Below are 57,671 nucleotides of genomic sequence, written 5' to 3'. Positions count from 1 at the left end.
CTGGTCGTGATCTACCTGATCGCCTACTACCGCGGTCTCTCGCTCGTGGCCATGGCGTCCCTGCTGGTCTCCGCCATCCTCACCTACGTGATCATGGCGCTGCTCGGCCCGGCCATCGGCTTCGCGCTGAACCTCCCGGCCGTCTGCGGTGCCATCGTCGCCATCGGTATCACCGCGGACTCGTTCATCGTGTACTTCGAACGCATCCGGGACGAGATCCGTGAGGGCCGCTCGCTGCGCCCCGCCGTCGAGCGGGCCTGGCCGCGAGCCCGGCGCACCATCATGGTCTCCGACTTCGTGTCGTTCCTCGCCGCCGCCGTGCTGTTCATCGTGACCGTGGGCAAGGTGCAGGGCTTCGCGTTCACGCTCGGCCTGACCACCGTGCTCGACGTGGTCGTCGTCTTCCTGTTCACCAAGCCGCTGATGACGCTGCTGGCCCGCCGCAAGTTCTTCGCGAACGGCCACAAGTGGTCCGGCCTCGACCCGAAGAGCCTGGGTGCCAAGCCGCCGCTGCGCCGCACCCGCCGTCCCGCCGGTCCCGCCGCCGGCCCTGTCGACCCGAAGGAGGCGTGAGCGATGTCGAAACTCGGCAACCTCGGCGCTCGACTGCACCGCGGCGAGATCAGCTACGACTTCATCGGCAAGCGCAAGATCTGGTACGGCGTCTCCATCCTGATCACCATCACGGCCATCGTCGGCCTGGCGGTGCGCGGCCTGAACATGGGCATCGAGTTCCAGGGCGGCGCGGTCTTCACGACACCGACGAAGATGAGCACGTCGGTGGCCCAGGCGGAGGAGTTCGCGACGAGCGCCTCCGGCCACGAGGCCGTCGTGCAGAAGCTCGGCAACGGCAGCCTGCGCATCCAGATCGCCGGCATCGACACCGACAAGTCCGGCGAGATCAGGCAGACGCTGGCCAAGGACCTGAACCTCGATCCGGAGAAGCTCAACGCCGACCTGGTCGGCCCGAGCTGGGGCGAGCAGATCGCCAGCAAGGCCTGGCAGGGCCTGGCGATCTTCATGGTGCTCGTCGTGATCTACCTGGCGATCGCCTTCGAGTGGCGCATGGCCATCGCGGCCCTCATCGCGCTGATCCACGACATCACGATCACGACCGGCATCTACGCCCTGGTCGGCTTCGAGGTCACGCCCGGCACGGTCATCGGTCTGCTGACGATCCTCGGTTACTCGCTCTACGACACGGTCGTCGTCTTCGACAGCCTCAAGGAGCAGACGAAGGACATCACGAAGCAGACCCGCTTCACCTACAGCGACATCGCCAACCAGTCGATCAACGGCACGCTGGTCCGCTCCATCAACACCACCGTGGTCGCCCTGCTTCCGGTCGCCGGCCTGCTGTTCATCGGCGGCGGATTCCTCGGGGCGGGCACCCTGAACGACATCTCGCTGTCGCTGTTCGTCGGCCTCGCGGCCGGCGCGTACTCCTCGATCTTCATCGCCACCCCGCTCGTCGCCGACCTCAAGGAGCGCGAGCCGGCGATGCGGGCCCTGCGCAAGCGCGTCATGGCCAAGCGCGCGCAGGCCGCCGCGGGCGAGGACGTCGTGGCGGGCCGGTCCGGCGAGGGAGACGGGAACGAGGAGGCGGCACCCGCCGTGGTGGGTCCCCGCAACCAGCCCGCCGCCCGCAACCGGGGCCGCGGCCGACCCTCCGGGAAGCGCCGATGACCGAGCTCGCCGACATCACGCCGCTGCTGCTCAGCCGCATCCGGGACGTGGCCGACCACCCCGAGCCCGGCGTGATGTTCAAGGACATCACTCCGCTGCTCGCGGATCCCGCCGCGTTCTCCGCGCTGACCGGGGCCCTCGCCCAGGTCGCCGCCGAGACCGGCGCCACCAAGGTCGTCGGCCTGGAGGCCCGGGGCTTCATCCTGGGCGCACCGGTCGCGGTCCGCGCGGGCCTCGGTTTCATCCCGGTCCGCAAGGCGGGCAAGCTGCCGGGCGCGACGCTGCGCCAGGCGTACGACCTGGAGTACGGCTCGGCGGAGATCGAGGTGCACGCGGAGGACCTGGCGTCCGGCGACCGTGTCCTGATCGTCGACGACGTGCTGGCCACCGGCGGCACCGCCGAGGCCGCCATCCAGCTCATCCAGCGGGCCGGCGCCGAGGTCTCGGGGCTCGCGGTCCTCATGGAGCTGGGCTTCCTCGGCGGACGGGACCGCCTGGAGGCAGCGCTCGGCCAGGCACCGCTGACGGCGCTGCTGCGGATCTGACGCCGCTCCACCGGCAACGGCCGCCCCCCGGTACCTCCGGGGGGCGGCCGTTCGCCGTGCGGCCACCGGCCGGACCTCCCGGACACCGCTCCCCGTCACCACCGCGGAATCCCGGGGGAGTCCCTCGCGTTGCACGGGTAGACGGTTCTCACAGCCGCCTGCGGGCGATGACACGGCACAGGATGGCTACCATGGGGTTTCCGGAGCCTGACCGGGGGACCCGGATCGCGCACGAGGAGTCCTCTTGCCAGACGAGGCCCAGCCACTGACCGCCGCCAAGCCCGAGCCCGCCTCGGCGCCCGCGGCCAAGCCCGCGCGGAACGTGCCGTCCGCCAAGAACGACACCCGCGGGACGGTCGAGCACGCCCAGTCCGCGCCCGTCGAGAAGACGCCCGAGGCCACCCGCCCCAAACCGGCCCCGCCCGTGCGCTCCGCCGCCGGCCAGCCCGCCCGTACCGGCTCCTCCAACCGCGTCCGCGCCCGCCTCGCCCGCCTCGGCGTCCAGCGCGCGAACCCGTACAACCCGGTCCTGGAGCCGCTGCTGCGGATAGTGCGCAGCAACGACCCCAAGATCGAGAACGCCACGCTGCGCCAGATCGAGCGGGCCTACCAGGTCGCCGAGCGCTGGCACCGGGGGCAGAAGCGCAAGAGCGGCGATCCGTACATCACGCATCCGCTCGCCGTCACCACCATCCTCGCCGAGCTGGGCATGGACCCGGCCACCCTCATGGCGGGGCTGCTGCACGACACCGTCGAGGACACCGAGTACGGCCTGGAGGACCTGCGCCGGGACTTCGGCGACGTGGTCGCCCTGCTCGTCGACGGCGTCACCAAGCTGGACAAGGTCAAGTTCGGCGAGGCCGCGCAGGCCGAGACCGTGCGCAAGATGGTCGTGGCGATGGCGAAGGACCCGCGCGTCCTGGTCATCAAGCTCGCCGACCGGCTGCACAACATGCGCACCATGCGCTACCTCAAGCGCGAGAAGCAGGAGAAGAAGGCCCGGGAGACCCTCGAGATCTACGCCCCGCTGGCGCACCGGCTGGGCATGAACACCATCAAGTGGGAGCTGGAGGACCTCGCCTTCGCGATCCTCTACCCCAAGATGTACGACGAGATCGTGCGGCTGGTGGCCGAGCGGGCGCCGAAGCGGGACGAGTACCTCGCCATAGTGACCGACGAGGTCCAGTCCGATCTGCGCGCCGCCCGCATCAAGGCGACCGTCACCGGCCGCCCCAAGCACTACTACAGCGTCTACCAGAAGATGATCGTCCGCGGCCGTGACTTCGCGGAGATCTACGACCTGGTGGGGATTCGTGTACTCGTCGACACGGTCCGGGACTGCTACGCGGCCCTGGGCACCGTGCACGCGCGGTGGAACCCGGTGCCCGGCCGGTTCAAGGACTACATCGCGATGCCGAAGTTCAACATGTACCAGTCGCTGCACACGACGGTCATCGGGCCCAACGGCAAGCCCGTCGAGCTGCAGATCCGCACCTTCGACATGCACCGGCGCGCCGAGTACGGCATCGCGGCGCACTGGAAGTACAAGCAGGAGGCCGTCGCCGGCGCCTCCAAGGTCCGCACCGACGTGCCCAAGGCGGGCAAGGGCAAGGACGACCACCTCAACGACATGGCGTGGCTGCGCCAGCTGCTCGACTGGCAGAAGGAGACCGAGGACCCCGGCGAGTTCCTGGAGTCCCTGCGCTTCGACCTCTCCCGCAACGAGGTCTTCGTCTTCACACCGAAGGGCGACGTCATCGCCCTCCCGGCCGGGGCGACACCGGTGGACTTCGCGTACGCCGTCCACACCGAGGTCGGCCACCGCACCATAGGAGCACGGGTCAACGGCCGGCTCGTACCGCTGGAGTCCACCCTGGACAACGGCGACCTGGTGGAGGTCTTCACCTCCAAGGCGCCCGGCGCCGGGCCGTCCCGGGACTGGCTGGGGTTCGTCAAGTCCCCGCGCGCCCGCAACAAGATCCGGGCCTGGTTCTCCAAGGAGCGCCGCGACGAGGCCATCGAGCAGGGCAAGGACGCCATCGTGCGGGCCATGCGCAAGCAGAACCTGCCCATCCAGCGCATCCTCACCGGCGACTCGCTGGTCACGCTCGCGCACGAGATGCGGTACTCGGACATCTCCGCGCTCTACGCGGCGATCGGCGAGGGCCATGTCTCCGCGCAGAACATCGTCCAGAAGCTGGTGCAGGCCCTCGGCGGCGAGGAGGCCGCCACCGAGGAGATCGACGAGACGGTACCGCCGGCCCGCGGCCGCAGCCGCAAGCGGCGCTCCAGCGCCGACCCGGGTGTCGTCGTCAAGGGCGTCGACGACGTGTGGGTCAAGCTGGCCCGCTGCTGCACGCCCGTGCCCGGCGACCCGATCATCGGCTTCGTCACGCGCGGCAGCGGTGTGTCGGTCCACCGCAGCGACTGCGTGAACGTGGAGTCGCTGTCCCGCGAGCCGGAGCGCATCCTCGACGTCGAGTGGGCGCCCACCCAGTCCTCGGTCTTCCTGGTCGCCATCCAGGTCGAGGCGCTGGACCGCTCCCGGCTGCTGTCGGACGTCACCCGGGTCCTGTCCGACCAGCACGTCAACATCCTGTCCGCGGCGGTGCAGACGTCCCGCGACCGGGTGGCCACCTCCCGCTTCACCTTCGAGATGGGCGACCCCAAGCACCTCGGCCACGTCCTCAAGGCCGTACGGGGCGTGGAGGGCGTGTACGACGTCTACCGCGTGACCTCGGCACGCAGCCGGGCCTGACGGCACGCAGCCGCGCCCGGCGCACGGGGCCAGGACACACGAGAGGGCCCCATACGCCTGTATGGGGCCCTCTCGTACGCGCGGTGGGGAACTCAGCCGCCGAACTCCTGCAGGCCCTTCAGAGCCTGGTCCAGGAGCGCCTGACGCCCTTCCAGCTCCCGCTCCAGCTTGTCCGCCCTGGCGCCGTTGCCCTGGGCGCGGGCCTGCTCGATCTGCGCCCGCAGCTTGTCCACGGCGGCCTGGAGCTGACCGGTCAGACCCGCGGCACGCGCGCGTGCCTCCGGGTTCGTCCGGCGCCACTCGGCCTCCTCGGCCTCCTGCAGCGCCCGCTCGACCGCGTGCATCCGGCCCTCGACCTTCGGACGCGCGTCCCGCGGGACGTGGCCGATGGCCTCCCAGCGCTCGTTGATCGAGCGGAAGGCGGCCCGCGAGCCCTTGAGGTCCGAGACCGGCAGGAGCTTCTCGGCCTCCTCGGCCAGCTCCTCCTTCAGCTTCAGGTTCTCGGCCTGCTCCGCGTCCCGCTCGGCGAAGACCGAGCTGCGGGCCGCGAAGAACACGTCCTGGGCGCCGCGGAAGCGGTTCCACAGATCGTCCTCGTGCTCGCGCTGGGCGCGGCCCGCGGCCTTCCACTCCGTCATCAGGTCGCGGTAGCGGGCCGCCGTCACACCCCAGTCCGTCGAACCGGACAGCGCCTCGGCCTCGGAGACCAGCCGCTCCTTGGTCCGGCGGGCCTCCTCGCGCTGCGCGTCGAGCTGCGCGAAGTGCGCCTTGCGCCGCTTGGAGAACGCCGACCGGGCGTGCGAGAAGCGGTGCCACAGTTCGTCGTCCGACTTGCGGTCGAGCCGCGGCAGGCCCTTCCAGGTGTCCACCAGGGCGCGCAGCCGCTCGCCGGCCGCCCGCCACTGGTCGGACTGCGCGAGCTGCTCCGCCTCGGCGACCAGTTCCTCCTTGGCCCTGCGGGCCTCGTCGGACTGCTTCGCCCGCTGCGCCTTGCGCTCCTCGCGCCGGGCCTCGACCGTCTCCACGAGCTTGTCGAGCCGGGTCCGCAGCGCGTCGAGGTCGCCCACCGCGTGGTGCGCGTCCACCTGCTCGCGCAGGTGGTCGATCGCGGTCCGGGCGTCCTTCGCCGACAGGTCGGTGGTCTTGACTCGCTTCTCGAGGAGGCCGATCTCGACAACCAGGCCCTCGTACTTGCGCTCGAAGTAGGCAAGCGCCTCCTCAGGGGAGCCGGCCGCCCAGGAACCGACGACCTGCTCGCCGTCGGCCGTACGCACGTACACGGTCCCCGTCTCGTCGACGCGGCCCCACGGGTCGCTGCTCACAGCGCCTCCTCCACATGATGCCTGCGAGGGGCCTCAGCGCCCCGGGCATCGTCCACAGTTTCGTCACGGCCAACATAGGCGACCGGCGGGTGACCTGTCCGCATCCAGCGCGGGCGAAATTGCGCTGGCGGCCGCTCCGGGTGCCCCGCCCGGTCAGGACTTGGTGACCGTCGCCTTGTCGATCACGACCGTCGCGTTCGGCGCGGTGTTCCCGGTGGTCGGGTCGGCCGCCTGGGCGCCCGCCGCGGCGATCTTCTCGAGCACCTTCATGCCCGACTCGGTGATCGTCCCGAACGGCGTGTAGCTGGGCGGCAGCGGGCTGTCCTTGTAGACCAGGAAGAACTGGCTGCCGCCGGTGTGCTTCTGCCCCGTGTTGGCCATCGCCACCGTGCCGGCCGGGTACGTGTTGCCCTTCAGGCTCTTGTCCTTGAGGTTCTCGTCCGGGATCGTGTAGCCCGGTCCGCCGCTGCCGGTGGCCGTCGGGTCGCCGCACTGCAGCACGAAGATTCCCTCGGCGGTGAGCCGGTGGCACTTGGTGTGGTCGAAGAAGCCCTTGCCCGCCAGGAAGTCGAACGAGTTCACCGTGTGCGGGGCCGCCGACGCCTTCAGCGACATGTCGATGTCACCGCACGTCGTCGCGAGCCTCATCGTGTACTTCGCCGACGTGTCGATCGTCATCGCCGGCTCCTTCTTCCAGCTCAGCTTCTTCACCGAGCCCGCCGCGGGCTTCCCGCACGGGTCCGGCGCCTTGCTGCTCGGCGCGGCGCTCGGCGAGACGTCCGCGCCGGCACTGGTCTTCTTGTCGTCGTCGTTCTTCAGCACACCGGTCGTGTACAGCGCGACGCTGCCGATCACGACCACGCCGAGCACCGACGCGATCACGGAGTTGCGCACGCGTGCCTTGCGTCGCGCGCTGGTGCGCCGCTGCTGCTGCCGCAAGAACTTCTCCCGGGCGAGCTGACGCCGCCGCTGCTCCTGGCTGACCACCGGGTTCTCTCCTCATGCGTGTCGTGTTGCCGACGGTACGCGAGCGGCCCGTGAGCCGACGGCCGCGTGTAGCCCCGTACCGTATATGGGTTCGCTGAGGAATCGGCAGCGCCGGTAGGCTTCGGGACCACAGGCGGCCTGCTCGCAGGCCCTCCCGTATCGACACAACGAAGGACGATCGTGCTCATTGCCGGGTTCCCCGCCGGGGCCTGGGGGACGAACTGTTATCTCGTCGCCCCCGCCGCCGGTGAGGAGTGCGTGATCATCGACCCGGGCCACCAGGCCGCCGACGGAGTCGAGGAAGCGCTGAAGAAGCATCGGCTCAAGCCCGTCGCCGTCGTCCTCACCCACGGCCACATCGATCACGTGGCCTCGGTCGTCCCCGTGTGCGGCGCGCACGACGTACCGGCCTGGATCCACCCGAGCGACCGGTACATGATGAGCGACCCCGAGAAGGCGCTCGGCCGTTCCTTCGGCATGCCGCTCATGGGCGAGCTGACCGTGGGCGAGCCGGACGACGTCCGGGAGCTGACCGAGGGCGCGCGGCTGGACCTGGCCGGCCTCACGTTCTCCGTCGCGCACGCGCCGGGCCATACCAAGGGGTCGGTGACCTTCCGGATGCCCGAGACGGCGGACGTCCCGCCGGTCCTCTTCTCCGGGGATCTGCTGTTCGCCGGCTCCGTCGGACGCACCGATCTTCCGGGTGGCTCCACGGAGGACCTGCTCGAGTCGCTGGCCCGCGTGTGCCTGCCGCTCGAGGACTCCACCGTGGTGCTGTCCGGCCACGGCCCCCAGACGACCATCGGCCGGGAGCGCGCCACCAACCCCTATCTGCGGCAGGTGGCGGCCGCCGGCCAGGGAGCCCCCCGGGCTCCCCGACGAGGAATGTGACGAGATACTTCCGTGAGCACCTTCCAGGCCCCCAAGGGCACCTACGACCTGATCCCGCCGGACTCCGCCACCTACCTGGCGGTCCGGGAGGCGATCGCGGCCCCCCTGCGCGACTCCGGCTACGGCTACGTCGAGACCCCCGGCTTCGAGAACGTCGAGCTGTTCGCGCGCGGTGTCGGCGAGTCCACCGACATCGTCACCAAGGAGATGTACGCCTTCGAGACCAAGGGCGGCGACCGCCTCGCCCTGCGCCCCGAGGGCACCGCCTCCGTGCTCCGCGCCGCGCTGGAGGCCAACCTGCACAAGGCGGGCAACCTCCCGGTCAAGCTCTGGTACTCCGGCTCCTACTACCGCTACGAGCGCCCGCAGAAGGGCCGCTACCGGCACTTCTCCCAGGTCGGCGCCGAGGCGATCGGCGCCGAGGACCCCGCGCTGGACGCCGAGCTGATCATCCTGGCCGACCAGGCCTACCGCTCGCTGGGCCTGCGCGACTTCCGCATCCTGCTGAACAGCCTGGGCGACCAGGAGTGCCGGCCGGTGTACCGGGCCGCGCTGCAGGAGTTCCTGCGCGCCCTGGACCTGGACGAGGACACCCGCCGCCGCGTCGAGATCAACCCGCTCCGGGTCCTCGACGACAAGCGCGAGTCGGTGCAGAAGCAGCTGACCGGTGCCCCGCTGCTGCGCGACTACCTCTGCGACGCCTGCAAGGCGTACCACGAGGAGGTCCGCGAACTGCTCACCGCGGCGGGCGTGGCCTTCGAGAACGACCCGAAGCTGGTCCGCGGCCTGGACTACTACACCCGGACCACCTTCGAGTTCGTGCACGACGGCCTGGGCTCCCAGTCCGCGGTCGGCGGCGGCGGCCGCTACGACGGCCTGTCGGAGATGATCGGCGGTCCCGCGCTGCCGTCCGTGGGCTGGGCCCTGGGCGTCGACCGCACGGTCCTCGCCCTGGAGGCCGAGGGGATCACGCTCGACCTGCCGGCCACGACCAGCGTCTACGCCGTCCCGCTCGGCGAGGAGGCCCGCAGGGTCCTGTTCGCGAAGGTCACCGAGCTGCGCAGGACCGGCATCGCGGCGGACTTCGCCTACGGCGGCAAGGGTCTGAAGGGTGCCATGAAGAACGCCAACCGCAGCGGCGCCCGGTACGCGGTCGTCGCCGGTGAACGGGATCTCGCCGAGGGCGTCGTGCAGCTCAAGGACATGGAGTCCGGCGAGCAGACCGCCGTCGGCGTGAACGAGATCGTGGCGGAACTGGAGTCACGGCTCGGCTGAGCACCCGCGCGCGTGGGTGCCGGAAACCCCCGACCGGGGTGTCCGGCGCCGCGCCGCGGGCGGCACGGCCCCTGGCCGGAACCGAACGGACGGGACCGGTCATACGTACATGCTTATGCGGAGCGAACGGCCAACCCCCGCGTATGTACGGCAGAATGAGGCTTGCCCGAAGAAGGACCACCTCTCGAGTGACGGAATCGGCGTGATGAGCAAGACGACAGTCAAGGACGTCTCCAGCGAGCCCGGGTCCGGGCGGATCGCCGGCGCGCCACGCGCGGTGGGCGGCAGCCGGGCCTTCGCCATCCTGCTGGTGATCACCGGCGCCGCCGGGCTGCTGGCCGCCTGGGTCATCACCGTCGACAAGTTCAAGATCCTCGAGGCCAAGGTCGCGGGCAAGACGTTCACCCCCGGCTGCAGCCTCAACCCGGTCGTGTCGTGCGGCAGCGTCATGGAGAGCAAGCAGGCCGCGGCCTTCGGCTTCCCCAACCCGATGCTCGGCCTGGTCTGCTACGGCATCGTCGTCTGCGTCGGCATGAGCCTGCTGGCAGGCGCCCGCTTCCCGCGCTGGTACTGGCTGACCTTCAACGTCGGCACGCTCTTCGGCGTGGCCTTCTGCACCTGGCTGCAGTTCCAGTCCCTGTACCGGATCAACGCGCTCTGCCTGTGGTGCTCGCTGGCCTGGGTCGCCACGATCGTCATGTTCTGGTACGTGACCTCGTTCAACGTGCGCAACGACTTCCTGCCGGCCCCGCGCTGGCTGAAGTCCTTCTTCGGCGAGTTCACCTGGGTCGTACCGGTCATGCACGTCGGCGCCATCGGCATGCTGGTGCTCACCCGGTGGTGGGACTTCTGGACGAGCTGACGGACGGCTGACCGCCCGCGCCGGACTGTCGGTGCGGTGTTCTAGGGTTTTGGCGTGGAGCCCGACCTGTTCACCGCCGCAGCAGAAGACCGCCAGGAGAAGGATCCCGCCGCCAGTCCCCTGGCGGTGCGGATGCGCCCGCGCACCCTCGACGAGGTGGTGGGCCAGCAGCACCTGCTGAAGCCCGGCTCGCCCCTGCGCCGGCTGGTGGGCGAGGGGGCGGACCGCACTGGCGGGGCCGCAGGCCCCTCCGGCAAGGGCGGTGACGGGAGACGGGTGGGACCCGCCGGACCGTCCTCGGTGATCCTCTGGGGTCCGCCCGGCACCGGCAAGACGACCCTGGCGTACGTCGTGTCCAGGGCCACCAACAAGCGTTTCGTGGAGCTGTCGGCCATCACCGCGGGCGTCAAGGAGGTCCGCGCGGTCATCGACGGCGCCCGCCGCGCCATCGGCGGCTTCGGCAAGGAGACCGTCCTCTTCCTCGACGAGATCCACCGCTTCAGCAAGGCCCAGCAGGACTCCCTGCTCCCCGCGGTCGAGAACCGCTGGGTGACCCTGATCGCGGCGACCACCGAGAACCCGTACTTCTCGGTGATCTCCCCGCTGCTGTCCCGCTCCCTGCTGCTCACCCTCGAACCGCTCACCGACGACGACGTCCGGGGGCTGCTGAAGCGGGCCCTCACCGACGAGCGCGGGCTGGGGGACGCCGTCGCCCTGCCCGACGACACCGGGGAACACCTGCTGCGCATCGCCGGCGGCGACGCCCGCCGCGCGCTGACCGCGCTCGAGGCCGCCGCCGGAGCCGCCCTGGACAAGGGCGAGGGCGAGATCACCCTCCAGACGCTCGAGCAGACCGTCGACCGTGCCGCGGTGAAGTACGACCGCGACGGCGACCAGCACTACGACGTCGCCAGTGCCCTGATCAAGTCCATCCGCGGCTCGGACGTGGACGCCGCGCTGCACTACCTGGCCCGCATGATCGAGGCCGGCGAGGACCCCCGCTTCATCGCCCGCCGCCTGATGATCTCCGCGAGCGAGGACATCGGCCTCGCCGACCCCAACGCCCTGCCCACAGCGGTCGCAGCCGCCCAGGCCGTCGCCATGATCGGCTTCCCGGAGGCCGCGCTCACCCTCAGCCACGCCACGATCGCCCTCGCGCTCGCCCCCAAGTCCAACGCCGCCACCACCGCGATCGGCGCCGCGCTGGAGGACGTGCGCAAGGGGCAGGCCGGCCCGGTCCCACCGCATCTGCGGGACGGGCACTACAAGGGCGCGGCCGACCTCGGCCACGCGCAGGGCTACGTGTACCCGCACGACCTGCCGGAGGGCATCGCCCCGCAGCAGTACGCCCCCGACGCCCTGAGGGAACGCGAGTACTACACACCGACCCGGCACGGCGCCGAGGCCCGGTACGCGGACGCGGTGGAGTGGACGCGCAGGCACCTCGGTCGCAGGCGGTCCTGAGCAGCCTGTAGACTGCCCCGAAGTGCTGAGTCCCGCGCAGTCAGAGCGGGACAGCCAGCCGGAGCCCCGGTCCCTCGCGGACCGGCTCCAGGAGCGTCGCGCACCGTCGAACGGTGTCGCGGGCAGCCCACCACCACCCGGAGTCCCGGGAGCGGCAGGTGGGCCACTCGCGTGCTGCACGTATGTGCCCAGATCAGGGGAGCGGCTGCCCGGCAGGTCCCGAGCGGACCCGGCGGGTTTCCCCGGCTGCGGATGCGACCTCCCTCAACCCTGACGAGCCGAAAACCAGGAAAGAGAAACAGACAGTGGCGAACCAGTCCCGCCCCAAGGTCAAGAAGTCGCGTGCCCTCGGCATCGCGCTGACCCCGAAGGCCGTCAAGTACTTCGAGGCCCGCCCCTACCCGCCGGGTGAGCACGGCCGCGGCCGCAAGCAGAACTCGGACTACAAGGTCCGTCTGCTCGAGAAGCAGCGTCTGCGCGCGCAGTACGACGTGTCCGAGCGTCAGCTCGTCCGCGCCTACGAGCGTGCCTCCAAGGTCCAGGGCAAGACCGGTGAGGCCCTGATCATCGAGCTCGAGCGCCGTCTCGACGCGCTGGTCCTGCGTTCGGGCATCGCCCGCACGATCTACCAGGCCCGCCAGATGGTCGTCCACGGCCACATCCAGGTCAACGGCCAGAAGGTCGACAAGCCGTCCTTCCGTGTCCGTCCGGACGACGTCGTGCAGGTCCGCGACCGCTCCAAGGACAAGACGCTCTTCCAGGTCGCCCGCGAGGGCGGCTTCGCCCCCGACGGCGAGACCCCGCGCTACCTGCAGGTGAACCTCAAGGCCCTGGCGTTCCGCCTGGACCGCGAGCCGAACCGCAAGGAGATCCCGGTGATCTGCGACGAGCAGCTCGTCGTCGAGTACTACGCCCGCTGATCCAGGTCACGGCGCAGGCACTCCGCCCGCCGCCTCCCCGCCCTTCCGGGTGCGGGAGGCGGCGGGTTCGCGTTTCCCGGCCTCCCCGAGCGCACGCGGCACCGGTCCCCGCGGGCCGGGCACCGCGTGCGGCGGCCGGACCCCGCCGGGCGACAGCGCCCGGGCCACGGCCGCGTCCCGGTCGAGCCGGGCCCCCTCGGCCAGCAGCTCCTCGTACCGTTCGTCGCCGAGGGCCCGCCGGGCCGTCGCCTCGCACAGCTCGTGCGGCGCGTTGTAGTACGCCGACCCGAACAGCGGCAGCCCGACCGACGGCCACAGCCGGCCCGCGGCGCCCTGCAGGACCGCCGCCTCGGCCGGATCGCCCTGGGACACCGTCACCAGGGCCAGCAGCTCCAGTGACAGCACCGAGCCGAGCAGGTCGTCGAAGGCGTGCACGTCGCCCAGGCAGTCCACGAGCAGCTCCCGTGCACGGCGCTGGTCCCCGTCCCGCCAGGACGCGTACGCCAGCACGTACAGCGCGTAGGAACGGGCCCAGTGCTCCCCGTGGTCCTCGCACACCCGGCGCACGTCCTCGCACAGCCGCACCGCGTCCGCCAGGTCCCCCTGGAACGCCCGCGCCATCGCCAGCTCCACCTGGCTCATCAGCACGTTGCTGTTCAGCTCGCCCAGCTCCTGGTACCGCCCGAGGGCCGAGCGCAGCAGCCGCTCCGCCCGCGCCATGTCGTCCGTCACCAGTGCCAGACAGCCCGCGCGGTGCTCCGCGTACGCCACCGCCGTGCCGTCCGCGACCCGCTCCGCCTGCTCCCGGCACTCCCGCAGCGCCGCCCGCGCCGGCGTCGTGTCGCCCTGCAGGATCGCCACGTAGCCGAGCACCCACAGCGCCTTCAGCCGCGAGCGCCCGTACCCCGGCCGCGGTTCCACGTCCACGCTGCGCTCCAGCCAGTGCCGCCCCTCCGACAGCCGCCCGCAGCCGGCCCAGCAGAACCACAGCGAGCCCGCCAGGTACTGGCCCAGGTGCGCCTCCTCCGGTTCGGAGAGGCAGAAGTCCAGGGCGCCCCGCAGATTCGGCAGCTCCGCCTCGATCCGCGCGGCCGCCTCCCGCTGCCGCGGCGAGAACCAGTCCAGCTCGCACATCGTGGCCAGGCCCAGGCACCAGTCGCGGTGCCGCCGCCGCGTCCGGGCCGTGTCCCCGGCGGCCGCCAGCCAGCCGGCGCCGTAGGCCCGGACGGTCTCCAGCATCCGGTAGCGGGGACCCGTGGCCGCCTCCTCGCGGGTCACCAGCGACTGGGCGATCAGCTCCGACAGGACGTCCAGGACGTCCTCGGCGGGCAGCCCGTCCCCGCTGCACACGTACTCGGCCGCGTCCAGGTCGAAGGTCCCCGCGAACACCGACAGCCGCGCCCACAGCAGCCGTTCGGCCGAGGTGCACAGCTCGTGGCTCCAGCCGATCGCGGTGCGCAGGGTCCGATGGCGCGGCAGGGCGTCCCGGCCCCCGCCGGTCAGCAGCCGGAACCGGTCGTCGAGACGCGCGAGCAACTGGGCCGGGGACAGCGCCCGCAGCCGCCCCGCGGCCAGCTCCACCGCGAGCGGGATCCCCTCGAGGCGCAGGCACAGCTCCCGCACCGCGGGGAGGTCCGCCACCTCGGCACCGTGCCGCCGGGCCCGGTCGGCGAACAGCTCCACCGCCTCGTCCGTGCCCAACGGCGCCAGCGGGAACAGCCGCTCGCCCGCCAGCCCCAGTGGACGCCGTCCCACGGCCAGCACCCGCAGCCCCGGAAGCCGGCGCAGCAGTTCCGCGGCCAGCTCGGCGCAGGCCTCCACCAGATGCTCGAACCCGTCCAGCACCAGCAGCAGGCGGCGGCCCGCCAGGTGGCCGAGCAGCGCTTCGCGGAGCGGCCGGGTGGTGTGGTCGGTCAGGCCCAGCACCTCCGCCACCGCGTACTCGACGAACAGCGGATCCCGCACCGGCGCCAGCTCGACCGTCGACACCTGCGCCCCGGCCGCCGCCCGCACCGCGGCCCGGAGCGCGAGCCGGGACTTGCCCACCCCGCCCGCGCCGGTCACGGTCACCAGCCGGGCCGCCGCCATCGCCCCGGCCAGCGCGTCGAGTTCGGCCGAGCGCCCGACGAATGCGGTGAGTTCAAGGGGCGGCTCGCCGTCGCCGCGGGGGCCGGGGCGCTGAGGACCTCGCATGGAACACGGAGCGTACTGAACCGTGTTCATTCCGTACAATCGCTTCCCGCGGCCGCGCCCGCCGCCGACGGTAATCCGGTACAGAGCCCCGCCACCGGCGCGATAGGCTCGGTGCACTGCTTTTCTCATGGTTCCGATGTTCAGAGCACGTTTCAGGGAGCGGGTGCGCACAGTGTCCGGTGGAGAGGTGGCCGGGATCCTGGTGGCCGTCTTCTGGGCGATCCTGGTCTCCTTCCTCGCCGTCGCGCTGGTGAGGGTGGCCCAGACGCTCAAGGCGACCACCAAGCTGGTGGCGGATGTGACCGACCAGGCCGTCCCGTTGCTCGCGGACGCCTCCGCGGCCGTGCGCTCCGCGCAGACCCAGATCGACCGGGTCGACGCGATCGCCTCCGACGTCCAGGAGGTCACGTCGAACGCCTCCGCGCTCTCCACCACCGTCGCCTCCACCTTCGGCGGCCCGCTGGTCAAGGTCGCGGCCTTCGGCTACGGCGTACGCCGGGCCCTGAGCGGCCGCCGGGACGACGCGCCCGCGAAGCCGCCCCGGCGTACGGTGATCGTGGGCCGCACGCTTCCCGCCGCACGACGCAAGCGGAAGAAGGACTGACCGAGCGATGTTCCGCCGTACGTTCTGGTTCACCTCGGGCGTCGCCGCCGGTGTGTGGGCCACCACCAAGGTCAACCGCAAGCTCAGGCAGCTCACTCCGGAGAGCCTCGCCGCCACCGCGGCCGACAAGGCCCTGGAGACCGGCCGGAAGCTGAAGGACGGCGCGGTCGGCTTCGCGCTCGACGTGCGCCACAACATGGCCCGGCGGGAGGCCGAACTGGGGGAGGCGCTGGGCATCGACGCCGCCCCCGAAATCCCCGCGCCCGGGCGGTACGCCGCCCTGGAGAACGACCGCAGCAACCCCAAGTACGTCGAGAACACGACGTACTCGTACAACCGGAATGAGGACCACTGATGGAGTCGGCCGAGATTCGCCGCCGCTGGCTGAGCTTCTTCGAGGAGCGCGGGCACACCGTCGTCCCTTCGGCGTCGCTCATCGCGGACGACCCGACTCTGCTCCTGGTCCCCGCCGGCATGGTGCCCTTCAAGCCCTACTTCCTGGGTGAGGTCAAGCCCCCCTTCACGCGCGCCACCAGCGTGCAGAAGTGCGTGCGCACGCCCGACATCGAAGAGGTCGGCAAGACCACCCGGCACGGCACGTTCTTCCAGATGTGCGGCAACTTCTCCTTCGGTGACTACTTCAAGGAAGGTGCCATCAAGCACGCCTGGGAGCTGCTCACCTCGGCCCAGGACCAGGGCGGTTACGGCCTCGATCCCGAGCGCCTGTGGATCACCGTCTACCAGGACGACGACGAGGCCGAGCGCATCTGGCACGAGGTCGTCGGCGTGCCCAAGGAGCGCATCCAGCGCCTGGGCATGAAGGACAACTACTGGTCCATGGGCGTCCCCGGTCCCTGCGGCCCCTGCTCCGAGATCAACTACGACCGCGGCCCCGAGTTCGGCGCCGAGGGCGGCCCCGCCGTCAACGACGAGCGGTACGTGGAGATCTGGAACCTCGTCTTCATGCAGTACGAGCGTGGCGAGGGCACCGGCAAGGACAACTTCGAGATCCTCGGTGAACTGCCGAGCAAGAACATCGACACCGGGCTCGGCCTCGAGCGGCTCGCCATGATTCTGCAGGGCGTGCAGAACATGTACGAGATCGACACCTCCATGGCCGTCATCGCCAAGGCCACCGAGCTGACCGGCGTGGCCTACGGCGACGCCCACGCCTCGGACGTCTCCCTGCGCGTGGTCACCGACCACATGCGCACCTCGGTGATGCTCATCGGCGACGGCGTCACCCCCGGCAACGAGGGCCGCGGCTACGTGCTGCGCCGCATCATGCGCCGCGCCATCCGCAACATGCGCCTGCTCGGCGCCACCGGTCCGGTCGTCAAGGACCTGATCGACGTCGTCATCGGCATGATGGGCCAGCAGTACCCGGAACTGGTCACCGACCGCGAGCGCATCGAGAAGGTCGCCCTCGCCGAGGAGAACGCCTTCCTGAAGACGCTGAAGGCCGGCACCAACATCCTCGACACCGCCGTCACCGAGACCAAGCGGTCCGGCGGCACCGTCCTCTCCGGCGACAAGGCGTTCCTGCTCCACGACACCTGGGGCTTCCCGATCGACCTCACCCTGGAGATGGCCGCCGAGCAGGGCCTCGCCGTGGACGAGGACGGCTTCCGCCGCCTGATGAAGGAGCAGCGGGAGCGCGCCAAGGCCGACGCCCGGGCCAAGAAGACCGGCCACGCCGACATGGGCGCCTACCGCGAGATCGCCGACGCCGCCGGTGCCACCGACTTCATCGGCTACACCGACACCGAGGGCGAGACCACGATCGTCGGCATCCTGGTGGACGGCGTCTCCTCGCCGGCCGCCACCGAGGGCGACGAGGTCGAGATCGTCCTCGACCGCACCCCGTTCTACGCCGAGGGCGGCGGTCAGATCGGCGACACCGGCCGTATCAAGGCCGACTCCGGTGCCGTGATCGAGATCCGCGACTGCCAGAAGCCGGTCCCCGGCGTCTACGTCCACAAGGGCGTCGTCCAGGTCGGCGAGGTGACCGTCGGGGCCAAGGCCCACGCCTCGATCGACTCCCGGCGCCGCAAGGCCATCGCCCGCGCCCACTCGGCCACGCACCTGACCCACCAGGCGCTGCGCGACGCCCTCGGCCCGACGGCCGCCCAGGCCGGTTCCGAGAACCAGCCCGGCCGCTTCCGCTTCGACTTCGGTTCCCCGGCCGCCGTCCCGACGGCCGTGATGACCGACGTCGAGCAGAAGATCAACGAGGTGCTCGCCCGCGACCTCGACGTGCACGCCGAGGTCATGGGCATCGACGACGCCAAGAAGCAGGGCGCCATCGCCGAGTTCGGCGAGAAGTACGGCGAGCGCGTCCGCGTGGTCACCATCGGCGACTTCTCCAAGGAGCTGTGCGGCGGCACGCACGTGCACAACACCGCCCAGCTCGGCCTGGTCAAGCTGCTCGGCGAGTCGTCGATCGGCTCCGGTGTGCGGCGTATCGAGGCCCTGGTCGGCGTCGACGCCTACAACTTCCTCGCCCGTGAGCACACGGTCGTCGCCCAGCTCCAGGAACTGGTCAAGGGCCGCCCGGAGGAACTGCCGGAGAAGATCTCCGCCATGCTCGGCAAGCTGAAGGACGCCGAGAAGGAGATCGAGAAGTTCCGCGCCGAGAAGGTGCTGCAGGCCGCCGCCGGTCTCGCCGAGGCCGCCAAGGACGTCCGGGGCGTCGCGCTCGTCACCGGCCGGGTCCCGGACGGCACGACCCCCGACGACCTGCGCAGGCTGGTCCTCGACGTACGCGGCCGTATCCAGGGCGGCCGGGCCGCCGTGGTCGCCCTGTTCACGGTCAACAACGGCAAGCCGCTGACCGTCATCGCCACCAACGAGGCCGCCCGCGAGCGCGGTCTCAAGGCCGGTGACCTGGTCCGCACCGCTGCCAAGACCCTCGGTGGCGGCGGTGGCGGCAAGCCGGACGTCGCCCAGGGCGGCGGGCAGAACCCGGCCGCGCTGGGCGAGGCCGTCGACGCCGTCGAGCGGCTCGTCGCCGAGACCGCGAAGTAGGGAAGCGACCGCACATGCGCACAGGACGCCGGCTCGCGATCGACGTCGGGGACGCCCGGATCGGGGTCGCCTCGTGCGACCCCGACGGGATCCTCGCCACCCCGGTGGAGACCGTCCCGGGCCGGGACGTCCCCGCCGCCCACCGCCGGCTGCGGCAACTGGTGGAGGAGTACGAGCCGATCGAGGTCGTCGTCGGACTCCCTCGCTCCCTCAAGGGGGGCGAGGGGCCGGCCGCCACCAAGGTCCGCGCCTTCGTCCAGGACCTGGCCGGCGGCATCGCACCGGTGCCGGTCCGCCTGGTGGACGAGCGGATGACGACCGTGACGGCCAGTCAGGGACTACGCGCCTCGGGGGTGAGATCGAAGAAGGGCCGCTCCGTGATCGACCAGGCGGCCGCCGTGATCATTCTGCAGCAGGCCCTGGAATCCGAACGGGTGTCAGGCAAAGCACCCGGCGAGGGCGTCGAAGTGGTCATCTGATCGCGATACGGTAACGTTCCGCGCGATGCGGCGGTGTTCGAACAGCCGGCGCACAGCAAGAGGCGGAACGGGATCCGGTCCCCGCCGCGTGACCGTCCGCCTCGCGGCTCTAGGGGATCGATGACTGAGTATGGCCGGGGCCCTGGCTCCGAACCGTGGCATCCGGAGGACCCGTTGTACGGGGACGGCGGATGGCGAGGGCAGCAGACCCACGCGGGTCAGCAGTCCCTCTACGACGGCCAGGCGCAGCAGCAGTACCCGCAGCAGCCGCAGCACGGTGACTGGACCCAGGGCGGGCAGCCCGGGTACGACCAGCAGCAGTACCCGTACCACCCGGAGCAGGGCGGGCAGCACTACGGTCACCGGTTCCCCGGCCAGGACCAGCAGCACGCCGCGCACACCCATCAGCAGTACCAGCACCAGGACGTCTGGAACACCAGCGGCGGCCAGGGGCAGGTGCCGTACCCGCCCGATCCCGGCGACCCGTACGGCCACCAGCCCGCCGCCTACGGCGTGCAGCAGCACGACTTCTACCGGACCGAGGACGCCTTCCCGCCGCCCGAGCCGCCCGGCCGCCGGCGTCCCGAACCGGAACCGGAACCGGAATCCGCGGCCGGCGAGGAGAACCACGCCTTCTTCTCCGGCGAGGACGGTGAGGACGACGCCGGACACGAACTGCAGAGCAGGCGTGAGCGGCGGGGCAAGGGCAGGAAACCGGTCAAGGGCAAGAAGCGGCGCAACGGCTGCGCCTGCCTGGTCGTCTGCCTGGTGTTCGGCGGGGGCCTCGGCGGAGCCACCTATTTCGGCTGGAAGTTCTACCAAAATCGTTTCGCCCCGGCTCCCGACTACGCGGGCGAGGGGACCAGCGAAAGAGTGACCGTCGAGATTCCCAAGGGCGCCGGAGGCTGGGAGATCGGGCGGCGGCTGAAGGAAGCGGGCGTGATCAAGAGCGCCGACGCTTTCGTGAGCGCCCAGGGGCAGAATCCCAAGGGGGACACCATCCAGGCCGGCGCGTATCTCCTGAAGAAGGAGATGTCCGCCGCCAGTGCCGTGCAGTTGATGCTGGACCCGCGGAGCCAGAGCAATGTGCTCGTCAAACCCGGCGAGCGCAACGCACAGGTGTACGAGGCCATCGACAAACAGCTCGGTGTCCCCGCCGGCACCACGAAGAAGGTCGCCAAGGCGCAGTACAAGAAACTCGGCCTGCCGAGCTGGGCGCAGAACAGCGGCTCCGTCCAGGACCCGCTGGAGGGCTTCCTGTGGCCGGCCACGTATCCGGCCGCGAAGGGCATGAAGCCCGAGGCGGTCCTGAAGCAGATGGTGACCCAGTCCAAGCAGAAGTACGCCCCGTACGACCTGCCCGCCAAGGCGGAGGCCCTGGGCCTGAAGAACGCGTTCGAGCTGCTCACGGTCGCGAGCCTGGTCCAGGCCGAGGGCAAGACGCACGACGACTTCCGCAAGATGGCGGAAGTGATCTACAACCGCCTCAAGCCCACCAACACCGAGACCAACCAGTTGCTGCAGTTCGACTCGACCTACAACTACCTCAAGGGCACGAGCAACATCCACATCTCCGAGAAGGAGATCAACAGCAACCGGAGTCCGTACAACACCTACACCAACAAGGGTCTTCCGCCCGGTCCGATCGGCAACGCGGGCGAGGACGCCTTGCGGGCGACGCTGAATCCGACGCACGACGGCTGGTTCTACTTCGTGGCGACGGACGGCACCACCAACACCGAGTTCGCCAAGACCTACGCGGAATTCCAGCAGCTCAAGGACAAGTTCAATGCCTCCTCGGGCAACTGACGCCCGCCGGGCCGCCGTGCTCGGTTCGCCCATCGCCCACTCGCTCTCCCCGGTGCTGCACCGGGCGGCCTACGAGGCCCTCGGGCTCGGCGGCTGGTCGTACGACCGGTTCGAGATCGACGAGGCCGCCCTGCCCGGCTTCCTCGACGGGCTGGGCCCGGAATGGGCGGGGCTGTCGCTGACCATGCCGCTCAAACGGGCGGTCATCCCGCTGGTGGACGAGATCAGCGAGACGGCGGCCTCCGTCGACGCGGTCAACACGGTCGTCCTCACCGAGGACGGCCGCCGTCTCGGCGACAACACCGACATCCCCGGCATGGTGGCCGCGCTGCGCGAGCACGGTATCGAGCAGGTCGAGTCCGCTGCGATCCTGGGTGCCGGCGCGACCGCCTCGTCCGCGCTCGCCGCGCTGTCCCGGATCTGCACCGGTGAGGTGGTCGCCTACGTGCGCGGCGAGGCCCGCGCCGCCGAGATGCGGCGGTGGGGCGAACGGCTCGAGGTGGACGTGCGCACGGCGGCCTGGGCGGACGCCGGGCAGGCGCTGCGCGCCCCGCTGGTGATCGCCACCACCCCGGCCGGCAGCACCGACGCCCTGGCCGCCGCCGTGCCCGAGCGCCCCGGCACCCTGTTCGACGTGCTCTACGACCCCTGGCCGACCGAGCTGGCCGCCCGCTGGTCCATGTTCGGGGGCGCGGTGGTCGGCGGCCTCGACCTGCTCGTCCACCAGGCCGTCCTCCAGGTCGAGCGGATGACCGGCCGCTCCCCGGCGCCCCTGGAGGCCATGCGGCACGCCGGCGAGAAGGCGCTCGCCGGGCACTGACCGGCCGAAACCGCGTCCGCCTGCTGGACCGGCCGCCGGATCGGGCTCCCGGACGTGGGAGGATCGGTGGTGGCGGGCCGGGGTCGCGCACCCGGTCGCGTCGTCGCCGTACGCGAGGACACGCGTACTCGGGGCAGTACCGGGCGCGAACACTGAGGAGCACCGTTGAGCAGGCTGCGTTGGCTGACCGCGGGGGAGTCCCACGGTCCCGCACTTGTCGCGACGCTGGAGGGGCTTCCCGCCGGCGTGCCGATCACCACGGAGATGGTGGCGGACCACCTGGCGCGGCGGCGGCTCGGCTATGGCCGCGGTGCGCGCATGAAGTTCGAGCGGGACGAGGTCACCTTCCTCGGCGGTGTCCGGCACGGCCGCACCCTGGGCTCACCGGTGGCGATCATGGTGGGCAACACCGAGTGGCCCAAGTGGGAACAGGTCATGGCGGCCGACCCGGTGGACCCCGAGATCCTGGACGGGCTCGCGCGCAACGCGCCGCTGACCCGGCCCCGGCCCGGCCACGCCGACCTCGCCGGCATGCAGAAGTACGACTTCGACGAGGCCCGCCCGATCCTCGAGCGCGCCTCCGCCCGCGAGACCGCCGCCCGGGTGGCGCTCGGCGCGGTGGCCCGGTCGTACCTGAAGGAGACGGCCGGCATCGAGATCGTCTCCCACGTGGTCGAGCTGGCCTCCGCCAAGGCCCCGCACGGCCTGTACCCGACACCGGCCGACGTCGAGCGGCTGGACGCCGACCCGGTGCGCTGCCTGGACGCCGACGCCTCGAAGGCGATGGTCGCCGAGATCGACCAGGCCCACAAGGACGGCGACACCCTCGGCGGCGTGGTCGAGGTCCTGGCCTACGGCGTGCCGGTGGGCCTGGGCTCGCACGTGCACTGGGACCGCAAGCTGGACGCGCGCCTGGCCGGAGCGCTCATGGGCATCCAGGCGATCAAGGGCGTCGAGATCGGCGACGGCTTCGAGCTCGCGCGGGTGCCGGGCTCGAAGGCGCACGACGAGATCGTGGCGACCGGCGAGGGCATCCGGCGCGTGTCCGGCCGCTCCGGCGGCACCGAGGGCGGTCTGACCACGGGTGAGCTGCTGCGGGTACGGGCCGCGATGAAGCCGATCGCGACCGTGCCGCGGGCCCTGCGGACGGTGGACGTGGCCACCGGCGAGGCCGCCCAGGCGCACCACCAGCGCTCCGACGTCTCCGCCGTACCGGCCGCGGGCATCGTCGCCGAGGCGATGGTCGCCCTCGTCCTCGCGGACGCTGTGGCGGAGAAGTTCGGCGGCGACTCGGTGGCCGAGACCGGCCGCAACGTCCGGTCGTACCTCGACAACCTGCGGATCCGGTGAGCGCGATGCCTGCCGTCGTACTCGTCGGTCCGATGGGCGTGGGCAAGTCCACCGTGGGCCGGCTGCTGGCCGGGCGACTGGGAACCGGGTTCCGGGACACCGACGAGGACATCGTCGCCGCCGAGGGCCGGACCATCGCCGACATCTTCGTGGAGGAGGGCGAGCCCGCCTTCCGCGCCCTCGAGAAGCGGGCGGTGCGCCAGGCCCTCACCGGGCACCAGGGCGTCCTCGCGCTCGGCGGCGGAGCCGTCCTCGACGCGGACACCCGGGCGCTGCTCGCCGGCCACCGGGTGGTCTACCTCTCGATGGACGTGGAGGAGGCCGTCCGGCGCACCGGTCTCAACGTGGCCCGCCCGCTGCTCGCGGTCAACCCGCGCAAGCAGTGGCGCGAGCTGATGGAGGCGCGGCGGCACCTGTACGAGGAGGTCGCCACCGCCGTGGTGGCGACGGACGGCCGCACCCCCGAAGAGGTCGCCCAGGCGGCGCTGGACGCAACGGAGTTGGAAACCGTGTTTCCCGGGGGACCCCTCCCGGACCCCCGGCCGGAGGACTTGATGTCAAGCGGAGTCACCAGGATCCAGATCGCCGGCAGTGCGGGCACCGACCCCTACGAGGTGCTGATCGGGCGGCAGCTCCTGGGCGAGCTGGCCGGGCTGATCGGTACCAGGGCCAGGCGTGTGGCGGTGATCCACCCGGAGGCGCTGGCCGAGACCGGCGACGCGCTCCGCGCCGACCTGGCCGAGCAGGGCTTCGAGGCCGTCGCCGTCCAGGTGCCCAACGCCGAGGAGGCCAAGACCGCCGAGGTCGCCGCCTACTGCTGGAAGGCGCTCGGCCAGTCCGGCTTCACCCGCACCGACGTCATCGTCGGCGTCGGCGGCGGCGCGACCACGGACCTCGCCGGGTTCGTGGCCGCGACCTGGCTGCGCGGGGTGCGCTGGGTCGCGATCCCGACCACCGTGCTCGCCATGGTGGACGCGGCGGTCGGCGGCAAGACGGGCATCAACACCGCCGAGGGCAAGAACCTGGTGGGCGCCTTCCACCCGCCGGCCGGTGTGCTCTGCGACCTCGCCGCGCTGGACTCTCTCCCGGTCAACGACTACGTGTCCGGACTGGCCGAGGTCATCAAGGCCGGTTTCATCGCCGACCCGGTGATCCTCGACCTCATCGAGTCCGACCCCGAGGCCGCCCGGACGCCGGCGGGACCGCACACGGCCGAGCTGCTGGAGCGCTCGATCCGGGTGAAGGCCGAGGTCGTCTCCTCGGACCTGAAGGAGTCGGGCCTCAGGGAGGTCCTCAACTACGGGCACACCCTCGCTCACGCCATCGAGAAGAACGAGCGGTACAAGTGGCGGCACGGCGCCGCGGTCGCGGTCGGCATGCACTTCGCCGCCGAACTCGGCCGGCTGGCGGGACGGCTGGACGACGCGACGGCGGACCGTCACCGGACCGTCCTCGAAGCGGTCGGCCTGCCGCTGCACTACCGCTACGACCAGTGGCCCAAGCTGTTGGAGACGATGAAGGTCGACAAGAAGTCCCGCGGCGACCTGCTGCGGTTCATCGTTCTCGACGGACTGGCCAGGCCGACCGTGCTGGAGGGCCCGGACCCGGCGGTCCTGCTCGCCGCCTACGGCGAAGTGGGCCAGTAAGTACCCCACTGCACCACTCCTGCCGATTCCCTTTGCGGAACGGGCACTTCGGGCCGCCCCCGGTCGTTGCAGCGAACAACGGCCGGGGGCGGTACCGTTCGGGCGGGGCTCCCTCCCAGGCCGTTTAGGCTGTGGGGGAGCGCGGGCTCCGCACCCGCCTGCCAGTGCCAGATGTGTGTACGAGACGGAGTGGCGACGGATGCAGCACGCAGTGGGGTCTCCGCTGCCACCGCCCCATGAGCAGGGGCGGGGACCGCACGCCGGCTGGGTGTCGGCCGCGCACCACCCGGGGGGCCCGCAGGGTCCCGCACCCGTGCCTCCGCCGCCACCCGGCCACCCGGGAACCGCCGGGGGATCCGTACCCCCGTCCGGGGCCGTACCGCCGTCCGGCCCGGTGCCTCCGTCCGCGCCGGTGCCCCCGCCGCACGCGCAGCCGCCCGCGCCGCGGCACGCCCCCGTGCCCCCCGAGACCACCGGCCATGTGCCGCTGCCGCCCGGCGGCCTCGTCGGTGTGCCCGCCGCGCCACCGGCCTCGGCCCCCGCGCCCGATCCGGCGGCGACCACGCTGGCCGTCCTGCTGATCGGCCCGGCGGGCGCGGGCAAGACCAGCGTCGCCAAGTTCTGGGCGGACCACCGGCGGGTGCCCACGGCCCACATCAGCCTGGACGACGTGCGCGAATGGGTCCGCTCCGGCTTCGCCGACCCCCAGTCGGGCTGGAACGACCACTCCGAGGCCCAGTACCGCCTGGCCCGCCGGACCTGCGGCTTCGCCGCCCGGAACTTCCTGGCCAACGGCATCTCCTGCATCCTCGACGACGCCGTCTTCCCGGACCGGCCGGTCGTGGGCCTCGGCGGCTGGAAGCGCCATGTCGGCCCCGGCCTCCTCCCGGTGGTCCTGCTCCCGGGCCTCGACGTCGTCCTGGAGCGCAACGCCCAACGCTCCGGCAACCGCCGCCTCAGCGACGAGGAGGTGGCCCGGATCCACGGCCGCATGGCGGGCTGGTACGGCTCCGGCCTGCCGATCATCGACAACTCCCAGCTCGACGTCCCCGGTACCGCCCGGCTGCTGGACGAGGTCCTCGCCAGGGCGATGGCGAGCCCGCCGAGCTGGTGACCGGCGGCATCGTCCCCGCCGGACCCCACTCGGCCCCACCCAACCGGCACAAATCGCCCGGAACTCCTACGCTCATCTCATGTCAGAGGTGTACGCGACCCGCCGATCCCGCCTGAGGGAGCGCTGCAACGCGGCCGGCGCCCCCGCCGCCCTGGTCAGCCGCCCCGCCAATGTGCGCTACCTGGCGGGCGCCGCCCCCCGGGGCGCCGTCCTGCTGCTCGGCGGGCAGGAGGATCTCCTGGTGTGCGCCGCGCCCCCCGAGGACCGCCCCGCGGACGGACGGCCGGACGAGAACGTGCGACTGCACGTCCTCTCCCCACCCGGGGGCGACGCGGCGGTCGCCGCGGCCGGGCTCGCCGACGCCCAGGGCGCCGACGCCCTGGCCGTGGAGGAGCACGACCTCACCGTGGCCCGGTACCGGGCCATGTCCTCAGCCGCCCCGCGGCCCCGCCTGGTCGATCTCGGCGGAGCCGTCGAGCAGCTCCGGGTCGTCAAGGACGAGGAGGAGATCTCCTGCCTCCGCATCGGCGCCGAGATCGCCGACCAGGCCCTCGGGGAACTGCTGGAGTCCATCCTGGTCGGCCGCACCGAGCGGCATCTCGCGCTCGAGCTGGAGCGCCGGCTGGTCGACCACGGTGCCGACGGGCCGGGCTTCCCCACCTCCGTCGCGACCGGGCCCAACTCGGGACGGCGCGGGCACCGTCCCACCGACCGGCGGGTGGAGGAGGGCGACTTCCTCTCGGTCTGCCTCGGCGCCACCTACCGGGGGTACCGCTGCGAGATCGGCCGCACCTTCGTCATCGGCACCTCGCCCGCCGACTGGCAGATCGAGCTCTACGACCTGGTCTTCTCCGCCCAGCGGGCCGGACGGGAGTCCCTCATGCCGGGCGCCGCGTACCGTGAGGTGGACCGCGCGGCCCGCCAGGTGCTGGACTCCGCGGGCTATGCGGAGGCGCTGCCACCGCTGACCGGACACGGCGTCGGACTCGAAAACGACGAGGACCCTCGGCTGGCCCCCGCCGCCATGGGTAAACTGGACGCTTGCGTGCCGGTCACCGTCGAACCGGGGGTCCACCTCCCGGGCCGGGGCGGTGTCCGGATCGATGACACGCTCGTCGTACGCCCAGAGGCGGACGGCGGACCCGAGCTACTCACCATCACGACCAAGGAGCTGCTCGCGCTGTAGGAGTGCGTGCCCCGGGGTCGTACGTCAGTCCAGGAGATTCCGCAACCGTGGCTTCCACGAACGACCTCAAGAACGGCCTGGTGCTCAAGCTCGAAGGCGGCCAGCTCTGGTCCGTCGTCGAGTTCCAGCACGTCAAGCCCGGCAAGGGCCCGGCATTCGTGCGCACCAAGCTCAAGAACGTGCTCTCCGGCAAGGTCGTCGACAAGACCTTCAACGCCGGTGTCAAGGTCGAGACGGCCACTGTCGACAAGCGCGACATGCAGTTCTCGTACATGGACGGCGAGTACTTCGTCTTCATGGACATGGAGACCTACGACCAGCTGATGGTCGACCGCAAGGCCGTCGGCGACGCCGCCAACTTCCTCATCGAGGGCTTCACCGCCACCGTCGCCCAGCACGAGGGCGAGGTGCTCTTCGTCGAGCTGCCGGCCGCCGTCGAGCTGGTCGTGCAGGAGACCGAGCCGGGTGTCCAGGGCGACCGCTCCACCGGTGGCACCAAGCCCGCCACCCTGGAGACCGGCCACCAGATCCAGGTCCCGCTCTTCATCACCACCGGTGAGAAGATCAAGGTCGACACCCGTACCAGCGACTACCTCGGCCGGGTGAACAGCTAACCGTGGCCGCCCGCAACACGGCCCGCAAGCGCGCCTTCCAGATCCTCTTCGAGGGTGACCAGCGCGGCGCCGACGTCCTGACGGTGCTCGCCGACTGGATCCGGCTCTCCCGGTCCGACACCCGGCAGCCGCCGGTGAGCGAATACACGATGCAGCTCGTCGAGGGCTACGCCCAGCACGCGAGGCGGATCGACGAACTGATCGCGCAGTACGCGGTGGACTGGACGCTCGACCGGATGCCCGTGGTGGACCGGAACCTCCTGCGCCTCGGTGCCTACGAGCTGATCTGGGTCGAGGAGACCCCGGACGCCGTCGTCCTGGACGAGATGGTGCAGTTGGCGAAGGAGTTCTCCACGGACGAGTCCCCCTCGTTCGTCAACGGCCTCCTGGGCCGGCTGAAGGAGCTCAAGCCGTCGCTGCGCCGGGACAACGCGTAGACGGCACGACGAAACGCCACAGGGCCCGCGGCGAGCGATCGCCGCGGGCCCTGTGGCGTCCGTGTGCCCGGGGCGCCCCACGGGGCCCTGAGGGGGCGCACAAAGCCGCCGGGGTGGCCGGAACCCACGGGTCCCGGCCACCCCGGCGGCACGTTTCTGCTGAGGCGCCCCGCGGCTCAGGCCTCTTCGTGGGTCGCCACGGCCCGGCGCGCGTCGGCGTCGAGGACGCCCCAGCTGATCAGCTGCTCGGTGAGCACCGAGGGGGACTGGTCGTAGATGACGGCGAGTGTGCGCAGGTCGTCCTGGCGGATCGAGAGCACCTTGCCGTTGTAGTCACCGCGCTGGGACTGGATCGTCGCCGCGTAGCGCTGCAGCGGGCCCGCCTTCTCGGCCGGCACCGAGGCCAGCCGCTCCAGGTCCAGGACCAGCTTCGGCGGCGGCTCGGCCGCGCCGCCCGGCGTGGTGCCCGGCAGCAGCTCCTGCACCGGGACGCCATAGAAATCGGCCAGCTCGGCCAGGCGCTGCACGGTCACGGCACGGTCGCCGCGCTCGTAGGAACCGACCACCACGGCCTTCCAGCGACCCTGGGACTTCTCCTCGACACCGTGGAGGGAAAGGCCCTGCTGGGTGCGGATGGCCCGGAGCTTGGCCCCGAGCTGTTTGGCGTATTCGCTGGACATATAGCTCCCCGGCACTGTGTCGACGCGGTCGGCTGTGATTTCCGCCGCGCGGCTGGTAACTCACTGTGAGGTTACGCAGCGTGACTCTTGCGCGTCAAGCCGAACGGTCCACCCCGGCCCTTCCGTTCCGGTGGTGGCCGATTACGCCGTACGGGTGATCGAGGACTCCCGGACACCTGCTACCGTTGATGGCGCAAATCCGACGTCCTTTAAGGTCCGTCCCGTGAGGCGGAGAAGGAGGTCCGTTTCGTATGGACACGCAAGCCGGCCACTCCGCGTCCGACCCGCGGCCCGTGCTCGAGGGCCCCGACATCGCACGCGTGCTGACCCGCATCGCCCACGAGATCGTCGAGCGCGCCAAGGGCGCCGACGACGTGGTGCTCCTCGGCATCCCGACCCGGGGTGTCTTCCTCGCCCAGCGGCTCGCCGCCAAGCTGGAGCAGGTCACCGACCGCAAGGTCCCCGTCGGTTCGCTCGACATCACCATGTACCGCGACGACCTGCGCATGCACCCGCCGCGCGCGCTGGCCCGCACCGAGATCCCCGGTGACGGCATCGACGGCAAGCTGGTCGTCCTCGTCGACGACGTGCTCTTCTCCGGCCGCACCATCCGCGCCGCCCTCGACGCCCTGAACGACATCGGGCGCCCCCGCGCCGTGCAGCTCGCGGTCCTGGTCGACCGCGGCCACCGCGAACTGCCCATCCGCGCCGACTACGTCGGCAAGAACCTCCCCACGTCGCTGCGGGAGACGGTCAAGGTCCAGCTCGCCGAGGAGGACGGTCGCGACACCGTGCTGCTCGGCGTGAAGCCGGCCGACCAGTAGCGAGTCCGGCGTACGGCCGCCCCGGCGCGCCCGTACACGCACCGGCCTGCCCCGAATCTCCCCGAATGAACTGCCTTACGGAGCCTGACAGATGCAGCGTCATCTCATCTCGGCCGCCGACCTCACCCGCGACGACGCCGTCCTGATCCTCGACACCGCCGAGGAGATGGCCCGGGTCGCCGACCGGCCGATCAAGAAACTGCCGACCCTGCGTGGCCGCACGATCGTCAACCTCTTCTTCGAGGACTCCACCCGCACCCGGATCTCCTTCGAGGCGGCCGAGAAGCGGCTGTCCGCGGACGTCATCAACTTCTCCGCCAAGGGGTCCTCGGTGTCCAAGGGCGAGTCCCTGAAGGACACCGCCCAGACCCTGGAGGCCATGGGCGTCGACGCCGTCGTCATCCGGCACGGCGCCTCCGGGGCCCCCTACCGCCTGGCCACCTCCGGCTGGATCGACGCCGCCGTGGTCAACGCCGGCGACGGCACCCACCAGCACCCCACCCAGGCCCTGCTCGACGCGTTCACGATGCGCCGCCGCCTGGTCGGCCGGGACACCGGGCTCGGCCGGGACCTGAGCGGCAGGCGGATCACCATCGTCGGCGACGTCCTGCACAGCCGCGTCGCCCGCTCCAACGTCGACCTGCTGCACACCCTCGGCGCCGAGGTCACCCTGGTCGCCCCGCCCACCCTGGTGCCGGTCGGCGTCGGGAACTGGCCCTGCGAGGTCTCCTACGACCTCGACAGCACGCTGGTGAAGTCCGACGCGGTGATGATGCTGCGGGTCCAGCGCGAGCGCATGAACGCCGCCTTCTTCCCCACCGAGCGCGAGTACTCGCGGCGCTACGGCCTTGACGCCGAGCGCATGGCGAAGATGCCCGGGCACGCCATCGTGATGCACCCCGGCCCGATGGTCCGCGGCATGGAGATCACCGCCGAGGTCGCCGACTCCGACCGCTGCACCGTCGTCGAGCAGGTCGCCAACGGCGTCTCCATCCGGATGGCCGTCCTGTACCTGCTGCTCGGCGGCAACGAGCCCGCCCTCAGCCACGCCCGCCAGCCCGTCGCCCACCACCCTGCCACCGAGCGCGTCGCGCCCCCCACCGGTTCCGAGGAGAAGTGAGAACCATGAGCAAGACCCTGATCCGTGGTGCGAAGGTGCTCGGCGGCGAGCCGCAGGACGTGCTCATCGACGGCGGGACGATCGCCGCGGTGGGCCCGGGCCTCGGTGCCGACGGCGCCGAGGTCGTCGAGGCCGCCGGCCAGGTGCTGCTCCCCGGCCTGGTCGACCTGCACACCCATCTGCGCGAGCCGGGCCGCGAGGACTCCGAGACCGTGCTGACCGGCACCCGAGCGGCCGCGAGCGGCGGCTACACGGCCGTCTTCGCCATGGCCAACACCTTCCCGGTCGCCGACACCGCCGGCGTCGTGGAGCAGGTCTACCGGCTCGGCCGGGAGCACGGCTACTGCGATGTGCAGCCCATCGGTGCCGTCACCGTCGGCCTGGAGGGCAGGAAGCTCGCCGAGCTGGGCGCCATGCACGAGTCCGCCGCCGGCGTCACCGTCTTCTCCGACGACGGCAAGTGCGTGGACGACGCCGTGATCATGCGCCGCGCGCTGGAGTACGTGAAGGCCTTCGGCGGCGTCGTCGCCCAGCACGCGCAGGAGCCGCGCCTCACCGAGGGCGCCCAGATGAACGAGGGCGTCGTCTCCGCCGAACTCGGCCTGGGCGGCTGGCCGGCCGTCGCCGAGGAGTCGATCATCGCGCGGGACGTGCTGCTCGCCGAGCACGTGGGCTCCCGGGTGCACATCTGCCACCTGTCGACCGCGGGGTCCGTGGAGATCGTCCGCTGGGCCAAGTCCCGCGGCATCGACGTCACCGCCGAGGTCACGCCGCACCACCTGCTCCTCACCGACGAACTGGTGCGCTCGTACAACCCGGTCTACAAGGTCAACCCGCCGCTGCGCACCGAGCGGGACGTGCACGCCCTGCGCGAGGCGCTCGCCGACGGCACGATCGACATCGTCGCCACCGACCACGCCCCGCACCCGCACGAGGACAAGGACTGCGAGTGGGCCGCCGCGGCCATGGGCATGGTGGGCCTGGAGACCGCGCTGTCCGTGGTCCAGCAGACGATGGTCGACACGGGCCTGCTGGACTGGGCCGGCGTCGCCGACCGGATGTCCGTGCGGCCCGCGCAGATCGGACGGGCCACCGGACACGGCCGCCCCGTCTCGGCTGGTGAGCCCGCCAACCTCGTCCTCGTGGACACGGCATACCGTGGCCGGGTGGACCCCGCGGGCTTCGCCTCGCGCAGCCGCAACACCCCGTACGAGGGACGCGAGCTGCCGGGCCGTGTGACGCACACGTGGCTGCGGGGCAAGGCCACTCTCGTCGACGGGAAGCTCACGTGACACCTGTAATCCTGCTGGCCGAGGCGAAGAGGTCGGCCGAGGTCACCGACTGGGGCGCCAGAATCGGGTGGCTCGTCGGACTCGCCCTCTTCGTGGCGCTCGTCTACTGGCTGATGCGCGAGGGCTGGAAATGGCGCGGCACCCTGCAGGGGGACCTGCCCGCCCCGCCCAGCGCGCCGGACGAGACCGGGCCGGTGAGACTGGGCATGAGCGGCCGCTACCACGGCTCCACGACCGCCGGGCAGTGGCTGGACCGCATCGTGGCCCACGGCCTCGGCACCCGCAGCCGGGCCGAGCTCACCCTGACCGACGCGGGCCTGGTGGTCGAGCGCCCCGGAGCGAACGACTTCTTCGTCCCCGTGGCCGCGCTGCGCGGCGCCCGGCTCGACAAGGGCATCGCCGGCAAGGTCCTCACCGAGGGCGGACTGCTGGTGGTGACCTGGGCGCTCGGCGACCGGCTGATCGACTCCGGCTTCCGCTCCGACCACGCGGCCGAGCACACCGAGTGGGCCGACACCCTGAACAAGATGATCAACGACACGGAAGGCGCACGATGACGACCTCCACCAGGGGAGCCGCGAAGGTTCCCGCCGTACTCGTCCTGGAGGACGGCCGCACGTTCCGCGGCCGCGCCTACGGGGCCGTGGGGGAGACCTTCGGCGAGGCCGTGTTCTCCACCGGCATGACCGGCTACCAGGAAACCCTCACCGATCCGTCCTACGCCCGCCAGATCGTCGTGGCGACCGCCCCGCAGATCGGCAACACCGGCTGGAACGACGAGGACGACGAGTCCCGGCGCATCTGGGTCTCCGGGTACGTCGTGCGCGACCCCGCGCGGCTGCCGTCCAACTGGCGAGCCAAGCGCTCGCTGGACGACGAGCTGGTCGCGCAGGGCGTGGTCGGCATCTCCGGGATCGACACCCGCGCGCTCACCCGCCACCTGCGCGAGCGCGGCTCGATGCGCGCCGGGGTCTTCTCCGGTGCGGCGATCGCGCCCGAGGCCGAGCTGGTCGGCCGGGTGCGGGCGCAGCCGCACATGAAGGGCGCGAGCCTCTACGAGGAGGTCGCCACCCAGGAGGCCTACGTCGTCCCGGCGGTAGGCGAGAAGCGCTTCACCGTCGCCGCCATCGACCTCGGCATCAAGGGCATGACCCCGCACCGCATGGCCGAGCGCGGCATCGAGGTGCACGTGCTGCCCGCCACCGCCACGCCCGACGAGGTCTACGCCGTCCGGCCCGACGGTGTCTTCTTCTCCAACGGCCCCGGCGACCCGGCCACCGCCGACGGCCCGGTCGCGCTGATGTCGGCCGTCCTGGAGCGCCGCACGCCGCTGTTCGGCATCTGCTTCGGCAACCAGATCCTCGGCCGCGCCCTCGGCTTCGGCACCTACAAGCTGAAGTACGGCCACCGGGGCATCAACCAGCCGGTCCAGGACCGTACGACCGGCAAGGTCGAGGTCACCGCCCACAACCACGGCTTCGCCGTGGACGCCCCGCTCGACCGGGTCAGCGACACCAGGTTCGGCCGCGCCGAGGTCTCGCACGTCTGCCTGAACGACGACGTGGTGGAAGGGCTGCACCTCCTCGACCAGCCGGCCTTCTCCGTCCAGTACCACCCCGAAGCGGCAGCGGGCCCGCACGACGCCGCCTACCTCTTCGACCGCTTCGTATCCCTGATGGAGGGCCAGCGTGCCTAAGCGCACCGATATCCAGTCCGTCCTGGTCATCGGCTCCGGCCCGATCGTCATCGGCCAGGCCGCCGAGTTCGACTACTCCGGCACCCAGGCGTGCCGGGTGCTCAAGGCCGAGGGCCTGCGCGTGGTCCTCGTCAACTCCAACCCCGCGACGATCATGACCGACCCGGAGATCGCCGACGCCACCTACGTCGAGCCGATCACCCCCGAGTTCGTCGAGAAGATCATCGCCAAGGAGCGCCCGGACGCGCTCCTGCCCACCCTGGGCGGCCAGACGGCCCTCAACACCGCCATCGCGCTGCACGAGAACGGCGTCCTGGAGAAGCACGGCGTCGAGCTGATCGGCGCCAGGCCCGAGGCCATCCACAAGGGCGAGGACCGCGACCAGTTCAAGGCGGTCGTGGCGGAGGTCCGCCGCAAGACCGGGCACGGCGAGTCCGCCCGCTCGGTGATCTGCCACTCCATGGACGACGTCCTCCAGGGCGTCGAGACGCTCGGCGGCTACCCCGTGGTCGTCCGCCCCTCCTTCACCATGGGCGGCGCCGGCTCCGGCTTCGCCCACGACGAGGAGGAGCTGCGCCGCATCGCCGGCCAGGGCCTCACGCTCTCCCCGACCACCGAGGTGCTCCTGGAGGAGTCCATCCTCGGCTGGAAGGAGTACGAGCTGGAGCTGATGCGGGACAAGCACGACAACGTCGTGGTCGTCTGCTCCATCGAGAACTTCGACCCGATGGGCGTGCACACCGGTGACTCCATCACGGTCGCGCCCTCGATGACGCTGACCGACCGGGAGTACCAGGTCCTGCGCGACATCGGAATCGCCGTCATCCGCGAGGTCGGCGTCGACACCGGCGGCTGCAACATCCAGTTCGCGGTGAACCCCGAGGACGGCCGGGTCATCGTCATCGAGATGAACCCGCGTGTGTCGCGTTCCTCGGCGCTCGCCTCCAAGGCGACCGGCTTCCCGATCGCCAAGATCGCCGCCAAGCTGGCCGTCGGCTACACGCTCGACGAGATCCCGAACGACATCACGCGGGAGACCCCGGCCTCCTTCGAGCCCACGCTCGACTACGTGGTCGTCAAGGCCCCGAGGTTCGCCTTCGAGAAGTTCCCGCAGGCCGACTCCACGCTGACCACGACCATGAAGTCCGTCGGCGAGGCCATGGCCATCGGCCGCAACTTCCCCGAGGCCTTCCAGAAGGCGCTGCGCTCGCTGGAGAAGAAGGGCAGCCAGTTCGCCTTCACCGGCGAGACCGGTGACAAGGAGACGCTGCTCCGCGAGGCAGTGCGCCCCACCGACGGCCGGATCAACACCGTCATGCAGGCCATCCGCGCCGGCGCCACGCCCGAGGAGGTCTTCGCGTACACGAAGATCGACCCGTGGTTCGTGGACCAGCTCTTCCTGATCAAGGAGATCGCGGACGAGCTGGCCGAGGCGCCCGAGCTGACCGGTGAGCTGCTCGCCGGGGCCAAGCGCCACGGCTTCTCCGACCAGCAGATCGCCGACATCCGCGGTCTGCGCGAGGACGTCGTCCGCGAGGTCCGGCACGCCCTCGGCGTCCGCCCGGTGTACAAGACGGTCGACACCTGCGCCGCCGAGTTCGCCGCCCGAACGCCGTACTTCTACTCCTCCTACGACGAGGAGTCCGAGGTCGCGGCCCGCGAGAAGCCCGCGGTGATCATCCTGGGCTCCGGTCCGAACCGCATCGGCCAGGGCATCGAGTTCGACTACTCCTGCGTCCACGCCTCCTTCGCGCTGTCCGACGCCGGGTACGAGACGGTGATGGTCAACTGCAACCCGGAGACGGTCTCCACCGACTACGACACCTCCGACCGGCTGTACTTCGAGCCGCTGACGCTGGAGGACGTGCTGGAGATCGTCCACGCGGAGCAGCAGGCCGGTCCGGTCGCGGGCGTCATCGTCCAGCTCGGCGGCCAGACCCCGCTCGGCCTGTCGCAGGCCCTGAAGGACAACGGCGTGCCGATCGTGGGCACCTCGCCCGAGGCGATCCACGCCGCCGAGGACCGCGGCGCCTTCGGCCGCGTCCTCGCGGAGGCCGGCCTGCCCGCCCCGAAGCACGGCACGGCCACCACCTTCGAGGAGGCCAGGGCCATCGCCGACGAGATCGGCTACCCGGTCCTGGTCCGGCCCTCGTACGTCCTCGGCGGGCGCGGCATGGAGATCGTCTACGACGAGACCCGCCTGGCCTCCTACATCGCCGAGTCGACCGAGATCGGCCCGTCCCGTCCGGTGCTCGTCGACCGCTTCCTGGACGACGCCATCGAGATCGACGTCGACGCGCTCTACGACGGCGAGGAGCTGTACCTCGGCGGAGTGATGGAGCACATCGAGGAGGCCGGCATCCACTCCGGCGACTCGGCGTGCGCCCTGCCCCCGATCACCCTCGGCGGCTTCGACATCAAGCGCCTGCGCGCCTCCACGGAGGCGATCGCCAAGGGCGTCGGCGTGCGCGGGCTGATCAACATCCAGTTCGCGATGGCGGGTGACATCCTCTACGTCCTGGAGGCGAACCCGCGCGCCTCCCGTACGGTGCCCTTCACCTCCAAGGCGACCGCGGTGCCGCTGGCCAAGGCCGCCGCCCGGATCTCGCTGGGCGCGACCGTCGCCGGGCTGCGCGCCGAGGGCCTGCTCCCGGCCAACGGCGACGGCGGCGAGCTGCCGCTGGACGCGCCGATCTCGGTCAAGGAGGCCGTGATGCCGTGGTCGCGCTTCCGCGACATCCAGGGCCGCGGCGTCGACACCGTCCTCGGCCCGGAGATGCGCTCCACCGGCGAGGTCATGGGCATCGACTCGGTCTTCGGCACGGCGTACGCCAAGTCGCAGGCGGGGGCGTACGGACCGCTGCCCACCAAGGGCCGCGCGTTCATCTCGGTCGCCAACCGGGACAAGCGCTCGATGATCTTCCCGGCGCGCGAGCTGGTCGCGCACGGCTTCGAGCTGCTCGCCACCTCCGGCACCGCCGAGGTGCTCAAGCGCAACGGCATCAACGCCACCGTCGTGCGCAAGCAGTCCGAGGGCACCGGCCCGAACGGTGAGCGGACCATCGTCCAGCTCATCCACGACGGCGAGGTCGACCTCATCGTCAACACCCCCTACGGCACCGGCGGCCGCCTCGACGGCTACGACATCCGTACCGCGGCGGTGGCCCGCTCCGTGCCGTGCCTGACGACCGTCCAGGCCCTCGCCGCGGCCGTCCAGGGCATCGACGCCCTCAACCACGGCGACGTGGGCGTCCGCTCGCTCCAGGAACACGCGGAACACCTGACCGCGGCCCGCGACTAGCAGCCGAGGAGGGGGACACCGGAAACGGTGTCCCCCTCTTCGTGAGGACACCATGTACAAGATCTTCTTCAACCTCGTCTTCCAGCGGATGGATCCCGAGCAGGCCCACCACCTGGCCTTCCGCTGGATCCGGCTCGCGGTCCGCGTCCCGGTGCTGCGCACCTTCGTCGCGGCCGCCCTCGCGCCCCGCCACAAGGAGCTGCGCACCGAGGCCCTCGGGCTGCGGATGCACGGTCCGTTCGGGCTCGCGGCGGGCTTCGACAAGAACGCCGTCGCCATCGACGGCATGTCCATGCTGGGCTTCGACCACGTCGAGATCGGCACGGTCACCGGTGAACCGCAGCCGGGCAACCCCAAGAAGCGGCTCTTCCGGCTCGTGGGCGACCGCGCGCTGATCAACCGCATGGGCTTCAACAACGACGGTTCACTGGCCGTGGCGGCCCGTCTCGCCGCCCGCGAGCCGGTGTTCCGGACCGTGGTCGGCGTCAACATCGGCAAGACCAAGGTCGTCCCGGAGGCGGAGGCCGTCGGCGACTACGTGAAGTCGGCCGAGCGCCTCGCCCCGTACGCGGACTACCTGGTCGTCAACGTCTCCTCGCCGAACACGCCCGGCCTGCGCGACCTCCAGGCGACCGAGGCACTGCGCCCGCTGCTCGGCGCGGTGCGCGGGGCCGCCGACCGCGTGGTCCCGGACCGGCGCGTCCCGCTGCTGGTGAAGATCGCTCCCGACCTCGCGGACGAGGACGTCGACGCCGTCGCCGACCTCGCGGTGGAACTCGGCCTCGACGGCATCATCGCCACCAACACCACGATCGCGCGCGAAGGCCTCGGCCTGACCTCCGCGCCGTCGCTGGTGAAGGAGGCCGGCGGCCTCTCCGGCGCGCCGCTGAAGGCGCGCTCGCTCGAGGTGCTGCGCCGCCTGTACGCCCGCGTGGGGGACCGGATCACGCTCGTGGGCGTCGGCGGCGTCGAGACCGCCGAGGACGCCTGGCGGCGCATCCTGGCCGGTGCCACGTTGGTGCAGGGCTACAGCGCCTTCGTCTACGAGGGCCCGTTCTGGTCCCGCGCGATCCACAAGGGCCTCGCCGCGCGCCTGCGGACCAGCCCGTACGCCACCCTCGCCGACGCGGTCGGCGCCGATGTGAGGAACGACGACGTGAGGAGCGACGCATGACCGTTCTGGAGCCGTTCGGCGCGCGCCTGCGCCGCGCGATGGACGAGCGCGGCCCGCTGTGCGTCGGCATCGACCCGCACGCCTCCCTGCTCGCGGCGTGGGGCCTGGCGGACGACGTGGCCGGTCTGGAGCGGTTCAGCCGCACCGTCGTCGAGGCGGTGGCCGGCCGGGTCGCCGTCGTGAAACCGCAGAGCGCGTTCTTCGAGCGGTTCGGCTCGCGCGGCGTCGCCGTGCTGGAGCGGACGGTCCAGGAGGCACGCGCGGCCGGCGCCCTGGTCGTGATGGACGCCAAGCGCGGCGACATCGGCTCGACCATGGCCGGGTACGCCGAGGCCTACCTGCACCAGGACTCCCCGCTGTTCTCCGACGCGCTGACCGTCTCGCCGTACCTCGGCTACGGCTCGCTCAGCCCTGCCGTGGCGCTGGCCAGGCAGAGCGGCACCGGGCTGTTCGTGCTGGCGCTGACCTCCAACCCGGAGGGACCGGAGGTCCAGCACGCGGTCCGCGCCGACGGGCGCGACGTGGGCGCGACCATGCTGGCCCACCTGGCCGCCGAGAACGCCGGCGAGGAGCCGCTGGGCTCGTTCGGCGCCGTCGTCGGCGCCACCGTCGGCGACCTGTCCTCGTACGACCTCGACGTCAACGGCCCGCTCCTGGCGCCCGGCGTCGGGGCGCAGGGGGCCACGGCGGCGGACCTTCCCCGCGTCTTCGGGGCGGCGGTGCGCAACGTGGTGCCCAACGTCAGCCGGGGTGTGCTGCGCCAGGGGCCCGACGTCGCGGCGCTGCGCTCGGCCACGGAGCGCTTCGCGGAGGAGATCCGGACCGCCGTCGCGGGCGGCTGAGCTGCCGGGAGGGCGTTTCGGCGCGCGGCGGGCGTCGCCCTGAGCGCGAATACATCCTCAAATCGAGGGCATTATGTCTGAAATATCCGTCCTGACGGCGGCTGACCTGTACTTTTCCGCTGTTCTCGCTGACTCTGGCGGACTTGCCCGCTAGTCTCCGAGCAGTGGGGGCACCTCCCGCGCCTCCGCAGGTAGTGGGGGAGAACGGGCAGCGTGTTGCTCGTGGCTCCCCAGGTGTGGGGCGACTAGGTTCCTCACCGGTCCGTATCCGACAGTTCGACATCCGAGGTGACGTAGGCGTGGCTCTTCCGCCCCTTACCCCTGAACAGCGCGCAGCCGCGCTCGAAAAGGCCGCCGCGGCTCGCCGGGAGCGGGCCGAGGTCAAGAATCGACTCAAGCACTCCGGCGCCTCCCTGCACGAGGTCATCAAGCAGGGTCAGGAGAACGACGTCATCGGCAAGATGAAGGTCTCCGCCCTGCTCGAGTCCCTGCCGGGCGTGGGCAAGGTCCGCGCCAAGCAGATCATGGAGCGTCTGGGCATCTCCGAGAGCCGTCGCGTGCGCGGTCTCGGCTCCAACCAGATCGCCTCCCTGGAGCGTGAGTTCGGCAGCACCGGCTCCTGAGCCCGGCCCCCGCCGGACCGGGAGTCCCGGGCACTCCGGGATTGCTGGAATAATCGCTGCATGGCTGTAACACCCCGGGGGACGACCCCCGTGCCCCCGGACGCACGTCCGCGGCTGACCGTGCTCTCCGGCCCCTCAGGGGTCGGCAAGAGCACGGTCGTCGCCCATATGCGCAAGGAACATCCCGAGGTCTGGCTCTCGGTCTCCGCGACCACCCGCAAGCCGCGCCCCGGCGAGCAGCACGGAGTCCACTACTTCTTCGTCACCGACGACGAGATGGACAAGCTGATCGCCAACGGCGAGCTGCTGGAATGGGCCGAGTTCGCCGGCAACCGCTACGGCACGCCCCGCGGGGCCGTGCAGGACCGGCTGGAGAAGGGCGAGCCCGTGCTGCTGGAGATCGACCTCCAGGGCGCCCGGCAGGTCCGCGAGTCGATGTCCGACGCCCAGCTCGTGTTCCTGGCCCCGCCCTCCTGGGAGGAGCTGGTGCGCAGGCTGACCGGCCGGGGGACCGAACCGCCCGAGGTCATCGAGCGGCGCCTGGACGCCGCGAAGACCGAGCTGGCCGCGGAGCCGGAGTTCGACGAGACCCTGGTCAACACCTCCGTCGAGGACGTGGCCCGCGAGCTGCTAGCCTTGATGGACGTTGTGTGATCGTGACCGCAGCACCCAGGTGCACGCGGCCCCTCGCACCGACTGATTCTTTCCCATCCATCGGAAGGTAGAGCGTGTCCTCTTCCATCACCGCGCCCGAGGGCATCATCAACCCGCCGATCGACGAGCTGCTCGAGGCCACCGACTCGAAGTACAGCCTCGTGATCTACGCGGCCAAGCGGGCCCGCCAGATCAACGCGTACTACTCGCAGCTCGGCGAGGGCCTGCTCGAGTACGTCGGTCCGCTCGTCGACACCCACGTCCACGAGAAGCCGCTGTCGATCGCCCTGCGCGAGATCAACGCCGGTCTGCTGACCTCGGAGGCCATCGAGGGCCCCGCCCAGTAGCACCGCGCGGTAGTACTTTCAGATCGCGGTTGACCCATCCACGGGCCCGGCAGTCACTCCCCCGGAGGGGATGCCCTGCCGGGCCCGTGGTGTGTGATGGATCCGTACGTCGCCGCGTAGGTTGCCGAGCCCGGGAGAGATGGTGGACAAGCCTAGGGTCGTTCTGGGGGTCAGTGGCGGCATCGCCGCGTACAAGGCCTGCGAGCTGCTGAGGAGGTTCTCGGAGTCGGGTCACGACGTACACGTGGTGCCCACCGCCTCCGCGCTGCACTTCGTCGGCGCGGCCACCTGGTCCGCCCTCTCCGGCAACCCGGTCTCCACGGAGGTCTGGGACCGCGTCGAGGAGGTGCCGCACGTCCGCATCGGCCAGCACGCCGACCTGGTCGTGGTGGCCCCCGCCACCGCCGACATGCTCGCCAAGGCCGCCCACGGCCTCGCGGACGACCTGCTGACCAACACCCTGCTCACCGCCCGCTGCCCGGTGGTGTTCGCGCCCGCCATGCACACGGAGATGTGGGAGCACCCCGCCACCCAGGAGAACGTGGCGACCCTGCGCCGCCGCGGCGCCGTCGTCGTCGAGCCCGCGGTGGGCCGGCTGACCGGGGCCGACACCGGCAAGGGCCGGCTGCCCGATCCGGTGGAGATCTTCGAGGTGTGCCGCCGGGTCCTGGCCCGGGGCGTCCAGGCCCCCGACCTCCAGGGGCGGCACGTCGTCGTCTCGGCCGGCGGCACCCGCGAGCCCCTCGACCCGGTCCGCTTCCTGGGCAACCGCTCCTCCGGCAAGCAGGGCTACGCCCTGGCCCGCACGGCCGCGGCCCGCGGCGCCCGGGTCACGCTGATCGCCGCCAACACCGCACTGCCCGACCCGGCGGGCGTCGACGTCGTCCCGGTGGGCACCGCGGTCCAGCTCCGTGAGGCGGTCCTGAAGGCCGCCGCCGACGCCGACGCCGTGGTGATGGCCGCCGCCGTGGCCGACTTCCGCCCCGCCGTCTACGTGGCCGGGAAGATCAAGAAGAAGGACGACCAGGAGCCCGCCCCGGTCGCCCTGGTGCGGAATCCGGACATCCTCGCCGAGATCTCGGCCGAGCGCGCCCGGCCCGCCCAGATCGTCGTCGGCTTCGCCGCGGAGACCGACGACGTGCTCGCCAACGGCCGGGCCAAGCTCGCCCGGAAGGGCTGCGACCTCCTCGTCGTCAACGAGGTGGGGGAGCGCAGGACCTTCGGTTCGGAGGAGAACGAGGCCGTGGTGCTGGGCGCCGACGGCAGCGAGACCCCCGTGCCGCACGGACCCAAGGAGGCCCTCGCGGACGTCGTCTGGGACCTGGTGGCCGCCCGTCTCGGCTGACCCGGCCGCCGCCGTTGCGCCGTCCGGGCGTGGCCCGGTTCGGCCGTCCGGGCCGATTTCGTCCCGCCGCGCGACGTCGGTTTTCAGCCAGACAATGTCGCGTGGCGGGCCTGGTCAAGGCCGCCGGGCATTGTGCAGAATGCCCGTGCCGCAGGTCACAGCGCTCCCGAGAGGCGAGACACGTGGGCCGGCGGCCGAGTGCGACCGATAAACTGTTCGCGGACGACGTCGGGCGCAGCCCCCGCGTGGTCCGCCAATGATCAGACAGCAGCCGCTGCAACCCCAGGGAGCGTTGTGTCCCGTCGCCTGTTCACCTCGGAGTCCGTGACCGAGGGTCACCCCGACAAGATCGCTGACCAGATCAGCGACACCATTCTCGACGCGCTGCTGCGGGAGGACCCCTCCTCGCGTGTCGCCGTCGAGACGCTGATCACCACCGGCCTGGTGCACGTGGCCGGCGAGGTGACGACCAAGGCCTACGCGGACATCGCGACCCTGGTCCGCAACAAGATCCTCGAGATCGGCTACGACTCCTCGAAGAAGGGCTTCGACGGAGCCTCCTGCGGCGTCTCGGTGTCGATCGGCGCGCAGTCCCCGGACATCGCGCAGGGCGTCGACACGGCCTACGAGTCCCGGGTCGAGGGCGACGAGGACGAGCTCGACAAGCAGGGCGCCGGCGACCAGGGCCTGATGTTCGGCTACGCCTCGGACGAGACGCCGACGCTGATGCCGCTGCCGGTCTTCCTGGCGCACCGCCTGTCGAAGCGGCTCTCCGAGGTCCGCAAGAACGGCACCATCCCCTACCTGCGCCCCGACGGCAAGACGCAGGTCACCATCGAGTACGACGGCGACAAGGCCGTCCGCCTCGACACGGTCGTGGTCTCCTCCCAGCACGCCTCCGACATCGACCTCGAGTCGCTGCTCGCCCCCGACATCCGTGAGTTCGTCGTCGAGCCCGAGCTGAAGGCCCTGCTGGAGGACGGCATCAAGCTGGACACCGAGGGCTACCGGCTGCTGGTCAACCCGACCGGCCGTTTCGAGATCGGCGGCCCCATGGGCGACGCCGGCCTGACCGGCCGCAAGATCATCATCGACACCTACGGCGGCATGGCCCGCCACGGCGGCGGTGCCTTCTCCGGCAAGGACCCGTCCAAGGTCGACCGCTCCGCCGCCTACGCCATGCGCTGGGTCGCCAAGAACGTCGTGGCGGCGGGCCTGGCCTCCCGCTGCGAGGTCCAGGTCGCCTACGCCATCGGCAAGGCCGAGCCGGTGGGTCTGTTCGTGGAGACCTTCGGCACCGCCAAGATCGACCACGAGAGGATCGAGAAGGCGATCGACGAGGTCTTCGACCTCCGTCCGGCCGCCATCATCCGCGACCTCGACCTGCTCCGCCCGATCTACGCCCAGACCGCCGCGTACGGCCACTTCGGCCGTGAGCTGCCCGACTTCACCTGGGAGCGCACGGACCGCGTGGACGCCCTGCGCGAGGCCGCGGGCCTGTAGCCCGCACCGCGCGTCCCACCGGGGCCCGGCCTCCCTTCGGGGGCCGGGCCCCGGTGCGTCTCCGGCGCCCCCGCACCACCCCGTCCCCGCCCCCGGGATCCCGCTCGGGGCGCCGGCTGTCGGTGGCGTTTGGTAAGAATGCAGGCGTGAGCAGCGAGAACGGTGTGGGGGGCGGCGGGGCCGAGGGGGCGCCGCCGGAGCAGCTCGCGCTCATCCGGGAGGGCGTGCGGGGGGCCAGGGTCCCCCGGGCCAAGCCGCGGACCTGGCGGGGCGCCGCGCTGGCGGGGGAGCGGCCCGTGGCGCGCGTGCTCGTCGACAAGGGCGTACTGCACCTGGACCGGTACTTCGACTACGCGGTGCCCGAGGAACTGGACGCCGAGGCACAGCCCGGGGTCAGGGTCCGGGTGCGGTTCGGGGCCGGGCGGGGGCGCGTGCGGGAGGGCCGGCGCGAGGGCGGCGGGCTCATCGACGGGTTCATCGTCGAGCGGCGGGCCGAGTCCGACTACTCGGGGCCGCTGGCCGCCCTGGCCCAGGTGGTGTCGCCCGAGCCCGTACTGAGCGAGGAGCTGCTGCAGCTCGCCCGGGCCGTCGCCGACCGCTACGCGGGGAGCCTCGCCGATGTGCTGCAGCTCGCCGTGCCGCCGCGCAGCGCGCGCGCCGAGCGGCGGCCGTCGCCCGCCCCGCTGCCCTCGCCACCGGCGCCGGAGCCGGGTTCCTGGGCGCGCTACGGGCACGGGGCCGCCTTTCTCGAGTCGCTGGCCGCCGGCGCCTCCCCGCGAGCCGTGTGGAACGCCCTGCCGGGGCCGCTGTGGGCCGAGGAACTGGCCCGCGCGGTCGCCGCAACGCTCGCCTCGGGACGCGGCGCGCTCGTCGTCGTACCGGACGGGCGGGCCGCCGCGCGCGTCGACGCCGCGCTGACCGCGCTGCTCGGCGAGGGCCGCCACGTGCAGCTCACCGCCGACGCCGGCCCCGAGAAGCGGTACGCGCAGTGGCTCGCGGTGCGGCGCGGGTCCGTGCGCGCCGTCGTCGGCACCCGGGCGGCGATGTTCGCCCCGGTGCGGGACCTGGGGCTGGTGGCCGTCTGGGACGACGGGGACGGCAGCCACGGCGAGCCGCACGCCCCGCAGCCGCACGCCCGGGACGTGCTGCTGCTGCGCGCCACACTCGACAGATGCGCCTTCCTGCTCGGTGCCTGGAGCTGCACGGTCGAGGCGGCCCAGCTCGTCGAGAGCGGGTGGGCGCGGCCCCTGGCCGCCGGCCGGGACCAGGTACGGGGGGCCGCCCCCCTCGTGCGCACGGTCGGGGACGACGATCTCGCCCGCGACGAGGCCGCCCGCGCCGCCCGGCTGCCCACGCTCGCCTGGCAGGTGGTGCGGGAGGGGCTGCGGCACGGCCCGGTGCTGGTGCAGGTGCCCCGGCGCGGTTACGTGCCGCGCATGGCCTGCGCGCAGTGCCGGGCACCCGCCCGGTGCCGGCACTGCGCAGGCCCGCTGGAGGCCCGGGACGCCGGTGCGCCGCGATGCGGCTGGTGCGGGCGGGAGGAGGGGGCCTGGCACTGCCCGGAGTGCGGGAGCCCCAGGCTGCGGGCCCAGGTCGTGGGGGCGCGCCGGACCGCCGAGGAGCTGGGGCGGGCCTTCCCCGCCGTGCCGGTGCGCACCTCGGGGCGCGAGCACGTGCTGGACACGGTGCCGGACGCGCCCGCGCTGGTGGTGAGCACCCCCGGGGCCGAGCCCGTCGCCGAGGCCGGCTACGCGGCGGCCCTGCTGCTGGACGGCTGGGCCATGCTCGGCCGGCCCGATCTGCGGGCCGGCGAGGACGCGCTGCGCCGTTGGATCGCCGCCGGCGCGCTCGTCCGCCCGCAGGCCGAGCGAGGGACCGTGGTCGTGGTGGCCGAGCCGACCCTGCGTCCCGTGCAGGCGCTGGTGCGCTGGGACCCCGTGGGACACGCGGTGCGGGAGCTGGCCGAGCGGGCCGAGCTGGGCTTCCCCCCGGTGTCCCGGATGGCGGCCGTGTCCGGGACGGCGGAGGCGGTCGCCGAGTTCCTCGGCACCGTCGAACTGCCCGCGGACGCCGAGGTGCTCGGGCCGGTGCCGGTGCCCCCCACGCTGCCCGGCCGGCCCCGCAGGCCGGGCGCGCCGCCACCCGGTGAGCACTGGGAACGGGCGCTGATACGGGTGCCACCGGGCAGCGGGGCCGCGCTGGCCGCCGTCCTGAAGACGGCTCAGGCCGCCCGGATGGCGCGGGGGAGCGAGGAGCCGGTGCGCGTGCGGATCGACCCTCCGGACATCGGCTGAGGGCCCGGCCGCCCGGCCCGGGAGTGGCCCCTGCCGTCCCCGGGCGCGCGTCTGCCCTCCCGGTGTTCCGGGAGGGCGGGGACGAGGTCGGGCCGGCCGGCGCGCTCAGCCGTTGCGCGGGCCCGGGAAGGCCGTCGTCCGGGCGTCGTCGCGCAGCGTCGGGCTGCCCGCGGTCGGCTGCGTCGGCATCGAGCGGGCCGCGGGCACGGTCGGCACCGCGGGGGCGGGCACGGGGGAGTTCACGTCGAGTGTGCGGGTGCCGGACGGCTCCGTGGCCCGCTCGTTCTCGGCGGCCGCCTGCGCCGCGGCCCGGCGGGCGCCGTAACGGCGGTGCACCGCCTGCTTGGTGACCCCGAGGGCCGAGCCCACCGCGTCCCAGGAGAAGCCCAGCGAGCGGTCGAAGTCCACGGCGGCGGTCACCAGCGTCTCGACGCTGTCCCGGAGTTCCTGGGCGAGGCGGACCGTGGGGGCGGGGGCGCGTCCGTAGACGACGAACCCCGTGGACGGGCCGGAACGGCGCGGACGGTAGACGTTGCCCAACTGGGCGGTGAGCGTGCGCAGTGCGTCCACCTGCCGGCGGACCCGCTCGATGTCCCGCACCAGCAAGTGCAGGCTGGCCCGGGCCTGGGCGTCGTGAGTTGCGTGGTCGGCCATGAACAAGCCTCTCCAACCGGCGTTGAAAGGAACTGGGCCGCTGACGCGGTCCGGTGGGGTCAACTCTCTCTTGACCAACGCGTGGAAGCCCCCCTGGTCACGGGGTGGGGGCGTGCGGACACGCGCGTACGCCCGTTCGTCACCCGCGCACCACCGGCGCGGCCCGTCGCCGTCGGCGGCCGCGGGTCCGTGGAGCGGGTGGCCCGGCCGGGTCATAGACTGGTGCGCTGCCCGCCCGACCCCCGCCCGAGAGGCCCGATCCCGCCCATGAAGCTCGTCTTCGCCGGTACCCCCGAGGTCGCCGTTCCCGCCCTGGACGCTCTCCTCGCCTCCGGGCGGCACGAGGTGGCCGCCGTCGTCACACGGCCCGACGCGCCGGCCGGGCGAGGGCGCAGGCTGGTCGCGTCCCCCGTGGCCGAACGGGCGGCGGAGGCGGGCGTCGAGGTGCTGAAGCCGGCCAAGCCGCGCGACCCCGAGTTCCTGGAACGGCTGCGGGAGATCGCCCCGGACTGCTGCCCCGTGGTCGCCTACGGCGCCCTGCTGCCCCGGGTCGCCCTGGACATCCCCGCGCACGGCTGGGTCAACCTGCACTTCTCCCTGCTGCCCGCCTGGCGCGGGGCCGCGCCCGTGCAGCACGCCCTCATGGCGGGCGACGAGATCACCGGGGCCTCCACCTTCCTCATCGAGGAGGGGCTCGACTCCGGGCCGGTGTACGGCACCGTCACCGAGCAGGTCCGTCCCACCGACACCAGCGGCGACCTGCTCACCCGGCTCGCCTTCGCCGGCGCGGGGCTGCTGGCCGCCACCATGGACGGCATCGCGGACGGCACCCTGAAGGCCGTAGCGCAGCCGGCGGAGGGCGTCACGCTCGCCCCCAAGATCACCGTCGAGGACGCCCGGGTGGACTGGGCGGCGCCGGCGCTGCGCGTCGACCGGGTGGTGCGCGGCTGCACGCCCGCGCCCGGCGCCTGGACCGTGTTCCGCGGTGAGCGGCTCAAGCTCGTGCAGGTGACGCCCGTGCCCGAGCGCACCGGCCTCGCCCCGGGACAGCTCGCGGCAGGCAAGAACAGCGTGCACGTGGGCACCGGGTCGTACGCCGTCGAGCTGCTGTGGGTGCAGGCGCAGGGCAAGAAGCCGATGCGGGCCGCCGACTGGGCCCGCGGGGCGCGCATCGCGGACGAGGAGACGCTCGGGGGCTGAACCCCGCGCGGCGGGGGCGCGGCCGCGGCGACGTACGCTGGGACCGCACCCCCCCCTTCACATCCGGAGCACCTTTTTCGTGAGCGAGCAGTCCCAGCGGCCGCGTCGGCCCGCCAAGCCCTACCGCCGTCCCCAGAAGGACCCCGTCCGCATCCTGGCCTTCGACGCGCTGCGCGCGGTGGACGAACGGGACGCGTACGCCAACCTGGTGCTGCCGCCACTGCTGCGCAAGGCCCGAGAGAAGGGCGGCTTCGACGCGCGGGACGCCGCTCTCGCCACCGAGCTGGTGTACGGGACGCTGCGCAGGCAGGGCACCTACGACGCCGTCATCGCCGCCTGCGTGGACCGGCCGCTGCGCGAGGTCGACCCGCCGGTGCTCGACGTGCTCAGCCTGGGCGTGCACCAGCTCCTCGGGACCCGGATCCCCACCCACGCCGCCGTGTCCGCCTCGGTGGAGCTGGCACGGGTGGTGCTCGGTGACGGGCGAGCCAAGTTCGTCAACGCGGTGCTGAGGAGAGTGGCCCAGAACGATCTCGACGGGTGGATCGAGAAGGTCGCGCCGCCCTACGACGAGGACCCCGAGGACCACCTCGCCGTCGTGCACTCGCACCCCCGCTGGGTCGTCTCCGCGCTGTGGGACTCCCTCGGCGGCGGCCGGGCCGGCATCGAGGAGCTGCTGGCGGCCGACAACGAGCGGCCCGAGGTCACGCTGGTGGCGCGGCCGGGCCGGGCCACCACCGAGGAACTGCTGAGCGAGGACGCCGCCGTGCCGGGCCGCTGGTCGCCGTACGCCGTGCGGCTGGCCGAGGGCGGCGAGCCGGGCGCGGTGCGGGCCGTGCACGAGGGCCGGGCCGGGGTGCAGGACGAGGGCAGCCAGCTCGTCGCCCTCGCGCTCGCGAACGCTCCGCTCGACGGCCCCGACGCCACCTGGCTCGACGGCTGCGCCGGTCCCGGCGGCAAGGCCGCGCTGCTGGCCGCGCTCGCCGCGCAACGCGGGGCCGCGCTGCTGGCCGCCGAGAAGCAGCCGCACCGGGCAGGTCTGGTGGCCAAGGCCCTCCAGGGCAACCCGGGTCCGTACCAGGTCGTCACCGCCGACGGGACCCGGCCGCCGTGGCGGGCCGGTTCCTTCGACCGGGTCCTGATGGACGTGCCCTGCACCGGGCTCGGCGCCCTGCGCCGGCGCCCCGAGGCACGCTGGCGGCGCCGCCCGGAGGACCTGGACACCTTCGGACCGCTGCAGCGCGCCCTGCTGCGCACCGCGCTGGACTCGGTGCGGGTCGGCGGGGTCGTCGGCTACGCCACCTGCTCCCCGCATCTCGCCGAGACCCGGGCGGTCCTCGCCGACGTGCTCAAGCAGCGCCCGGACACCGAGCTGGTCGACGCCCGCCCCCTGCTGCCCGGCGTCCCGGCGCTCGGCGAGGGGCCCGACGTGCAGCTCTGGCCGCACCTGCACGGCACCGACGCGATGTACCTGGCCCTGATCCGCCGCACCGGTTGAGACCGGCCCGCGTTCCCGGGGGAGGCCCGGCCGCGGGCCGCCGGCCCCCACCGGTGCGCGGCCGTGACGGCACCGCGACGGACCGCCGTCACAGCCGGGCGCGGCGGCATGGCAGGCTTGGGTCATGGCCGCGCAGATCAACCCCAGCATTCTGTCCGCCGACTTCGCCCGCCTCGCGGACGAGGCCAAGGCGGTCGAGGGAGCCGACTGGCTCCATGTCGACGTGATGGACAACCATTTCGTCCCGAACCTCACGCTCGGTGTGCCGGTCGTGGAGTCCCTCGCCCGGGCCACGGGCACCCCGCTGGACTGCCATCTGATGATCGAGGACCCCGATCGCTGGGCACCGCGGTACGTCGAGGCGGGGGCCTCGTCGGTCACCTTCCACGTGGAGGCTGCCGCCGCGCCGGTGCGGCTCGCCCGGGAGATCCGCGCCAAGGGTGCCCGCGCCGCCATGGCGCTGAAGCCCGCGACGCCGATCGAGCCGTACGAGGACCTGCTGCCGGAACTCGACATGCTGCTGATCATGACGGTTGAACCGGGCTTCGGCGGGCAGGCCTTCCTCGACATCATGCTGCCGAAGATCCGCCGTACCCGGGAGCTGATCGGCAAGCACGGTCTCCAGCTGTGGCTGCAGGTCGACGGCGGAGTGTCGGCCTCGACGATCGAGCGGTGCGCGGACGCGGGCGCGGACGTGTTCGTGGCCGGCTCGGCCGTCTACGGGGCCGACGACCCGGCGGAGGCGGTGCGGGCGCTGCGCGCCCAGGCGGATTCCGCGACCGCCGGGGCGTCCTGGGCATGCGGCCACTGAGCCACGGCTGCGTGAACGCTTGAGTGAACGCCGCCCGTGTGGGCGGATCAGTCGCGCCGGATCTGCAAGGATGAACGGCGAATCCAGAGTGTGAACAGAAGTGAGGAGATCGCCGTGTCGGGTATGTCGGCGGGCCGGTCAGCCATGCGGATGGGACCCGCTGAGCTGGTGCAGGCGGCGGCCATGGCCCGCCGCTTCTACCTCGAGGGCAAGTCCAAGATCCAGATCGCGGAGGAGTTCGGCGTCAGCCGCTTCAAAGTGGCCCGGGTCCTGGAGACGGCCCTCGAACGGGATCTCGTGCGTATCGAGATCCGTGTGCCGGCCGAGCTGGACGCCGAGCGCTCCGACGCGCTCCGCGCCCGCTACGGCCTGAGGCACGCCGTCGTGGTCGAGTCCCCGGCCGAGGCCGAGGAGACCCCCGACCCCGAGAACCTCGGCGAGGTCGCCGCCGACCTGCTCGGCGAGCTCGTCAACGAGGGGGATGTGCTCGGGCTGGCCTGGGGCCGGTCGACCATTCACATGGCGGCCGCGCTCGACCGGCTGCCGCCGTGCACGGTGGTGCAGCTCACGGGCGTGTACGACGCCGGGACGTCCGAGCGGGGCTCGGTGGAGGCCGTGCGCCGTGCCGCGCAGGTGTCGGGCGGTGACGCCCATCCCATCTACGCGCCGATGCTGCTGCCGGACGCGGCCACGGCGGCCGCGCTGCGCAACCAGACGGGGATCGCCCGGGCCTTCGAGTACTTCGACAAGGTCACGGTCGCCTGTGTCTCCATCGGCTCCTGGGAGCCCGGTATCTCCACGGTGCACGACATGCTCAGCGACGAGGAGCGCGCGCACTACGCCTCGCTCGGGGTCGCCGCCGAGATGGCCGCCCATCTGTTCGACGCCGAGGGGCGCCGGATCGGGCGGGACCTGGGGGAGCGGTGCATCACGGTCAAGGCCGACCAGCTCCGCCGCGTCCCGGAGGTCGTGGCGATCGCCGGCGGGCAGCGCAAGGCCTCCGCGATCGACGCGGTGCTGCGCTCGGGGCTGGTCACCAGCCTGGTCACGGACACCTCGGCCGCCGACCACCTGATGGCGGCCGGGCCGGCGCCGAAGCCCGCGCTCGGCCGCACGGACCCCGACGGGCACTGACGGCCCGGCCCGGGCCGGGCCCAGGCGGGCCCGGCGTAGCCGCGTCGGGTGCGTCGGGTGCGTCGGGTGCGTCGGGTGCTTCGGGTGCGGACGTGACGGGACACCCGTCACGGCACCGGCGGCGTGCCGCCGCCGCGCTCCGTCCCCCGGGCGTCCCCCGGTGTCCCTCCGACTCCTGCCGGGCGGTGCGGGGATGACGCGGGACCCGGCGGGCCGCCGTCGACCTCGACGGGGTCACGGCCGGGGCGGGCCTGCCGGACCGCACCGCCCGGGCCCCGGTGGCTGCCTCCCCGGTGCGGCCGCACCGGGGACGCGCCGGCGGCCCCCTGTCCGAAGGCGCCGTCCGGCCCGGGGCCGCTGCCGAAGGGCGGCTGCCGGTCGTCGTGCGGGGCCGGCGGGAGTACGCCCCGGCGAACCCCGAGGAGTGGCTGACCGGGCAGGACGTGTGCGAGGAGGCCGCGGACCGCGCCCCGGACCGGCGTCGTCCCGGGCCCGGAGGGCTCCTTGGAGGATCCTCCCAGCAGCCTTCCGGCGGGCCTGGAGGTTCTGTGGGGGCGTGACGGGCCGACCGTCATGGGACAATGAAGTACGTGCTCTTTTTCCCCTGGCGCACCCGTCGGGGGGTCACCTCTGATCGACTGGGATGTGCGGCACGTGCGTTTCCTCAATGACATCCAGCCCGCGTACGACCTGACGTACGACGACGTGTTCATGGTGCCGAGCCGCTCCGCGGTGGGTTCGCGTCAGGGCGTGGACCTCGGCTCGCCGGACGGCACGGGCACCACCGTCCCGCTCGTCGTCGCCAACATGACCGCCGTCGCCGGCCGCCGCATGGCCGAGACGGTCGCCCGGCGCGGCGGCCTCGTGGTCATCCCGCAGGACATTCCGATCGACGTGGTCACCGACGTCGTCTCCTGGGTCAAGAGCCGCCACCTGGTGCTGGACACCCCGATCGTGCTGGCACCGCACCAGACCGTCGCCGACGCCCTGGCCCTGCTGCCCAAGCGCGCGCACAACGCCGGCGTCGTCGTCGACGAGGAGCAGCGGCCGGTCGGCATCGTCACCGACGCGGACCTCAGCGGCGTCGACCGCTTCACCCAGCTCGAAGTGGTGATGTCCAAGGACCTGCTGCTGCTGGACGCCGGCATCGACCCGCGCGAGGCCTTCAACACCCTCGACACGCACAACCGCCGCTACGCCCCGGCCGTGGACGAGGACGGCCGGCTCGCCGGCATCCTGACCCGCAAGGGCGCCCTGCGCGCCACGCTGTACACCCCGGCCGTGGACTCCCGCGGCAGGCTGCGCGTCGCCGCCGCCGTCGGCATCAACGGCGATGTGGCCGGCAAGGCCAAGCAGCTCCTCGACGCGGGCGTGGACACGCTTGTCATCGACACCGCGCACGGCCACCAGGAGTCGATGATCAGCGCGATCAAGGTGGTGCGCGCCCTCGACCCGCACGTGCCGATCGTGGCGGGCAACATCGTCTCCGCCGAGGGCGTCAAGGACCTGATCGACGCCGGCGCGGACATCATCAAGGTCGGTGTGGGCCCCGGCGCGATGTGCACGACCCGGATGATGACCGGCGTGGGCCGGCCGCAGTTCTCCGCCGTCCTGGAATGCGCCGCCGAGGCGAGGAAGTACGGCAAGCACGTGTGGGCCGACGGCGGTGTGCGGCACCCGCGCGACGTGGCCATGGCCCTCGCGGCCGGCGCGTCCAACGTGATGGTCGGTTCCTGGTTCGCGGGCACCTACGAGTCGCCCGGCGACCTCCAGCAGGACGCGAACGGCCGCCTCTACAAGGAGTCGTTCGGCATGGCGTCCGCGCGCGCGGTGCGCAACCGCACCTCGGAGGAGTCGGCCTACGACCGCGCCCGCAAGGCCCTGTTCGAGGAGGGCATCTCCACCTCCCGCATGTTCCTCGACCCGGCCCGCCCGGGCGTCGAGGACCTGATCGACTCGATCATCGCGGGCGTGCGCTCCTCCTGCACCTACGCCGGCGCCGGCTCCCTGGAGGAGTTCGCCGAGAAGGCCGTCGTCGGCATCCAGAGCGCCGCCGGCTACGCCGAGGGCAAGCCGCTGCACGCGAGCTGGAACTGACACGCCGGCCTCACCGGCCCCTTCCGCCCATCGGCACCCCTTCCACCGACGGCCCCCGCCGGTCCCGCTCCCGGGACCGGCGGGGGCCGTCGGCGTCCCCGCGGCGGGAGCGCCGGCCGGGTGCGGACCCTCGCGCACCCGGCCGGCGCGCGGGAGCCGGAGAAAGGGTGGGAAAAGGGACCCGCGGGGCCGCCGTGCAACGGTTCGCGGTCCCGGCGCAACAAAAGGGCACCGGGCCCCGATCAACGCAATGATCATGCGGGCATGCGCAAGCCTGCGTCATTACGCTCGCGAAGCCGTGCCTCATAGGGTGCTGCGCTGTAGGTGGCGTGGCGGGGACTCCGCTCGGCGGGTTCCTGCCCTGACGGGCTTCCGCCGGTCCTCGTCCGTCGTGACCGGCAGCGATAAGGAGCCAGCGCGTGCTCGACCAAGGCGCACCCCCGCAGGACCAGAGAACGGCCGCCCCGGCGTCCCCGGGCGTCGCCGGGCGCCTCATGCGTCGCAAGCCGGTGGAACGCCTGGTCGCCGAGGGGGGCCAGGGTGAGGGAGGGACGCTGCGGCGGTCCCTCGGGCTGTGGCAGCTCACCATGATCAGCATCGGTGCCACCCTCGGCACCGGCATCTTCGTCGTCCTCGGCGAGGCCGTCCCGAAGGCCGGGCCGGCCGTCACCCTGTCCTTCGTGATCGCCGGGCTCACCGCGCTGTTCTCGGCCCTGTCCTACGCCGAGCTGGCGGGCACCATCCCGGTCGCCGGATCCTCGTACTCGTACGCATACGCAACCATGGGTGAACTGATCGCCTGGGTCTGCGGCTGGTGCCTGCTCCTGGAGTACGGCGTCTCGGTCGCCGCCGTCGCCGTCGGCTGGGGCGAGTACCTCAACGAACTGCTCGACGGCACCATCGGCGTCACCATCCCGGACGCCCTGTCCGCCCCGCCCGGCGCCGGCGGCGTCTTCAACCTGCCCGCCCTGATCGTCGTGCTCCTCGCGATGGCGTTCCTGCTCGGCGGCGCCAAGGAGTCCGCGCGCGCCAACACGATCATGGTGTGCGTGAAGATCGCCGCCCTGGTCCTGTTCTGCGCCATCGGCTTCACGGGGTTCAGGTCCGGCAACTACGCGCACTTCATGCCGCTCGGCATGGCGGGTGTCAGCGCGGCCGGCGCCACGCTGTTCTTCTCGTACATCGGCTTCGACGCCGCGTCCACCGCCGGTGAGGAGGCGAAGGACGCGCAGCGGGACCTGCCGCGCGCGATCATGCTGTCCCTCGTCATCGTGACCACCCTGTACGTCCTGGTCGCGGCCGTCGCCGTCGGCGCGCGGCCCTGGCGCCGCTTCGACGACTCCGAGGCCGCGCTCGCCCAGATCATGAGGGACGTCACCGGGCAGAGCTTCTGGGCCACCCTGCTGGCGTTCTGTGCCGTCATCGCCATCGCGAGCGTCGTGCTGACCGTGCTCTACGGCCAGACCCGCATCCTCTTCGCCATGTCCCGCGACGGGCTGGTGCCCAAGGTCTTCGCCCGGGTCCACCCGAAGACCGGCGCGCCCCGCGCCAACACGGTGATCGTCTCGGTGTTCTGCGGCGTCCTCGCCGCCGCCGTCCCGCTGGGCCAACTGGCCGACGCCACCAGCATCGGCACGCTGTTCGCGTTCGCTCTGGTCAACGTGGCCGTGGTGGTGCTGCGCCGGACTCGCCCGGACATGCCGCGCACCTTCCGGGTCCCGCTGTCCCCGGTGCTGCCCGCGCTGGGCTTCGCCTTCTGCGCCTGGATGATGGGCAGCCTGTCCGCCGTCACCTGGGTGGTCTTCGGTGTCTGGATGGCGGTCGGGCTCGTGTTCTACTTCGGGTACGGCTACCGCCGCTCCCGTCTCGCCACCGCCGAGGGCGCCGCGGTGGCGACGGAGAAGTGACCGACCCGGAGAAATGAACCACCCCTCGTGCTGAACGATCTCGACGAACGCATCGTGCACGCCCTCGCCGAGGACGCGCGCCGCTCCTACGCGGACATCGGGCAGCTCGTCGGCCTGTCCGCGCCCGCCGTCAAGCGGCGCGTGGACCGGCTGCGGGCCACCGGAGCCATCACCGGGTTCACGGTCCGGGTGGACCCGGCGGCGCTCGGCTGGGAGACCGAGGGGTTCGTCGAGATCTACTGCCGGCGCAACACCTCGCCGGAGACCATCCAGCGGGGCCTGGAGCGCTACCAGGAGGTTGTGGCCGCGTCGACCGTCACCGGTGACGCGGACGCGATCGTCCAGGTCTTCGCCTCCGACATGCGCCACTTCGAACGCGTCCTGGAACGCATCGCGGGCGAGCCCTTCGTGGAGCGGACCAAGTCCGTGCTGGTGCTGTCGCCGCTGCTGCGCCGCTTCTCCTCGGGGGCTCCGGGGTAGGGCCCGTCGCCGGGCCCGGGGGGCCGCCGCCCCGCTCCCATGGTGGTCATCATCCGGGCACGTTCCGGCGGCGCCCGAGGCGACCCGGAGTTACCGCAGGTCACCATTGCGGTCCGAAGGGGCATCCCGTAGGTTGTGCCGGACTTTGTACTGACTGGTAACACCGGGCAGGTATCCCATGCGCTGGCCCGTCGGCCGTCCCACCACCGTCCGCGCGCGGATCGTGGCGCTCGCCCTCGCCCCGGCCGTCGCGCTGATGGGCCTGTGGAGCTTCACCATGGTGTCCGTCACGTCGGAACTGCGCGCCCTCCTGCGGCTCCAAGCGGTGTACGAGGACTTCGGCACCCCGGTGGACACCGCGGTCGGTCAGATCCAGATCGAGCGCCGGATGTCCGCGGCCTACCTGGGCGCCCGCCTCGACCCGGCCGCCGCCGGTGACCTGCTCGAACAGCAGCGCCGCACCGACCGGGCCGTCGAGGCCATGCGGCGGGCCGTCCGCGACGGCGACCGCGGCCGGCTCACCGGCCGGCAGCGGCGGGCCGTGGACGCCATGGTCGCCGCCACCGGGAAGCTGGAGGGCCTGCGCGAGCGCGTACTGACCCGCCGGGTCACCTGGGACCGGGCCGTCGGGGAGTACGGCGAACTCGTCGAGCCCGGCTTCGACGTCCAGTCCACGCTCACCGCCCTCCAGGCCGGACAGCTCGCCAGGGAAGCGCAGGTCGTCGTCGAGCTGGTGCGGGTGCGGGAGTTCGTGTCCCGGGAGGACGCCCTGGTCGCCGGGGCCCGAGCGGCGGGCACGCTCACCGACCGGCAGTACGACGCCCTGACCGCGACCATCGAGGACCGGCGGGTCTTCGAGCGGACGTACGTACCGGACCTGCCCGCCGACTCGCGGCGTCTGTTCGAGGAGTTCCAGCGCACCGAGCCGCACCGCTCGCTGGAGCACGGTGAGGACGCGCTGCTGCGGGCCGGCGCCGCGGGGGCCGGGCGGGCCGTCGCGGCGGACACCTGGCGGTCGACCACCGACCGGGCCGTCACGCGCTACATGCTGCTGTGCACGCGCTCCGCCGAGAACTCCGCCGCGCGGGGCCGGGCCTTCGCGTACCACGAGCTGACGAAGGCCGCCGTCGTCGGAGCGGTCGGGCTGGCGGCCGTGGCGCTGTCGCTGTGGCTCGCGGTGCGCGGCGCACGGCGCCTCTCCCGCCGCCTGGAGGCACTCCGGGACGCGGCCGACGTCCTCGCCGCGCGCCAACTCCCCGACGTCATGCGGCGACTGAGCGCGGGTGAGGACGTGGACGCGCTCGCCGAGGCGCCCCCGCTCGCCGCCGACGAGGTGCACCACGACGAGATCGGCCAGGTCGGGCGCTCCTTCAACACCGCTCGCCTTGCCGCCGTGGAGGCCGCCGTCAGACAGGCCGGCCTGCGCCGGGGCCTGTTCGCGGTGCTGCTCACCATCGCGCGGCGCAACCAGGCACTCGTGCACCGGCAGCTCAAGCTCGTCGACACGCTGGAGCGGCGGACCGACGACCCGGAGATCCTGAGCCAGCTCTTCCGCATCGACCACCTGACCACCCGGATGCGCCGGCACGCGGAGAGCCTGATCATCCTCTCCGGCGCGGCGCCCGGCCGCCGCTGGCGCCGGCCCGTGCCCGTGGCGGACGTGGTCGCCTCGGCGGTGAGCGAGATCGAGGACTACACGCGCGTGGCGGTGCCGCCGATGCCCGAGGCGGCCATCGCGGCCGACGCGGTCGCCGGCGTCGTACACCTCCTCGCCGAGCTGCTGGAGAACGCGACGGTGTTCTCGCCGCCGCACACCCGGGTCACGCTGCGGCCCGGGCGGGTCGGCGGCGGGTTCGTACTGGAGATCGACGACCGCGGGCTCGGTCTCGACGCCGAGCAGCACGCGGAGGCCCACCGCACCCTCACCGATCCCGACGCCTTCGACCCCACCCGGCACGACCGCCTCGGCCTGTACGTCGTCGGCCGCCTCGCCGCCCGGCACGGCATCGGGGTGACCCTCAAGGACTCGCCCTACGGTGGGACGACGGCGGTGGTGCTGCTGCCTCCGGCGGTGCTGGCGGACGCGGAACCGGGAGAGAGGCGGGCACCGGTCCCCGCAGGCAGGCCCGCCCCGCAGCCGCCCCCGGGCGCGGTCCCGGCACCGCAGCCGACGCCGCGGACCGCGACCCCCCTCGGACCGGTGCCC

48 protein-coding genes (1 of these 48 running past the window's edge) are annotated in these 57,671 nt (G+C 72.3%); 43 read left to right on the top strand and 5 right to left on the bottom strand.

Going from position 1 to position 57,671, the window contains the following annotated elements:
• From secD to MXD57_RS11380, 4 genes are all read left to right on the top strand, one after another.
• A protein-coding gene (gene secD, locus MXD57_RS11395) for a protein translocase subunit SecD (protein WP_250401244.1) crosses the window boundary here: on the top strand, positions 1 to 573 show its 3' end. The gene continues 1,197 nt to the left of window position 1, outside the view; only the last 573 of its 1,770 coding nucleotides appear in the window; the start codon falls outside the window, past its left edge; the stop codon is at positions 571 to 573.
• 3 nt (positions 574 to 576) lie between these two features.
• Positions 577 to 1,686, top strand: a complete 1,110-nt coding sequence (gene secF / locus MXD57_RS11390) for a protein translocase subunit SecF (protein ID WP_250401243.1) — start codon at positions 577 to 579, stop codon at positions 1,684 to 1,686.
• A complete protein-coding gene (locus MXD57_RS11385) occupies positions 1,683 to 2,231 on the top strand; it encodes an adenine phosphoribosyltransferase (protein WP_250401242.1) in 549 nt (182 codons plus the stop codon). The genes secF and MXD57_RS11385 overlap by 4 nt, the downstream gene beginning before the upstream one ends.
• Before the next feature lie 244 nt (positions 2,232 to 2,475).
• The gene (locus tag MXD57_RS11380; protein ID WP_250401241.1) at positions 2,476 to 4,989 is read left to right on the top strand and encodes a RelA/SpoT family protein; all 2,514 of its coding nucleotides are present in this window, start codon (positions 2,476 to 2,478) and stop codon (positions 4,987 to 4,989) included.
• Positions 4,990 to 5,081: 92 nt separating this feature from the next.
• On the opposite strand, the gene MXD57_RS11375 is transcribed toward MXD57_RS11380, so the two are convergent.
• Both MXD57_RS11375 and MXD57_RS11370 read right to left on the bottom strand, forming a co-directional pair.
• On the bottom strand, positions 5,082 to 6,311 hold the full coding sequence (locus MXD57_RS11375; RefSeq protein WP_250401240.1) for a DUF349 domain-containing protein: 1,230 nt from the start codon (positions 6,309 to 6,311) through the stop codon (positions 5,082 to 5,084).
• Between the two features lie 153 nt (positions 6,312 to 6,464).
• Positions 6,465 to 7,298, bottom strand: coding sequence for a peptidylprolyl isomerase (locus MXD57_RS11370; protein ID WP_250401239.1), 834 nt, complete (start codon positions 7,296 to 7,298; stop codon positions 6,465 to 6,467).
• Between the two features lie 180 nt (positions 7,299 to 7,478).
• On the opposite strand from MXD57_RS11370, the gene MXD57_RS11365 reads away from it, so the two are divergent.
• From MXD57_RS11365 to rpsD, 5 genes are all read left to right on the top strand, one after another.
• Complete coding sequence (locus MXD57_RS11365) at positions 7,479 to 8,189, top strand: MBL fold metallo-hydrolase (protein ID WP_250401238.1); 711 nt, start codon at positions 7,479 to 7,481, stop codon at positions 8,187 to 8,189.
• Between the two features lie 12 nt (positions 8,190 to 8,201).
• Positions 8,202 to 9,464, top strand: a complete 1,263-nt coding sequence (gene hisS / locus MXD57_RS11360; RefSeq protein ID WP_250401237.1) for a histidine--tRNA ligase — start codon at positions 8,202 to 8,204, stop codon at positions 9,462 to 9,464.
• A 205-nt stretch (positions 9,465 to 9,669) separates the two neighbouring features.
• The gene (locus MXD57_RS11355) at positions 9,670 to 10,326 is read left to right on the top strand and encodes a vitamin K epoxide reductase family protein (RefSeq protein WP_250401236.1); all 657 of its coding nucleotides are present in this window, start codon (positions 9,670 to 9,672) and stop codon (positions 10,324 to 10,326) included.
• A gap of 54 nt (positions 10,327 to 10,380) precedes the next feature.
• Positions 10,381 to 11,790 carry a replication-associated recombination protein A gene (locus MXD57_RS11350; protein ID WP_250401235.1) on the top strand — a complete coding sequence of 470 codons (1,410 nt, stop codon included), beginning with the start codon at positions 10,381 to 10,383 and terminating at the stop codon, positions 11,788 to 11,790.
• 305 nt (positions 11,791 to 12,095) lie between these two features.
• Positions 12,096 to 12,710, top strand: a complete 615-nt coding sequence (gene rpsD, locus MXD57_RS11345; RefSeq protein WP_108957064.1) for a 30S ribosomal protein S4 — start codon at positions 12,096 to 12,098, stop codon at positions 12,708 to 12,710.
• A 6-nt stretch (positions 12,711 to 12,716) separates the two neighbouring features.
• Here rpsD and MXD57_RS11340 read toward each other — a convergent pair whose 3' ends face one another.
• On the bottom strand, positions 12,717 to 14,903 hold the full coding sequence (locus MXD57_RS11340) for an ATP-binding protein (protein ID WP_250401234.1): 2,187 nt from the start codon (positions 14,901 to 14,903) through the stop codon (positions 12,717 to 12,719).
• Between the two features lie 163 nt (positions 14,904 to 15,066).
• On the opposite strand from MXD57_RS11340, the gene MXD57_RS11335 reads away from it, so the two are divergent.
• The 12 genes from MXD57_RS11335 to nusB all read left to right on the top strand — a co-directional run bounded on the left by MXD57_RS11335 (position 15,067) and on the right by nusB (position 27,989).
• On the top strand, positions 15,067 to 15,507 hold the full coding sequence (locus tag MXD57_RS11335) for a DUF948 domain-containing protein (protein ID WP_250401317.1): 441 nt from the start codon (positions 15,067 to 15,069) through the stop codon (positions 15,505 to 15,507).
• Positions 15,508 to 15,514: 7 nt separating this feature from the next.
• Positions 15,515 to 15,862, top strand: a complete 348-nt coding sequence (locus tag MXD57_RS11330) for a hypothetical protein (RefSeq protein ID WP_250401233.1) — start codon at positions 15,515 to 15,517, stop codon at positions 15,860 to 15,862.
• Positions 15,862 to 18,534: an alanine--tRNA ligase gene (gene alaS, locus MXD57_RS11325; protein WP_250401232.1), complete on the top strand. Its 2,673-nt coding sequence runs from the start codon at positions 15,862 to 15,864 to the stop codon at positions 18,532 to 18,534. The genes MXD57_RS11330 and alaS overlap by 1 nt, the downstream gene beginning before the upstream one ends.
• Positions 18,535 to 18,548: 14 nt before the next feature.
• Positions 18,549 to 19,013 carry a Holliday junction resolvase RuvX gene (gene ruvX, locus MXD57_RS11320; protein WP_250401231.1) on the top strand — a complete coding sequence of 155 codons (465 nt, stop codon included), beginning with the start codon at positions 18,549 to 18,551 and terminating at the stop codon, positions 19,011 to 19,013.
• Positions 19,014 to 19,133: 120 nt separating this feature from the next.
• Positions 19,134 to 20,822, top strand: coding sequence for an endolytic transglycosylase MltG (mltG, locus tag MXD57_RS11315; protein WP_250401230.1), 1,689 nt, complete (start codon positions 19,134 to 19,136; stop codon positions 20,820 to 20,822).
• Positions 20,803 to 21,642, top strand: a complete 840-nt coding sequence (locus tag MXD57_RS11310) for a shikimate dehydrogenase (protein WP_250401229.1) — start codon at positions 20,803 to 20,805, stop codon at positions 21,640 to 21,642. The genes mltG and MXD57_RS11310 overlap by 20 nt, the downstream gene beginning before the upstream one ends.
• A 165-nt stretch (positions 21,643 to 21,807) precedes the next feature.
• Positions 21,808 to 22,992: a chorismate synthase gene (aroC, locus tag MXD57_RS11305; RefSeq protein WP_250401228.1), complete on the top strand. Its 1,185-nt coding sequence runs from the start codon at positions 21,808 to 21,810 to the stop codon at positions 22,990 to 22,992.
• Between the two features lie 5 nt (positions 22,993 to 22,997).
• Complete coding sequence (gene aroB / locus MXD57_RS11295) at positions 22,998 to 24,638, top strand: 3-dehydroquinate synthase (RefSeq protein WP_308290701.1); 1,641 nt, start codon at positions 22,998 to 23,000, stop codon at positions 24,636 to 24,638.
• Between the two features lie 199 nt (positions 24,639 to 24,837).
• Positions 24,838 to 25,752 (top strand): Pro-rich N-terminal domain-containing protein, encoded by a 915-nt coding sequence (locus MXD57_RS11290; RefSeq protein ID WP_250401227.1) that lies wholly within the window; start codon positions 24,838 to 24,840, stop codon positions 25,750 to 25,752.
• Positions 25,753 to 25,831: 79 nt separating this feature from the next.
• Complete coding sequence (locus MXD57_RS11285; protein WP_250401226.1) at positions 25,832 to 26,938, top strand: aminopeptidase P family protein; 1,107 nt, start codon at positions 25,832 to 25,834, stop codon at positions 26,936 to 26,938.
• Between the two features lie 47 nt (positions 26,939 to 26,985).
• Positions 26,986 to 27,552, top strand: coding sequence for an elongation factor P (gene efp, locus MXD57_RS11280; protein ID WP_037742222.1), 567 nt, complete (start codon positions 26,986 to 26,988; stop codon positions 27,550 to 27,552).
• 2 nt (positions 27,553 to 27,554) lie between these two features.
• Positions 27,555 to 27,989, top strand: a complete 435-nt coding sequence (gene nusB / locus MXD57_RS11275; protein WP_250401225.1) for a transcription antitermination factor NusB — start codon at positions 27,555 to 27,557, stop codon at positions 27,987 to 27,989.
• A gap of 176 nt (positions 27,990 to 28,165) precedes the next feature.
• Here nusB and bldD read toward each other — a convergent pair whose 3' ends face one another.
• Positions 28,166 to 28,669, bottom strand: coding sequence for a transcriptional regulator BldD (gene bldD, locus MXD57_RS11270; protein WP_250401224.1), 504 nt, complete (start codon positions 28,667 to 28,669; stop codon positions 28,166 to 28,168).
• A gap of 251 nt (positions 28,670 to 28,920) precedes the next feature.
• Here bldD and pyrR point away from each other — a divergent pair, with 251 nt between their 5' ends.
• The 14 genes from pyrR (at position 28,921) to MXD57_RS11200 (ending at position 45,684) form a co-directional block, all read left to right on the top strand.
• Complete coding sequence (gene pyrR, locus MXD57_RS11265; RefSeq protein WP_250401223.1) at positions 28,921 to 29,493, top strand: bifunctional pyr operon transcriptional regulator/uracil phosphoribosyltransferase PyrR; 573 nt, start codon at positions 28,921 to 28,923, stop codon at positions 29,491 to 29,493.
• A gap of 91 nt (positions 29,494 to 29,584) precedes the next feature.
• Positions 29,585 to 30,613, top strand: a complete 1,029-nt coding sequence (locus MXD57_RS11260) for an aspartate carbamoyltransferase catalytic subunit (protein WP_250401222.1) — start codon at positions 29,585 to 29,587, stop codon at positions 30,611 to 30,613.
• A 5-nt stretch (positions 30,614 to 30,618) separates the two neighbouring features.
• Positions 30,619 to 31,905 carry a dihydroorotase gene (locus tag MXD57_RS11255; RefSeq protein WP_250401221.1) on the top strand — a complete coding sequence of 429 codons (1,287 nt, stop codon included), beginning with the start codon at positions 30,619 to 30,621 and terminating at the stop codon, positions 31,903 to 31,905.
• The gene (locus MXD57_RS11250) at positions 31,902 to 32,462 is read left to right on the top strand and encodes a PH-like domain-containing protein (RefSeq protein WP_250401220.1); all 561 of its coding nucleotides are present in this window, start codon (positions 31,902 to 31,904) and stop codon (positions 32,460 to 32,462) included. Before MXD57_RS11255 ends, MXD57_RS11250 begins: the two co-directional genes overlap by 4 nt.
• On the top strand, positions 32,459 to 33,601 hold the full coding sequence (carA, locus tag MXD57_RS11245; protein WP_250401219.1) for a glutamine-hydrolyzing carbamoyl-phosphate synthase small subunit: 1,143 nt from the start codon (positions 32,459 to 32,461) through the stop codon (positions 33,599 to 33,601). The genes MXD57_RS11250 and carA overlap by 4 nt, the downstream gene beginning before the upstream one ends.
• Positions 33,594 to 36,902 carry a carbamoyl-phosphate synthase large subunit gene (carB, locus tag MXD57_RS11240; RefSeq protein WP_250401218.1) on the top strand — a complete coding sequence of 1,103 codons (3,309 nt, stop codon included), beginning with the start codon at positions 33,594 to 33,596 and terminating at the stop codon, positions 36,900 to 36,902. Before carA ends, carB begins: the two co-directional genes overlap by 8 nt.
• Before the next feature lie 52 nt (positions 36,903 to 36,954).
• Entirely contained in the window at positions 36,955 to 38,076 is a 1,122-nt protein-coding gene (locus MXD57_RS11235; RefSeq protein ID WP_250401217.1) for a quinone-dependent dihydroorotate dehydrogenase, read from the top strand.
• Positions 38,073 to 38,918, top strand: coding sequence for an orotidine-5'-phosphate decarboxylase (gene pyrF, locus MXD57_RS11230; RefSeq protein ID WP_250401216.1), 846 nt, complete (start codon positions 38,073 to 38,075; stop codon positions 38,916 to 38,918). The genes MXD57_RS11235 and pyrF overlap by 4 nt, the downstream gene beginning before the upstream one ends.
• A 299-nt stretch (positions 38,919 to 39,217) precedes the next feature.
• A complete protein-coding gene (locus MXD57_RS11225) occupies positions 39,218 to 39,541 on the top strand; it encodes an integration host factor (RefSeq protein ID WP_003977346.1) in 324 nt (107 codons plus the stop codon).
• Between the two features lie 60 nt (positions 39,542 to 39,601).
• Positions 39,602 to 40,195 carry a guanylate kinase gene (gmk, locus tag MXD57_RS11220; RefSeq protein WP_250401215.1) on the top strand — a complete coding sequence of 198 codons (594 nt, stop codon included), beginning with the start codon at positions 39,602 to 39,604 and terminating at the stop codon, positions 40,193 to 40,195.
• Between the two features lie 74 nt (positions 40,196 to 40,269).
• Positions 40,270 to 40,542 (top strand): DNA-directed RNA polymerase subunit omega, encoded by a 273-nt coding sequence (rpoZ, locus tag MXD57_RS11215; protein WP_005319902.1) that lies wholly within the window; start codon positions 40,270 to 40,272, stop codon positions 40,540 to 40,542.
• 142 nt (positions 40,543 to 40,684) lie between these two features.
• Positions 40,685 to 41,887 (top strand): bifunctional phosphopantothenoylcysteine decarboxylase/phosphopantothenate--cysteine ligase CoaBC, encoded by a 1,203-nt coding sequence (gene coaBC, locus MXD57_RS11210; RefSeq protein ID WP_250401315.1) that lies wholly within the window; start codon positions 40,685 to 40,687, stop codon positions 41,885 to 41,887.
• A gap of 294 nt (positions 41,888 to 42,181) precedes the next feature.
• Positions 42,182 to 43,390 (top strand): methionine adenosyltransferase, encoded by a 1,209-nt coding sequence (gene metK, locus MXD57_RS11205; protein WP_250401214.1) that lies wholly within the window; start codon positions 42,182 to 42,184, stop codon positions 43,388 to 43,390.
• 146 nt (positions 43,391 to 43,536) lie between these two features.
• On the top strand, positions 43,537 to 45,684 hold the full coding sequence (locus tag MXD57_RS11200) for a primosomal protein N' (RefSeq protein ID WP_250401213.1): 2,148 nt from the start codon (positions 43,537 to 43,539) through the stop codon (positions 45,682 to 45,684).
• A 105-nt stretch (positions 45,685 to 45,789) separates the two neighbouring features.
• Here MXD57_RS11200 and MXD57_RS11195 read toward each other — a convergent pair whose 3' ends face one another.
• A complete protein-coding gene (locus tag MXD57_RS11195; protein WP_250401212.1) occupies positions 45,790 to 46,338 on the bottom strand; it encodes a hypothetical protein in 549 nt (182 codons plus the stop codon).
• A 267-nt stretch (positions 46,339 to 46,605) separates the two neighbouring features.
• On the opposite strand from MXD57_RS11195, the gene fmt reads away from it, so the two are divergent.
• From fmt to MXD57_RS11155, 8 genes are all read left to right on the top strand, one after another.
• Entirely contained in the window at positions 46,606 to 47,538 is a 933-nt protein-coding gene (fmt, locus tag MXD57_RS11190; protein ID WP_250401211.1) for a methionyl-tRNA formyltransferase, read from the top strand.
• Positions 47,539 to 47,617: 79 nt separating this feature from the next.
• Positions 47,618 to 49,036, top strand: a complete 1,419-nt coding sequence (locus tag MXD57_RS11185) for an RsmB/NOP family class I SAM-dependent RNA methyltransferase (protein ID WP_250401210.1) — start codon at positions 47,618 to 47,620, stop codon at positions 49,034 to 49,036.
• Positions 49,037 to 49,160: 124 nt separating this feature from the next.
• On the top strand, positions 49,161 to 49,847 hold the full coding sequence (rpe, locus tag MXD57_RS11180) for a ribulose-phosphate 3-epimerase (RefSeq protein ID WP_250401209.1): 687 nt from the start codon (positions 49,161 to 49,163) through the stop codon (positions 49,845 to 49,847).
• Positions 49,848 to 49,937: 90 nt separating this feature from the next.
• The gene (locus tag MXD57_RS11175; RefSeq protein WP_250401208.1) at positions 49,938 to 50,981 is read left to right on the top strand and encodes a sugar-binding transcriptional regulator; all 1,044 of its coding nucleotides are present in this window, start codon (positions 49,938 to 49,940) and stop codon (positions 50,979 to 50,981) included.
• A 654-nt stretch (positions 50,982 to 51,635) separates the two neighbouring features.
• Positions 51,636 to 53,078, top strand: coding sequence for a GuaB1 family IMP dehydrogenase-related protein (locus MXD57_RS11170; RefSeq protein WP_250401207.1), 1,443 nt, complete (start codon positions 51,636 to 51,638; stop codon positions 53,076 to 53,078).
• Between the two features lie 419 nt (positions 53,079 to 53,497).
• Positions 53,498 to 54,985 (top strand): amino acid permease, encoded by a 1,488-nt coding sequence (locus MXD57_RS11165; protein WP_250401206.1) that lies wholly within the window; start codon positions 53,498 to 53,500, stop codon positions 54,983 to 54,985.
• Between the two features lie 27 nt (positions 54,986 to 55,012).
• Entirely contained in the window at positions 55,013 to 55,465 is a 453-nt protein-coding gene (locus tag MXD57_RS11160) for an Lrp/AsnC family transcriptional regulator (RefSeq protein ID WP_199209773.1), read from the top strand.
• Between the two features lie 178 nt (positions 55,466 to 55,643).
• Positions 55,644 to 57,671, top strand: a 2,028-nt coding sequence (locus tag MXD57_RS11155) for a nitrate- and nitrite sensing domain-containing protein (RefSeq protein ID WP_250401205.1), incomplete at its 3' end; no start/stop codon positions are given.

Source organism: Streptomyces cellostaticus (genome assembly GCF_023630175.1).
In the GTDB taxonomy this organism is placed as follows: domain Bacteria; phylum Actinomycetota; class Actinomycetes; order Streptomycetales; family Streptomycetaceae; genus Streptomyces; species Streptomyces cellostaticus_A.
This window is presented reverse-complemented; position numbering and strand designations above follow the sequence as displayed.

What these genes read in the sequence shown, in the direction of transcription:
- secF (WP_250401243.1), top strand. Translation starts at nt 577, where the DNA reads ATGTCGAAACTCGGCAACCTCGGCGCTCGACTGCACCGCGGCGAGATC.
- MXD57_RS11385 (WP_250401242.1), top strand. Translation starts at nt 1,683, where the DNA reads ATGACCGAGCTCGCCGACATCACGCCGCTGCTGCTCAGCCGCATCCGG.
- MXD57_RS11355 (WP_250401236.1), top strand. Translation starts at nt 9,670, where the DNA reads ATGAGCAAGACGACAGTCAAGGACGTCTCCAGCGAGCCCGGGTCCGGG.
- MXD57_RS11340 (WP_250401234.1), bottom strand. Translation starts at nt 14,903, where the DNA reads ATGCGAGGTCCTCAGCGCCCCGGCCCCCGCGGCGACGGCGAGCCGCCC.
- MXD57_RS11330 (WP_250401233.1), top strand. Translation starts at nt 15,515, where the DNA reads ATGTTCCGCCGTACGTTCTGGTTCACCTCGGGCGTCGCCGCCGGTGTG.
- alaS (WP_250401232.1), top strand. Translation starts at nt 15,862, where the DNA reads ATGGAGTCGGCCGAGATTCGCCGCCGCTGGCTGAGCTTCTTCGAGGAG.
- ruvX (WP_250401231.1), top strand. Translation starts at nt 18,549, where the DNA reads ATGCGCACAGGACGCCGGCTCGCGATCGACGTCGGGGACGCCCGGATC.
- mltG (WP_250401230.1), top strand. Translation starts at nt 19,134, where the DNA reads ATGACTGAGTATGGCCGGGGCCCTGGCTCCGAACCGTGGCATCCGGAG.
- MXD57_RS11310 (WP_250401229.1), top strand. Translation starts at nt 20,803, where the DNA reads ATGCCTCCTCGGGCAACTGACGCCCGCCGGGCCGCCGTGCTCGGTTCG.
- aroB (WP_308290701.1), top strand. Translation starts at nt 22,998, where the DNA reads ATGCCTGCCGTCGTACTCGTCGGTCCGATGGGCGTGGGCAAGTCCACC.
- MXD57_RS11290 (WP_250401227.1), top strand. Translation starts at nt 24,838, where the DNA reads ATGCAGCACGCAGTGGGGTCTCCGCTGCCACCGCCCCATGAGCAGGGG.
- MXD57_RS11285 (WP_250401226.1), top strand. Translation starts at nt 25,832, where the DNA reads ATGTCAGAGGTGTACGCGACCCGCCGATCCCGCCTGAGGGAGCGCTGC.
- bldD (WP_250401224.1), bottom strand. Translation starts at nt 28,669, where the DNA reads ATGTCCAGCGAATACGCCAAACAGCTCGGGGCCAAGCTCCGGGCCATC.
- pyrR (WP_250401223.1), top strand. Translation starts at nt 28,921, where the DNA reads ATGGACACGCAAGCCGGCCACTCCGCGTCCGACCCGCGGCCCGTGCTC.
- MXD57_RS11260 (WP_250401222.1), top strand. Translation starts at nt 29,585, where the DNA reads ATGCAGCGTCATCTCATCTCGGCCGCCGACCTCACCCGCGACGACGCC.
- MXD57_RS11255 (WP_250401221.1), top strand. Translation starts at nt 30,619, where the DNA reads ATGAGCAAGACCCTGATCCGTGGTGCGAAGGTGCTCGGCGGCGAGCCG.
- carA (WP_250401219.1), top strand. Translation starts at nt 32,459, where the DNA reads ATGACGACCTCCACCAGGGGAGCCGCGAAGGTTCCCGCCGTACTCGTC.
- MXD57_RS11235 (WP_250401217.1), top strand. Translation starts at nt 36,955, where the DNA reads ATGTACAAGATCTTCTTCAACCTCGTCTTCCAGCGGATGGATCCCGAG.
- pyrF (WP_250401216.1), top strand. Translation starts at nt 38,073, where the DNA reads ATGACCGTTCTGGAGCCGTTCGGCGCGCGCCTGCGCCGCGCGATGGAC.
- gmk (WP_250401215.1), top strand. Translation starts at nt 39,602, where the DNA reads ATGGCTGTAACACCCCGGGGGACGACCCCCGTGCCCCCGGACGCACGT.
- MXD57_RS11195 (WP_250401212.1), bottom strand. Translation starts at nt 46,338, where the DNA reads ATGGCCGACCACGCAACTCACGACGCCCAGGCCCGGGCCAGCCTGCAC.
- fmt (WP_250401211.1), top strand. Translation starts at nt 46,606, where the DNA reads ATGAAGCTCGTCTTCGCCGGTACCCCCGAGGTCGCCGTTCCCGCCCTG.
- rpe (WP_250401209.1), top strand. Translation starts at nt 49,161, where the DNA reads ATGGCCGCGCAGATCAACCCCAGCATTCTGTCCGCCGACTTCGCCCGC.